Here is a 57,671-nt window from a genome sequence, read left to right as displayed (position 1 = left end):
TTCCGCCGAACAGGGCATGTAGGGTGCGAGTCGGGGATTTATTGGGCATCAAAAAAACTCTCAGGTAATGTTTTTCCACACATCAGCATAGATAGCGTTTCTAACTCAGGCCAGATTGATTGACCATAATCCTGTTTTAGGCGCACTTCCATCTGAGCTAACAAATGGACAGCTTGTTGCAGTTGCTGCATGGAAAGGCGTTGTAGCGCCTGAGTCATCATCGGGCGGCGATTTTGCCACACTTTGAATTGGTCAAATAGGGTACGCAGCGGTACCTGCTCCATGCGGCGTTTTAGCGTCAATAGTTGCAATAACTCGCGTTGCAGAGTGCGCAGCAAAATAACCGGCTCACTGTCTTCTTGCTGTAATTGTTGCAGAATATGCCAGGCGCGTTTGCTTTTCCCGGCCAATAAGGCATCAAGCCAGTGGTAAGGGGTGAAGTGTGCCGCATCGTTGACCGCTTGCTCGACTTTCGGCAGTGTCAGTTTACCGTCAGGGTAAAGTAACGACAGTCTTTCCAAGGCCTGCGATAAAGCCAACAGGTTGCCTTCGTAGCAATAACACAGCAGTTGAATGGCCGCGTCATCGATCTCCAGATTGAGGCTTTTAGCGCGAGTGCCAACCCAACGTGGCAGTTGTGCCAGTTCAGGTGTTTGGCAACTGACAAACACGCCATTCTTACTGAGAGCTTTAAACCAGGCACTGTTTTCTTGTGCTTTGGTGAGTTTATTTGCCCGTAATATCAGCAGAATGTCGGGATGCAGTAGGCCCGATAACTTCACTAGCTGCTCATTCATGGGGGCGGTTAACCCACTGTCAGGGAAACTCAGCAGCAGTATTTGGCGGCTGGCAAATAGGCTCAGCGCCTGACAAAGGCTAAAGATATTGTCCCATTCGGTGTGAGCATCCAGAGCGAAACTGAAATGCTCGCTGAAGTCATGCTGGGCTGCCACATGGCGAATGTGGTCCTGGCTTTCCTGCAATAAAAGTGGCTCATTACCACATAACAGATAACAAGCACGCAGCCCCTCATGGAGCTGCGCGACAAGTTGTTCAGGATAAACTCGGATCATTTGGCTGAGGTACTGACGGCCGGTTTGCCAATGTTGATTTCTTTGACATCAGCGGTTTTGCTGCTGCTGATAACATCGCTATTTCTTGCCGCGATATCAGCATCTTCTTGCGCGCTTTTCATTTCCGCAGCATGCACGGCCAAGAGCTGGCGCACTAACTGTTGAGCGGCTTGGTCACGCATCTCCTGACGGAGAACTTCTGCTTCTGCATCTTTCGCGAGAGCCGTTAACGGGTTATCGAAGAAGGAACGGAAGACATTGACCCGTAGTGGATAAATATCATGGCCAGGTATCAATACTTGAGCATTCACATGCAGCACTAATTGGTACTCAGCGGTTACACCGTTTTGGAAGATTGACACGGTGGTCTGATTTTCGTTTGAACCAATAATCCGCAGTGTTGGCAAGTCTTTACGCATCGGATCCTCAACAATGGTGACGTTGCTTAAACGTAATTGTTGACGTACCGCGCGGGTTAATGGCCCATAAGGGTCACTGCTCTCGAGCAACAGTTTTTGCAGTTCAACGGGCACCTGAGTGGTGCCCCGCAGATTAAAGCCACAGCCAGCGGTGACCAGCACCGCCAACCCCAGCAACAACGTCAGAATACGATGTCGCACAACTCCTCCTTGTCTTAACCCACAACCAGGTTAAGCAGTTTGCCAGGGACATAGATTACTTTACGCACAGTAACCCCATCCAGGTATTTAGCTACCAAGTGCTCTTGACCAGCACGTTCACGTACTTGCTGCTCGGTCGCATCGGCTGGCACAGTAATTCGGCCACGTACTTTACCATTAACCTGTACCACGACTAATTTAGAGTCTTCAACCATCGCTTGTTCATCTGCAACTGGCCATGGTGCGGTATCGATATCGCCTTCGCCACCCAGAGCTTGCCACAAGTTGAAGCAAACATGAGGGGTGAATGGATAAAGCATACGAACCACTGCCAGCAATGCTTCTTGCAGCAGAGCACGGTCTTGTTCGGTTTCCTGAGGTGCACGACCCAGCTTATTCATCAACTCCATCACTGCCGCGATTGCGGTATTGAAGGTTTGACGGCGGCCCACATCATCAGTGACTTTGGCAATAGTTTTGTGCAGATCACGGCGTAAGGATTTTTGCTCTTCCGTCAGGCTGGCAATATCCAGTGGCGCGGTAGCCCCTTTTGCGGTGTGATCATAGGCCAGACGCCAAACACGTTTCAGGAAGCGGTTAGCCCCTTCAACGCCAGACTCCTGCCATTCCAAGGTCATTTCCGCTGGTGAGGCAAACATCATAAATAGACGCACGGTATCAGCACCGTACTTTTCTACCATGACTTGCGGGTCGATACCGTTATTTTTCGATTTCGACATTTTGCTCATACCGGCATAAACCAGTTCATGGCCTTCGGCATCGCTGGCTTTAACGATACGACCTTTGTCATCACGCTCAACAATGGCATCAACCGGTGAAACCCAGATACGCTCACCATTAGAGCCGGTGTAGTAGAAGGCATCAGCCAGCACCATACCCTGACACAGCAGACGCTTGGCCGGCTCATCAGAATCAACCAAACCAGCATCACGCAACAGTTTATGGAAGAAGCGGAAGTACATCAGATGCATGATGGCATGTTCAATACCACCGACATACTGATCGACTGGCAGCCAGTAGTTTGCTGCCGCTGGGTCCAGCATGCCTTCGTCAAATTGTGGGCAGGTATAGCGCGCGTAATACCAAGACGATTCCATAAAGGTATCGAAGGTATCTGTTTCACGCAGGCCCGGAATCCCGTTAACCGTGGTTTTAGCCCACTCAGGATCAGCCTTAATTGGGCTGGAAATACCGTCCATCACCACATCTTCTGGCAGGATAACCGGCAGTTGATCTTCTGGTGTTGGTACCACGGTGCCATCTTCCAATGTCACCATTGGGATAGGAGCACCCCAGTAACGTTGGCGGGAGACACCCCAGTCACGCAGGCGATAATTCACTTTGCGCTGGCCGACACCAAGAGCAACCAGTTTATCGGCAATGGCATTAAAGCCATCTTCATAACTCAGACCGTCAAATTCGCCAGAGTTAAACAATGTGCCTTTTTCGGTCAGTGCTTCCTGACTTAAATCTGGCTCACTGCCATCAGCGGCTAAAATAACGGGCTTAATTGGCAGGTTATATTTGGTCGCAAATTCATAGTCGCGGGCATCATGGCCAGGAACCGCCATCACCGCACCAGTACCGTAATCCATCAAGACGAAGTTAGCCGCCCAGATAGGCAGCTTCTCGCCACTCAGTGGATGGATAGCATACAGGCCGGTCGCCATGCCTTTTTTCTCCATGGTCGCCATTTCAGCTTCGGCAACCTTGGTATTACGGCATTCAGCAACAAAATCAGCCAGTGCCGGATTAGTGGCAGCAGCTTGCAGTGATAACGGATGACTTGCCGCGACAGCTACATAAGTCACACCCATAAAGGTATCTGGGCGAGTGGTGTAGACCGAGAGTTTATCTTCGCTATCGGCGACGTCGAAAACGATATCGACACCCTCGGAGCGGCCAATCCAGTTACGCTGCATGGTCTTAACTTGCTCCGGCCAGCTTTCCAGCGTGTCCAGGTCATTAAGCAATTGATCAGCATAATCAGTGATTTTGATAAACCACTGTGGGATTTCTTTGCGTTCAACCGGGGTATCACAGCGCCAGCAGCAGCCGTCGATGACTTGCTCGTTAGCCAGCACGGTTTGATCGTGTGGGCACCAGTTCACCGCCGAGGTCTTTTTGTAGACCATGCCTTTTTCATACAACTTGGTGAAGAACCACTGTTCCCAACGGTAATAATCAGGTTTACAGGTGGCAATCTCGCGATCCCAGTCATAGCCGAAGCCCAGTAGTTTCAACTGGTTCTTCATGTATTCGATGTTGTCGTAAGTCCAGGGAGCGGGCGCAGTATTGTTTTTTACCGCAGCGCCTTCTGCAGGCAAGCCAAATGCATCCCAACCAATTGGCTGTAACACGTTTTTACCCAGCATACGCTGGTAACGGGAGATAACATCACCAATGGTATAGTTACGAACGTGCCCCATATGTAGGCGCCCTGAAGGGTACGGCAGCATAGATAGGCAGTAATATTTTTCTTTGCTGGTATCTTCAGTGACTTTAAAAGTTTGCTTCTCTTGCCAGTGAAGCTGTACTTGCGTTTCGATATCTTCTGGGCGGTATTGCTCTTGCATGGCGGCCGGTGGTCCTATAGTGAAAAACAGCTACGCCTGTAGCATCATCTGTTTCATATCATAAAGAGAGATCCGCATAGCATAGCCGATAAGCGGCAGCCGCAACAACCGTCTGCGACCTGCGGAAGGTTATTTCTGCACAGTGAATGGCAGAAATAACTAAAGTGGGGGAAGAACAACCTGATGATGACGTGACTTCAGTCATTTACGACTAAAATAATTAACGTTAGCTTTAATATCATAGTCAGTAGGATCAGCATGAGTTCTTCCAGATAACAGGAATAAGGTAACAAAAGCAGGTGAAAAAATGAGTTTCATCCCTACTTGCTTTGTCAAAACTTTTGCTTTATCACAACCGTGGATCGAGGAGATTATATGAACAAGGTCGCTCAATATTATCGTGAGTTAGTGGCATCACTGACGGAACGCTTGAAAAATGGTGAACGTGATATTGATAAGCTGGTGGAGAGCGCCGAACAGCGGTTGAATGCTGTGGAAGACTTAACTCGTCATGAGGTTGAACAAATCGTGCAGGCGGTGCGCCGTGATTTGGAAGAGTTTGCTCGGAGCTATGAAGAGAGCAAAGATGAATTCACTGACAGTGTATTCATGCGAGTTATCAAAGAAAGTTTGTGGCAGGAGCTGGCCGATATTACCGATAAGACGCAATTAGAGTGGCGTGAGGTCTTTAAAGACGTCAGCCATCATGGGGTTTATCACAGCGGCGAGGTGGTTGGATTAGGAAATCTGGTCTGTGAAAAGTGCCATTATCATATGGCTTTCTATACGCCAGAAGTGTTGCCGTTGTGCCCTAAATGTGGCCATGACCAGTTTAATCGTCGGCCATTCCAGCCCTAACATTGAATCGAGCTAAAACCTGTCGACTAAAGAGACACTCCGCCAGCGCGGAGTGTCATTGGCTTATTCGCCGTAGCGGGCAACGCGTTCCACTAGCAAATCAATAAATCCTTGCCGATTTATCCCCATCAGCACCTCCGCATTGGGTTTATTGCCCGTGAGTTGGTAATAATCAACCACGGTCATGCCTTGGGTATATTCGCCGCGAGTTTCAATCCCGACCCAGCGTTCGATACTGGTGAATAGCTCTGGGGCCAATAACCAAGCAATGGTGCAAGGGTCATGCAGTGGCGCGCCTTGAAAACCCCAACGTTCCTGGCGGTGATACAGCATAAAGAAATCCAGCAAGTCCGCCACCACCTCTGCTACCGGGTTATTCAACTGGCGAATGCGATCGATGTCTTCATCCATCACTTGTGCTTGATGAGTTACATCCAAGCCCGCCATGGTAATTGGAATTCCGGATTTAAAGACTCGCTCCGCCGCCTCTGGATCAACAAAAATGTTAAATTCTGCCGCTGGCGTCCAGTTCCCTAACATGACTGCTCCGCCCATGATGACAATGCGCTCTATTTTAGCCACCAGCGCGCCGTGACCGGCCAGTAGCAAGGCAACATTGGTCAGTGGGCCAGTGGCGACGATGGTCACGGGATGAGGGCTGGCGCGCAATATTCTCGCCATCAGTTCTACTGCATTTTCTGCTTGCGGGGCGAAATCGGGATCAGGTAGCGATGGGCCATCTAAACCACTTTCGCCGTGAACATTGTCGGCAATGATGAGTTCGCGCAGCAAGGGTTTCAATGCGCCGCCTGCCACCGGAATATCCTGGCGTTCAAGTAACGTCAGAATGCGCAGGGCATTACGCAATGTTTTATCGGGAGTTTGGTTGCCAGCACAGGTGGTTACGGCTTCAACTTTCAGTTCGGGAGAGGCCAGCGCCAGAATCAGCGCAATAGCATCGTCATGGCCGGGGTCGCAATCAATGATAATGGAGCGGGGCATCATTTTTCCTCTTTTTAGTCGCTGTTTTAACCTGAGAATGCTCACAATAAAATGGATAAGCAATCACGCTAGACGCAAAAAGAGAACAAGAGCAAATTTCCTCCCCTACTGGTGCAGGGGAGGAGGGGAGATTAGTGCAGGATTTTTGCCAGGAAGTCTTTGGCGCGGTCAGATTTAGGATTGTTAAAGAAGTCATCTTTGTTGCTGTCTTCGACGATTTTCCCTTCATCCATAAAGATCACGCGGTTAGCCACTTTGCGAGCAAAGCCCATCTCATGGGTGACTACCATCATGGTCATGCCTTCCAGCGCCAATTTAACCATTACATCCAGCACTTCATTGATCATTTCGGGGTCAAGGGCGGAAGTCGGTTCGTCAAACAGCATGGCGATTGGGTCCATACAAAGTGCACGGGCGATGGCGACACGCTGCTGCTGACCACCTGATAACTGGGATGGGAATTTATCAGCATGGGTAGAAAGGCCGACGCGATCGAGCAGTTTCAAGCCTTTTTCCCGCGCTGCCGCTTTATCACGTTTCAGGACTTTGATTTGCGCCAATGTCAGGTTTTCAATAATAGACAGGTGAGGAAACAGCTCAAAATGCTGGAATACCATCCCGACTTTGGAACGCAGCTGCGCTAAGTTGGTCCCTTTATCATTCACACCGATACCATTGACCGTAATGCTGCCTTTTTGGATAGGTTCCAGTCCATTGACGGTTTTGATGAGGGTTGATTTGCCTGAGCCTGAAGGGCCGCAGACCACCACGACCTCACCTTTTTTAACTTCAGTGGTGCAGTCAGACAGCACCTGAAAGTGGCCGTACCACTTAGAAACATTTTTCAGGGAAATCATCAAACAGTCCTTTTCTTCAAATAGTTAACCAGCATCGACGCGGCAAAACTGATAACGAAATACACCAAACCGGCAAACAGCACCATTTCGACCTGAGTCCCGTCTCGCTCGCCAATAGTGGTCGCGGTTCGGAAGAAATCGGCCAGACTAAGGACATACACCAATGATGTATCCTGAAATAACACGATCCCTTGGGTTAACAGCAATGGCACCATTGCGCGGAAAGCCTGTGGCAGGATAACCAATCTCATGGACTGGCCTTGAGTCATGCCCAGTGCTAGGGCCGCAGAGGATTGCCCACGAGAGATACTTTGGATCCCGGCACGGATAATTTCTGAGTAATAAGCCGCTTCAAATAATGAAAAGGCTACCATGGCAGAGATGAGGCGAATATCAGTTTTTGGTGATAAGCCCAGCACATTTTGTAATAAGCTCGGGACCACCAGATAAAACCACAGCAGCACCATCACCAACGGAATAGAGCGGAACACGTTGACATACGCGGTGGCAAACCAGCTAACAGCCTTTATCGGAGAGAGGCGCATCACGGCCAGAACTGTGCCCCAAATGATACCGAACACAATGGCGATAATGGTTATTTTGGCGGTAACTGCCAAGCCTTGCAGCAGGTATGGCAGGCTAGGGGCAATAGAACTCCAATCAAATTCGTACATTATTTACTCCCCAGATTGCCGGGTAACTGCACTTTCTTTTCAACTAATCGCATCAACAACATGATCACGGCGTTGATTAGTACATAACCAATGGTGATGGCGGTGAATGACTCATAGGCATGAGCTGAGTAATCCAACAGCTTACCGGCCTGTGCCGCCATATCGACCAACCCGATGGTTGAAGCAATCGCTGAGTTTTTTACCAGGTTGAGCATTTCTGAGGTCATCGGGGGAATAATCACCCGGTAAGCATTCGGCAGTAAAACATAGCGATAAGTTTGTGGCAGGGTTAATCCCATTGCCAGACCCGCCGCTTTCTGACCCCGTGGCAGTGATTGAATCCCTGCACGTACCTGTTCGCACACCCGTGCCGCGGTAAATAAGCCAAGACAAATCATTGATGAGAGGAAGAACTGTATATTCGGGTCTAATTCACTTTTAAACCACATGCCAATATCAACCGGCAATAGCTCAGGCACCACCAGATACCAAGTAAAGAATTGCACAATCAGTGGGACGTTACGGAACAGCTCAACGTAGCAGGTCCCCATTCCTGACAGAATTCGATTGGGTACAGTTCTTAAAATACCGAATAAGGAGCCGACGAAGAAAGCGATCACCCAAGCGCATAGTGATAATGCGACCGTGACTTGAAAGCCAGACCAAATCCAGCCGAGGTAGGTGGTATTACCGAAAGGGGCAGGTTGCAGGAAAATACCCCAGTTCCAGTCTATTGACATAAAAAACTCCCTTAAAAGGATGAATGACTCATCCTGATGACTGATGATTCAATGCGTTGCGGCCTTCCGAGGGTTAACAAAAAAATGCGGAGTGGGGAACGGCCACCCCGCATCCTGTCCTACCAATCGGTCCATCATCAATCAGTAGGGTAGGCACTGCCTACCCTGATTATTATTGTTAGTTCAATGCTTTATCGTTAGGGGCTTTGAACAGCGCCTTCATTTCATCAGACAGTGAGAAATTCAGGTTAAGATTTTTAGGTGGAATTGGGTTTTTGAACCAACGATCAAAGGATTTCTCAGCAACACCGCCGGTTTGTGCGGTAGCGATGGTCTCATCCAACAGTGCTTTAAACGCCGGATCGTTTTTACGCAACATGCAGCCGTAAGCTTCCTGAGATTGCGGGGTGCCAACGATTTCCCACTGATCTGGTTTCTTCGCTTTTGCACGTTCGCCAGCCAGCAGAGCATCATCCATCATAAAGGCCACTGCACGGCCACTTTCCAAGGTACGGAAAGAATCACCGTGGTCTTTGGCACTGATAATGCGCATGTTCATTTTGTCTTTTTCATTTAGCTTGTTCAGCAACACTTCAGAGGTGGTCCCAGACGTTACCACCACTGCTTTACCGGCTAAGTCTTTGAAATCTTTAACTTCGGAACCTTTTTTGGTCAGTAAGCGAGTACCGACAACAAAAATGGTATTGGAGAACGCGGCTTGTTGCTGACGTTCCAGGTTATTGGTGGTTGAACCACACTCAAAATCAAAGGTACCGTTTTGCAGCAATGGGATACGGTTCTGCGAAGTGATTGGGATCAACTTGACCTGCAAGTCTGGTGCGTTAAGTTTTTTCTTGATCGCATCGACAATCAGGTTGGAATAATCTTGTGAGTAACCCACAACTTTCTGCTGATTATCGTAATAAGAGAATGGAACAGAAGACTCACGATGACCGACCACGATAACGCCGTTATCTTTAATCTTCTTCAGTGTGTCAACGGAAGCATCTGCCTTTGCCGCGGCTTGCTCTGGTTTTGCTGCTGCTTCTTCTGCTTGGGCTACACCACTTGTTATCCCAGCTAACAGTAGCGCTAACGCCAATTTACGCATATGCATGGTCCAACTCCTTTGCTGTTGTTTTTTGCCTAATGTTTTCTGACTCGATGTTGTGATACTTAAAATGTAGTCATGTTAAAAACGTGAAATGCGAAAAAATCGTCTTATTTTGTTGTACTGGTGTAACCACAGATATTTGTTGGCTAACACGTCATTTTCGCTGTTACTTGTATCAGATTATCTTTAAAAAATAGCCAATTGTTATGCAAATGATGAATAAATGTTTGTTTTTTGAGACGCAAATCGCACCAAATAGAGGCAATAAAACAGTGTCGCACTATCATGGTGCGCGCTATGCCCTAAAAATGTGCGGGCGGGTAACAGCGATTTCTTCATTTGAAACCCACCTTCACGTACCTGCTGCGTTAATCCCCATCAATGGCTAGATAATGGCTGATTGCTAACACTATTTGGTTAGAAACAATGCAAGGTCTGTGCCAGTAGCAGAAGAACGAGTGAGTAAAAGCGCTGTGAATCGAGGCGATAGGATGTTATTTGGGGGTTAGCAATAGCCAACCAGCAGCTGATTTCGCTGCTGGTTGATTTCACTGTTGCCAGTTTGAAGGGATTAGCTGAGCTGTTGGTTATTGATGGCCAGATGGGCTTTAAAGACTTCCAGAGCGGTGGGAATGGTTTCTTTCCCTGCGTGTTTTTCTGGATTCCACAGGTCGGCAAAGGTAATAGCGCGGCCACAATGGATAAATACTTCATCCACTTCAATCACTAATACACTGCGCGCGGGTTGGCCATTTTGGCTAAAGCGCTGGCACAATTCAGGATCGATTGAGATTTTTGCCCGGCCATTAACGCGAAAACCTTCCGTCCAGCCCGGTATTAAGAACAAAATACCCACGAATGGGTTATGCAGCAGGTTGCGGATACCGTCCAGACGATTGTTACCGGGTCTGTCTGGCAACATTAGGGTTTTGCTGTCTTGTACATGAATAAAACCCGGCTCGCCACCTTTGGGTGAGCAGTCGATGCCATTGGCACCTAGTGTACCCAGCACAGCAAAGGGGGCCGCAGCGATCAGCTTTTTGGCGTAATCATCAATGTGATCTATTTGCTTATTTAACACATTCTTATTAGGCGAGGCATAGTGCTCGCTTAACTGGGCTTCTGTGGTGAGGATAAATTCAGGATTCAGTGACATAAGGCTCTCAAATTGCAAATCATGCTAATTATTTGTACTACGCGGCAAGATAACAGCAGTGATAACGATTCGCAATACTGATAATGGGGGAGTTTACTGGGATGACGGGCATATCAATGACATGCCCGTAGAGCAGTTTATTTTTTATCTGAACCACAGCGAATAGCGCGGTATAGCGTCAATGCCCCGAGAACCAAGGTGATAATCCACATCGGCCACGAACCAAAACGGGCATAAGGGGTAAGACCGGTGGTTGGCGTGACTTTAACTTCCAGCACCTGCTGGGTGAACTGCGGGATCTGCGCCTGCACTTCACCACTCGGGCCGATTGCCGCGGTAATACCATTATTGGTTGAGCGCAGCAGAGGGCGGCCTAATTCCAGTGCCCGCATCCGCGCCATCTGGAAATGCTGCCACGGGCCAATAGAGTGACCAAACCAGGCATCGTTAGACACGGTGAGCAAGAAATTGGTATCAGGTCTGAAGTTATCCCGCACCTGCTGACCCAAGACGATTTCATAACAGATAGCCGCTGTCAGGTTAAATCCAGCTACATTGAGCTGTGGCTGCACATAATCGCCTCGGCTGAATGATGACATCGGTAAATCAAAGAACGGAGCCAGAGGGCGCAGCAGGGATTCCAGCGGCACAAACTCGCCAAATGGAACCAGGTGATATTTGCTGTAACGGTTGTGGGTCGGATATTGATAAGGCTCTTTATCCCCCAACACAATGATACTGTTAAAGAAGTGATAACCCTTGCCTTCAGGCCGACGCTGGGCGTCAACAATGCCAGTAATCAGGCTGCTATGGCTGGCCCGCATCAGGCCGTCAACCATCGTGAGGAAGGTGTTCTGATCGGTTTCAATGTCAGGAATAGCCGATTCTGGCCAGATGATAATCGGCGCTTTACCCATAAATGGGCGCGTTTCATCCAGATAAATTTGTAACGTGCTGAGCAGGACTTTAGGGTCCCACTTCATTGATTGCGCGATATTACCTTGCACCATAGCGACATTCACGGCGCGTTCGGGCTCGGGAGTGAACCAATGCAATTGGCGCAACGGCCAAGGCAGCAGTAACATCGCCACGGCAATAATTGCGGCGCTAATACGGCGCTGATAGCAGGCGTAAACCAGTAACCCACTGATAGACATCAACATGAAGGTGACGCCATCGACCCCAAGGATTGGAGCAATACCCCGTAGTGGACCATTAATTTGGCTATAACCAAATTGTAACCACGGGAAGCCGGTCAATACCCAGCCGCGCAAGAATTCAGTCAGTTGCCACACTACCGGAGCAGCAATCGCCAGCCGCCACCAACTTGCTTTAGGGCATAATCGCGCTAAAACCCCGGCAAACAGCATGGTGTAGAGCGAAAGGTATGCTGCCAGTAACACCACTAGGAAAATGTTGATAGCCATTGGCATACCGCCAAATTCCGAGATGCTGACATAAACCCAGTTAATGCCGCTACCAAACTGCCCCATACCCCAACAAAAACCAATGAACGCAGCTTGTTTAGTGCTGCGGTTCAATGTCAGGCTGAGTAAGCCAAATAGCGAAACAATAGCCGCTGGCCAGTGGTCAAATGGCGAATAGGCCAACGTACCGCAGGCGCCAAAAAGTAGCGCCAGTAGGGCGCGAGCCCACTGGCGTTGAAGGTATGAAGCGATAGGCATCGAGGATTTATTCTTCCAGTTTGGGTTGCGGAGCATCATCCGGGATTTTCACATGAACCTGAATGATACGTCGGCTATCCGCCATGGCAACTTTAAATAAGTAACCTTCAATTTCAATAGTTTCACCGCGAGCAGGTAAATGACCAAAGGCCTGCATCACTAAACCACCGATAGTGTCCACTTCATCGTCGCTGAAATGGGTATTGAATACTTCATTGAAATCTTCAATTTGTGTCAGCGCACGAATAGTATAAGTGTGCCGACTGAGCTGACGGACATCTCTGTCTTCTTCATCATCATACTCATCTTCTATTTCGCCCACGATCAGCTCAAGAATATCTTCAATGGTCACCAGACCCGAGACGCCACCAAACTCATCAATGACAATAGCCATATGATAGCGCTGGGAGCGGAACTCCTTTAGCATCCGATCAACACGCTTACTTTCCGGCACCACAACCGCCGTCCGTAAGACTTTATCAATGCTGAATGGCTCAGAATCTGTGCGCATAAACGGCAGCAGATCTTTGGCCATTAGAATGCCTTCAATATGATCTTTATCTTCGCTGATCACTGGAAAGCGGGAGTGAGCAGATTCAATAATGACATCCAGGCACTCATCCAGCGTTTGATTACGTTTCAATGTAACCATCTGAGAGCGGGGGATCATGATGTCCCGCACGCGCTGCTCGGCGATATCCATCACGCCTTCCAGCATGTCTCGGGTATCGGGATCGATCAGATCGTTTTGCTCAGAATCACGGATAAGCTCTACCAGATCGCCACGATTTTTAGGTTCACCGTGGAATAACTGGTTAAGGATGAGAGTAAAGAACCCTTTCTTGGGACTGGGGCTATCGTTGTTTTGTGAGTGGTCGTCGCTCATGGCGTTTTAGTTAAGTTTACCTATGTTTACTCTTCGTACTTGAAACCGCAGGGTTGTTAGCTACGTTTACTCACCCAAATCACTTACCTGAGTAAGCTCATTGGGATAAGTTCTCTTGCCGCCTACCTGCAATTCCAAGTTCTTTGAGTACAGATTAATATTATTACCGGCAGCGGTAGATACACACCGCCGACATCACTTTTTATTTTTACCCTGTCAGCAGGGCATCAATGCACCCGATATGATGGGTTTATTCGGAGTCTTTCTCTGAAATATACGGGTCTGGGTAGCCCAGACTTTGCATTATTTCAGTCTCAATCGACTCCATTTCTTCAGCTTCATCGTCAACGATGTGGTCATACCCTAGCAGATGGAGACTGCCGTGAACAACCATATGCGCCCAATGAGCCAATAGTGCTTTCTCTTGTTCAACCGCTTCTTGCTCTACTACCTGACGGCAAATGATTAAATCACCCAATAATGGCAGTTCAATTTCAGGTGGGGCCTCAAAAGGAAAAGACAAGACATTGGTCGATTTATCTTTACCGCGATAGGTCAGATTAAGCTCATGGCTTTCTGCTTCATCAACCACGCGGATGGTCACTTCAGAGACTTCCTGAAATTGGGGTAACACGGCTTCCAGCCAACGTTGGAAATCGGCTTCAGTCGGTAAACCTTGGCTATCGGCGCAGGCAATTTGTAAATCGAGAATAACTTGGCTCACGGAGCCTCCTGCTCAGACGGGGTATGGTTTTCCCGCTTACGTTGTTCGGCAATGGCATCTTTGCGTTTTTGTTCCGCCGCTTCCCAAGCCTCATAGGCAATAACTACCCGGGCAACTACTGGATGGCGTACCACATCTTCACTATGGAAGAAGTTAAAGCTCAGCTCTTCCACTTCAGATAACACTTCAATGGCATGGCTTAAACCTGATTTCTGATGACGCGGTAAGTCAGTTTGCGTTATATCACCGGTAATCACTGCTTTGGAGTTGAAACCAATACGGGTCAAGAACATTTTCATCTGTTCGATGGTGGTGTTCTGGCTTTCATCCAAAATGATAAACGCGTCATTCAGGGTTCGACCACGCATATAGGCCAGTGGCGCAACTTCAATTACATTGCGCTCAATCAGTTTTTCAACTCGCTCGAAGCCCAGCATTTCAAACAGGGCATCATAAAGTGGGCGCAGATAAGGGTCTACTTTTTGGCTGAGGTCACCGGGCAAGAAACCCAGCTTTTCACCCGCTTCAACCGCTGGGCGTGTCAGCAAAATACGTCGCACATTCTGACGCTCTAAAGCATCCACAGCCGCGGCTACCGCCAGATAAGTTTTCCCGGTACCGGCTGGGCCAATCCCGAAAGTGATATCGTGGTCGAGAATATTGGCGATGTATTGTGCCTGATTAGGTGTACGTGGTTTGACCATGCCGCGTTTGGTACGGATATTCACGGCTTTTCCGTAGTCAGGTACACTCTCGGCGGTTTGCTCCAAGACACGACTCTCTTTCACCGCAAGGTGAATCGCCTCAGGATCGATATCTGGGATAACACCGCGGATAGGCGCAGTATCAACATACAGATGGCGCAGGATATCTGCCGCTGCAACAACGCAGATATTCTTACCGACTAATTTAAAACGATTATCACGACGATTAATTTCAATACCTAATCGGCGTTCCAACTGCTTAATGTTGTCATCAAAAGGGCCGCACAAGCTCAGCAGGCGCTGATTATCGGCGGGTTCCAGCAAGATTTCTTGTGTCACTACGTGCAAACTGTTTCTCTGAGTCACTGCGTTCCTCTGGGTCACTTAGGGCCGGTTTATTTGAAGTCAGGGGTATAACTCCAATTACTTCGGATATATCACAAGTGGATATAACGCTAATCATACATGTCATTTCTGAATTATTCATGGTGTAGGGCGCTGACGCAAGTTTGCCACTGATCAATATGTCTCTTCGGTCTCTATTCAAATAGCGACGGTTATATGGCGCAACTTAAAAAGTCAGAATCTGCGTAGCATCCCGCCAAAATAAAACAGGCACTGAGAATACAGTGCCTGTTTGTGCGATGTAGCTCGAAATTAAGGTTGATACAGACCAACGCCGATTTCATTTTCTTTGCGGGTTCGGGCAATTACCGATTGCGGAGACTCATGAACTCGCAGGTCCATTTGGTCTTCGGTACGTAACAAAATGCCGCGCAGTGAACTGGCATAAACGTCAACAATTTCCACATCAACGAATTTGCCGATCATCTCTGGCGTCCCTTCAAAATTGACTACACGGTTGTTTTCGGTGCGCCCAGCCAGCTCCATGACATTCTTGCGCGAGGTGCCCTCCACCAGAATGCGCTGCACGGTACCGACCATCCGACGACTGATCTCCATAGCTTGCTGGGTAATGCGCTGCTGCAAAATATGCAGTCGCTGTTTCTTTTCATCCTCGCTGACATCGTCCGGAAGATCTGCCGCTGGAGTTCCGGGGCGGGAGGAGTAAATAAAGCTGTAGCTGGTATCAAAATGAACCTCGGCCACCAGTTTCATGGTTTGCTCAAAATCCTGCTGAGTTTCACCGGGGAAACCAATGATAAAATCAGAACTAATTTGAATATCAGGCCGCGCCTGACGCAGTTTGCGGATGATAGCCTTGTATTCCAGCGCAGTATGGGCGCGTTTCATCATCGTCAAAATACGGTCAGAACCACTTTGTACCGGCAGATGCAGGAAGCTCACCAGCTCCGGGGTATCACGATAGACATCAATGATATCATCAGTAAATTCAATGGGATGGCTGGTGGTAAAACGCACGCGGTCAATACCATCAATAGCGGCAACTAAGCGCAATAGCTCGGCAAAACTACAGATATCACCATCATAGGTCGCCCCACGATAGGCATTCACATTCTGGCCCAGCAAGTTCACTTCCCGCACCCCTTGAGCGGCTAACTGTGCAATTTCAAACAAGATATCATCACTGGGCCGGCTGACTTCCTCACCTCGGGTGTAGGGCACCACACAGAATGTGCAGTATTTATTGCAGCCTTCCATAATGGAGACAAAAGCCGTGGGCCCTTCGGCACGCGGTTCTGGCAGACGATCAAATTTTTCAATTTCGGGAAAGCTGATATCCACTACCGGGCTGTGTGTACCTTGCACATGATTAATCATTTCCGGTAAGCGGTGCAGGGTTTGTGGGCCAAAAATCACATCAACACAGGGCGCGCGTTGGCGCAGATGCTCACCTTCTTGTGATGCGACACAGCCGCCGACCCCAATAATTAACTCGGGATTCTTCTCTTTCAGTAACTTCCAATGCCCCAGCAGGCTGAACACTTTCTCTTGCGCTTTTTCGCGGATAGAGCAGGTGTTTAGCAGCAGTAAATCAGCTTCTTCCGGGATTTCAGTCAACTGGTAGCCATGGGTGCTGGCCAGCAAATCAGCCATTTTTGATGAATCATACTCATTCATCTGGCAGCCCCAGGTTTTGATGTGCAGTTTTTTAGTCATTGAATTATTCATCTTAAAAGTCACATCGCGCGGTGCGGTACTCCGTGCAGTGCTCTGTAATAGAATAGGGGTAGCACAAAGGCTCCGTGGTTATGGGGGTATTGTAGTCATTTGCCACTGCGATGACCACCGCATAACGGTTTACTTATTCTGATAGGGGATGAAAAATCCGGTACACTTGGGGCAAACAAGATACTTGCCGGTGCAGGTGTTATTTATCACTTTTAAAGCATGGCCAAAATGAATAAATCGCAACCAAATTATGATGTTGTGGTGGTAGGTGGTGGCATGGTGGGCGCCGCCGCCGCCCTTGGGCTAGCCCAAACTGGCTGGTCAGTCGCATTACTGGAGCACGAGGCACCTGCGGAGTTTGACACCAATAGTGCTCCGGATTTACGGGTTTCAGCTATTGGTTGTACCTCGGTATCCTTGCTAAAGCAGCTCAATGTTTGGCCGCGAGTGCAGCAGATGCGTTATGCGCCTTATCGTCGTCTGGAGACGTGGGAGCAGCCCGGTTCTCACGTTATCTTTGATGCTGCATCGCTTTCATTGCCAGAGCTGGGTTTTATGGTTGAGAATCGCATTTTGCAGCTGGCGCTATGGCAACAGATGGCAGAATGCCCAAATTTGACGTTGCTGTGCCCGTCACGGCTACAAAGCATGGTCAGAGTAGACGAGTGTTGGAAAATCACTTTAGATGCTCAGCAAGAGATACAGGGCCGTTTAGTGATAGGGGCCGACGGTGCCAACTCGCTGGTTCGGCGTTTAGCCGGTATTGGAACCAGTGGATGGCAATATCGTCAGTCTTGCATGCTAATTACCGTCACAACTGATACCGCCCAGCAAGACACCACTTGGCAGCAGTTCTTCCCAACCGGTCCTCGTGCTTTTCTGCCACTGTTTGATAATTGGGCATCTTTGGTTTGGTATGACAGCCCACAGCGTATCCGCCAGCTTCAGGCGCTGCCGATGGCACAGCTGAACCAAGAGATTGCCGCTGCTTTTCCGTCTCGTCTGGGAGCGGTTAAGGCAATTGCAGCGGGTTCTTTCCCACTGGTTCGTCGTCATGCCCAGCAATATGTGCAGCCGGGCTTGGTATTACTGGGAGATGCCGCTCATACCATCAATCCATTGGCCGGGCAGGGTGTCAATTTGGGTTACCGAGATGTTGATGCACTGCTAGCGGTGTTGAATCAGGCGCGTGAACAGGCTGAGCTTTGGCACAGTGAGCAGGTATTACTGCGTTATCAGCGCCGTCGTCGTACCGACAATCTGATCATGCAAAGCGGCATGGATGTGTTTTACACCGCTTTTAGCAATAACCTGCCTGCAGTGAAATTTGTGCGCAATTTGGCTCTGATGACAGCACAGCGCGCGGGGAAGCTTAAAGAACATGCCCTGAGATATGCGTTGGGGCTGTAAGTTAGTCACTCGTGGTTATGGCCTGTATGCAAATATTGGTTTTGCCTACAGGCTAGTTAAGCTCAATGGTTCAATCAATAATTAAGAAAACGAAACTCAGAAAAGCAAAAAGCCCGCCGAAGCGAGCTTTTCTAAATTTGGCTGGGGTACGAGGATTCGAACCTCGGAATGCTGGAATCAGAATCCAGTGCCTTACCGCTTGGCGATACCCCAAAAGATGGTGGCTACGACGGGAATCGAACCTGTGACCCCAGCATTATGAGTGCTGTGCTCTAACCAGCTGAGCTACGTAGCCATCTTAAATCTTTATTCTTAAGAAATTGTATGGCTGGGATACCAGGATTCGAACCTGGGAATGCCAGGATCAAAACCTGGTGCCTTACCGCTTGGCGATATCCCAACTGAAATACAATTCTTTTTGCTGACTTAGAACTACTACAGCACAACTTTGCTGCTTTACAGCTATCCATCCGATAAAAAAGATGGCTGGGATACCAGGATTCGAACCTGGGAATGCCAGGATCAAAACCTGGTGCCTTACCGCTTGGCGATATCCCATCCGCTGTGACAAACCGATGAACGAATAATGGTGCGGGAGGCGAGACTTGAACTCGCACACCTTGCGGCGCTAGAACCTAAATCTAGTGCGTCTACCAATTTCGCCACTCCCGCAAAAAGATGGTGGCTACGACGGGAATCGAACCTGTGACCCCAGCATTATGAGTGCTGTGCTCTAACCAGCTGAGCTACGTAGCCATCTTTTTTCGCATTACCTTCATCGGCGTTGCGGGGCGCATTATGCGTATATGGCCGAATTGCGTCAACTAATTTTTTCCCAAAAAAGCGCTGAAAGGGTTCGTTTGTTTGGCTTGTGAACAGTCTGGCGATTAAAGCAGCAGTTATGATGATTAATTGTTGAATTTGCCCGCAAAAGGAATATGCCTATCCTATTTGAAGTTGCAGCGGTGCGAGTTGCTCTTAATTACTGAGCCTCTTGGTATTATGGGTTCAAGGGCGTTAATAGCACATAAAAAGTAAGGCCGCACAGTGGCGGCCTTGATGTCTGAACGATAAATACGGGTATCCGCAGTAAGGTTCGATTATTTATAAGCATCCTGATGCACGCCCACAGCGCGGCCAGATGGATCATCCATGCTTTTGAATGATTCGTCCCACTCAATAGCTTTCGCTGATGAACATGCGACTGATGGGCCACCAGGGACACATTCAGCGGCGCTTGGCAGCGGGAACAGTTCTTCAAAGATTTCGCGATACAAATAGCCTTCTTTAGAAGATGGCGTGTTGTATGGGAAACGGAAATGAGCAGTTTCCATCTGTTGATCAGTGACTTGCTCGGCGGCTTTCTCTTTCAATGTGTCAATCCAGCTGTAGCCCACGCCATCGGAGAATTGTTCTTTCTGACGCCATGCCACACTGTGTGGCAGATAAGATTCAAAACATTCACGCAGGACATGTTTTTCCATCTTGCCATTGCCGCACATTTTATCCTGCGGATTGATGCGCATCGCGACATCAAGGAAGTTCTTATCCAAGAAGGGGACGCGAGCTTCAACACCCCAGGCAGACATCGCTTTGTTGGCACGGGCGCAGTCATACATATGCAGAGCCAGCAGCTTGCGGACTGTTTCTTCATGCAACTCTTTGGCGTTTGGTGCTTTGTGGAAATAGAGATAACCACCGAAGACTTCATCAGAGCCTTCACCAGACAGCACCATTTTAATCCCCATCGCCTTGATTTTACGTGACATCAGATACATAGGTGTCGAGGCGCGGATAGTGGTGACATCATAGGTTTCAATGTGATAAATCACATCGCGGATAGCATCCAGACCTTCTTGCACGGTGAAATGAATTTCATGGTGCACAGTACCTAAATGGTTGGCGACTTCTTTCGCAGCACGCAAGTCCGGGGAGCCAATCAAACCGACGGCGAAGGAGTGCAGTTGCGGCCACCAGGCTTCACTGCGCTCATCATCTTCTACCCGACGGGCAGCAAATTTTTTGGTGATAGCAGAAATAACAGAAGAATCCAGACCACCTGACAGCAAGACACCGTAAGGGACGTCTGACATCAAATGGCTTTTTACGGCTTCTTCTAATGCGTTAGCCAACTCAATTTTGTCGGTAACATTGTCTTTTACATTGTCGAAATCAAACCAATCACGATGATAATATTCGCGAATTTCGCCGTCTTTGCTCCACAGATAGCTGCCCGCTGGGAATTCTTTAATCGTGCGGCACACCGGCACCAGGGCTTTCATTTCTGACGCCACAAACATATTGCCGTGTTCGTCGTGGCCCATATACAGCGGAATAATCCCCAAGTGGTCACGGCCAATCAGGTAGGCGTCTTTTTCTGTGTCATATAAGACAAAGGCGAACATGCCTTGCAGATCGTCAAGGAATTCCGGCCCTTTCTCCTGATACAGCGCCAGAATGACTTCGCAGTCTGAGCCGGTTTGGAATTCGTAGCGATCGCCATATTGTTGACGTAAGGCTTGATGGTTATAAATTTCACCGTTTACCGCCAGAATATGCGTATGAGCAGCATTATACAGCGGTTGAGCGCCAGTATTGACGTCGACAATCGACAAGCGTTCATGGGCGAGGATGGCTTTATCATTTGCCCACACACCAGACCAGTCCGGGCCGCGGTGGCGCATTAAACGTGACATTTCCAGCGCTTTTTTGCGTAACTCGATGGGGTCGGTTTTAAGGTCGAGGACCCCGAAAATAGAACACATAATAATCTCCCTAACTTCTCTGCTTTGGCGGTGATGATGTTGAATGTGAGTCGTTCATCGCTGGAACTCTTTTTTTCCTACTTGCTTATGATTGATGCAAGTTATGCCCCATGACGATGCAGTCATCCGAATAATTTGTAGAAAGTGATGCAAAAAACACGCCAATTTATAGCACCCTAAATTTGCAGCTATAGCAGGCGCGGTTCTGAGGGCATAAAAAGAAAATGCGCCAAAACAGGGAGGAATGGCAAGAAACTTTGGTGCAATGCACCAAAAAAGGGAATGTAGTGAATGGGGGAGCGGCGGCCATACATGACCGCCAACTAAGATTAGATAATATCGATTTCTGCTACTGAAGGGTAAACGTAGCTTGGGCGGAATGGCATAGCTTCAATATCAGATAATGTCGACACACCCGACAGCACTAAAATGGTCTCAAGACCGGCCTGGAAACCCGCCAGAATATCAGTGCGCAGGTTATCACCGACAATTACGGTGCTTTCTGAGTGCGCTTGCATTTTATTCAGCGCAGCACGGATGATCCACGGGCTAGGTTTACCGACATAAAAGGGTTTACGACCAGAGATTTTCTCGATTGGAGCACAGAGAGCACCACAGGCTGGGGCAAAACCATGGCCATGGCTATCTGGATTAGTGGCAATAAAACGCGCGCCGTTGGCAACAAAATAGGCGGCTTTATGCATCATATCCCAATTATAAGAGCGGGTTTCACCGACAATGACAAAATCAGGATTGATATCGGTGATGGTAAAGCCAGCTTTATACAATTCGTGAACTAATGCGCCTTCACCGACCACATAAGCTTTCTTACCATCCTGACGACGCAGGAAGTCAGCGGTGGCCATAGCCGAGGTATAAAATGCACTTTCCGGTACTTCCAAGCCCGCAGAACTGAAGCGGTTAGCCAGATCCTGAGCAGTTTGTGACGGATAGTTGGTCAAAACAACCAGCGGCATTCCGGCTTCTTGAATTCGGGCCAGAAAAATATCAGCACCGGGAACGGGGTGATTATCATGCAATAACACACCGTCGATATCACATATAACGCTTTTAATTGTCATTGTTTATATTACTCTTTCGGCCGCAGCAATGGGTCACTATAACATGGTCGATTACAGGATTGACCATGCAACTTCCTTATTCACGGGCTACCTATAACCCGCCATCTTAAAATCTAGGGGGTCTGATTTTCCAACAGACGTTGCAACAATACCCCATTCAGCATCGCCCGTTTAGCCAAAGCAAAAGCGCCGATGGCCGATTGGTGGTCAAGCTGCGAGGTGACTATTGGCAGATTTTGACGGAAGTTTTTCAATACTTGCGTATTGATACAACCTTGGATGGCTGGAAGCAGGATTTTGTCGGCTTCGATGATTTCACCCGCAATAACCACTTTTTGCGGATTAAATAAGTTGATGGCGATAGAAATGGCTTTACCTAAGTAGCGGCCAACATGCTCAATAACTTCGGTTGCCAGCAAGTCGCCTTTATTCGCGGCTTTGCAAATCGCACTAATGTGGCAATCATCCAGTGTCAGCTTGCTAGGGTAGCCCTGAGCAAGTAGGTGGCGAACACGGTTTTCAATGGCCGCATTAGACGCCACGGTTTCCAGACAACCAAAATTGCCGCAATAGCAGCGCTCACCTAGCGGGTCAATCTGGATATGGCCGATTTCACCAACGTTGCCATTACTGCCTAAAAATATTTGGCTGTTAACGATGATACCGGCACCAGTACCGCGGTGCAGACGAACCAAAATGGAGTCTTCGCAGTCACGGGTCGCACCAAAATAGTGCTCAGCCAGAGCCAGACTACGAATATCGTGACCGACAAAGCTGGTGACATTAAAACGATTTTGCAGATTCTCGACTAAGGGCCAGTTGCTCACACTGATATGTGGCATATAGCGCACGATACCTTTGCTTGGCTCAACCAAGCCCGGAAGAATAACGGCGATGGCAATCAGTTCGCGTAACTTGCGCTGATAGGCTTCAATAAACTGGCTGATGACATTAAATAGCGCGTATTCCAGTGTTTCTTGGGTGCGCTCTGGTAGTGAATAGTGCTCTTCCCCTAGCGACTTTCCACTCATGTCAAACAGGGTGATGGTGGCATCATGGCGTCCCAGACGGACAGCAATGGTATGGAATTGGCGGTTTTCGGTGACGATGGAAATGGCGCGACGGCCACCGGTAGAGGCTTGCTGATCGACTTCTTTGATCAGCCCACGCTCCAACAGTTGACGGGTAATTTTGGTGACACTGGCGGGGGCTAATTGGCTGAGATCGGCAATTTGAATGCGCGAAATCGGGCCTTGCTGATCAATAAGCCGATAAACCACAGCACCATTGAGTTGTTTCACAAGATCTACATTGCCAATTTGTGACAGTCCGCCAGTGCTCATCAATAAAATTACTCGCTTATTTTAAAACCTCGTTACCGTTAACGATGGTTTTAGTGATTTTGTAATCGCGGGTAAATGCGGTTAGGTTGGCAACTTTGCCGACTTCAATACTCCCTAACTGCTTATCCACGCCAATGGCGCGGGCCGCATAAAGTGTTGCCATACGCAATGATTCATCGAGTGCGATGCCGACATGCTCAACACTGTTCCGTACTGCTTCTATCATGGTCAGTGCTGAACCGCTTAACGTACCATTCTCATCTACACATAAACCATCGCGATAGTATATTGTTTTACCAGCAAAAATAAATTGATCAATTTCTGCCCCTGCTGGTGCAGTTGCATCGGTAACCAGCACTAACTTCTCACCTTTCAACCGTTTAGCGTTGCGAATGTTGGCCCAGTCGACATGTAGACCATCAGCAATGATACCGGTGTAGACTTCTGGCGTATCAAAAATTGCACCAATCAGGCCAGGCTCACGCCCGGAGATATAAGGCATTGCATTATAAAGGTGCGTTGAAAAACCAATACCGGCAGTAAACCCTTTACGAGCTTGCTGATAAGTGGCATTCGAATGACCGGCAGAAACCAAAATACCGGCATCAGTCAGTTGACGAATAAATTTAGCATCAACAATTTCTGGGGCGACAGTCAGTTTGGTGATCACATCGGCATTATCACACAGATAATCAATCATTTCGGCGCTAGGTTTACGGATAAACGCCGGATTGTGGGTGCCTTTCTTCAGTGGGCTGATATATGGCCCCTCAAGATGCAAGCCCAAGGCTTGATGCTGGTTCTCTTTCTTTTGCAGGTATGAACGCATGACGTTAACGCCGTGCTTCATAAACTCATCACTACAAGTAATCAGTGTTGGCAAGAAGCTGGTGCAACCTGATTTTTCATTGGCGCGCTGCATGATATCCAATGTCTCTTCTGAGATAGCCTCAAGAGAATCATTGAATTGCACACCACCACAGCCATTAAGCTGAACATCAATAAAACCGGGGGCCAGGATGGCACCACCCAAATCACGTATCTCAATACCAGCCGGAAGTTCATCGACAGGACAGATACGTTCGATCAATCCATCAGCCACGACAACGGCATGATTATCCAGTACTTCATGGCTGGTATAAATACGGCCGTGAGTTAAAGCGTACATCTTAGCCCCCTGATAACTATTAAAGATTTTTGACGTTTTCAGCTTCTAATTCGCGGAAATATTTCACCGTTTTGACTTTCAATTCCATGGTTGAAGGTTCATCACACACCATGATGGCTTTAGCATGCAGTTGCAGGCAACTGATGGTCCACATGTGGTTGATGCTACCTTCAACAGCGGCTTGTAAGGCTTGCGCTTTACCGTGGCCGGTAACCAGAATCATCACTTCTTCTGCATCCAACAATGTACCCACACCTACTGTAAGTGCATATTTCGGCACGAGGTTTGCATCACCACCGAAGAAGCGGGAGTTAGCCATGCGGGTTTCTTGGGTCAGCGTTTTGATACGAGTACGAGAAGCTAAAGAAGATGCGGGTTCGTTAAAGGCAATGTGGCCATCAACACCAACACCACCCATGAACAGGTGAATTTTACCGTAAGACTTAATTTTTTCTTCGTAACGACGGCATTCCGCATCGATATCTGGTGCGTTACCATTCAGCAGGTTGATGTTTTCAGCCGGGATATCAACATGATCGAAGAAATTAGTGTGCATGAAGGTGTAGTAGCTTTCCGGGTGTTCTTGCGGCAAGCCGACGTATTCATCCATGTTGAAAGTAACGACATTCTTGAAGCTAACTTCGCCTGCTTTATGCATAGCGACTAAGTGCTTGTACGCTTCCATCGGTGTGCCGCCAGTAGGCAGACCCAGTACAAACGGGCGGTCAGCCGTTGGTTTAAATGCATTGATACGATTTACGATATGACGTGCTGCCCATTTGCCAACTTCTGTGGTGTTTTTCAGTGGGATAAGTCTCATCTTGCACCTCTTGGATTGCGAATAGTGGCTATACTCTACGCGGTTCTAATCATTCATCTAAGCGTAACCCAGATTTTGACTGATGCGTTGGTACAATGCTTTGTTCATTTTTCGAATGATAAAATAAGTTTTGTGTCATGGCTAGTGTATTGGTGCTTTTTGACTGGTTTTTGGTGACATTTATCACAAAATAGGGGGTTTTAATTTGCGTTACGAAATAAATTTTTTACACTCCGCAATGAGTAATACGTGCCGTGAATAAATAAAAGTGTGCCATGCGTTTTTCTAAAAGGTAGTGAGTCAATTAAATAAACTACTTAAAGGGTCCGATATCGGACGAATAGGGGGAAAGGTGAATATTCTTAGTTACTTGCAGAAAGTGGGTCGGGCTCTGATGGTCCCAGTGGCCACATTGCCTGCAGCCGCGATACTTATGGGTGTTGGTTACTGGATAGACCCAGTCAGCTGGGGTGGTGATAATGCGCTGGCGGCATTATTTATCAAATCCGGTGCTGCCATCATCGATAACATGTCTGTGCTGTTCGCCATTGGTGTGGCTTACGGTATGTCAAAAGACAAAGACGGTGCTGCTGCACTGACCGGCTTTGTGGGCTTCCTGGTATTAACCACGCTGTGTTCTCCAGCCGCGGTTTCGATGATTCAAAAGATCCCAGTTGATCAGGTTCCTGCTGCGTTCGGCAAAATCAACAACCAGTTCGTGGGTATCTTGGTCGGTATCATCTCAGCTGAATTGTACAACCGCTTCAGCGGCGTTGAACTGCCAAAAGCACTTTCCTTCTTCAGCGGTCGTCGTCTGGTTCCGATTTTGACGTCTTTCCTGATGATCGTCGTTGCTTTCATCCTGATGTACGTATGGCCGCTGATTTATAACGCATTGGTGACCTTCGGCGAATACATCAAAGATATGGGTTCTGTTGGTGCGGGTATCTATGCCTTCTTCAACCGTTTGCTGATCCCAGTCGGCCTGCATCACGCCTTGAACTCCGTGTTCTGGTTTGACGTTGCTGGTATTAACGATATTCCTAACTTCCTGGGTGGCCAACAGTCTATCGATAGCGGTAAAGCTATTGTCGGTATTACTGGCCGTTATCAGGCAGGTTTCTTCCCTATTATGATGTTCGGTTTACCGGGTGCGGCGTTGGCGATTTATCACTGCGCACGTCCGGAAAATAAAGCGAAAGTGGCGGGTATCATGTTGGCGGGTGCATTTGCCGCCTTCTTCACCGGTATCACTGAACCACTTGAATTCTCCTTCATGTTCGTTGCACCGGTGCTGTACTTCCTCCACGCCGTGCTGACCGGTATTTCTGTGTTCATTGCCGCCAGCATGCATTGGATTGCCGGCTTTGGTTTCAGCGCAGGTTTGGTGGATATGGTGTTGTCTTCACGCAACCCACTGGCCACCCACTGGTACATGCTGATCCCACAAGGTCTGGTGTTCTTCGCCATTTACTACGTGGTATTCCGTTTCACCATCCAGAAATTCAACTTGCTGACTCCAGGCCGCGAACTGGCGGTTGAAGGCAGTGAAGAAGATGGTTATGACGTCAATGTTGATAAGAACCCCGAAGTTAACGAAAGTGAAATTAATGGGTTAGCGCGTCGCTACATTGGTGCTATCGGTGGTTCAGATAACCTGACGGGCATTGATGCTTGTATCACTCGTCTGCGCCTGAATGTGAAAGACTCTGCACAGGTTAATGACAGTGTCGCCAAACGCTTAGGCGCTTCTGGTGTCATCCGTCTGAACAAACAAAGTGTGCAAATTATTGTCGGTACCCGTGCAGAACTGATTGCCTCGGCAATGCGTAATGTACTGGCTGGTGGCCCGGTTCCGGCGGCAAGCAGCACGGCTGCTGCATCTGCTGCCAAGCCTCAAGCGGTGATTAATACCGCGAAAACCGCCTCTCTGGTCTTGGTTTCGCCAATTACCGGTGATGTGGTGGCTCTGGATCAGGTTCCTGATGAAGCCTTCGCCAGCAAAGCGGTGGGTGAGGGTGTTGCAATTCGTCCGACCGATAAAACTGTTGTTTCTCCGGCGAATGGTACCATTGTTAAGATCTTCAATACTGACCATGCTTTCTGTCTGGAAACTGAAACCGGTGCAGAGATTGTGGTTCATATCGGGATTGATACCGTGAAACTGAACGGCCAGGGCTTTGCTCGTCTGGTTGAAGAAGGTGCCACTGTGGTTGCTGGTCAGCCAGTGTTGGAACTGGATCTGGCTTATCTGAATGCCAATGCGCGCTCAATGATTAGCCCGGTTGTTGTCAGCAATATTGATGATTATGCCGGTATCTCGGTGTTGGCGGGCGGCTCTGTTGTTGCAGGCCAAAGCCCACTGTTTGAGGTTCGTGGTAAATAATCAGTTTAAGATTCGCGCTATGATGTACTGAATTACTGGCCTGAGTTTTAAGCAACCTAGCGGGAAGAGAGCAATCTCTTCCCGTTTTTTTGTTTTATTTACTGTAACAAACGGTTGTTTCCGGGCCGGGCTTGTTGGATTATATGCGGTTATATTTGTTGCGTTTGCATTGAGGAATAGAACAATGAGTGAGGCAGAAGCCCGCCCAAGTAATTTTATCCGTCAGATTATTGACGAAGACTTAGCCAGCGGCAAACACACGTCGGTTCATACCCGCTTCCCGCCGGAGCCTAACGGCTATCTGCATATCGGCCATGCGAAGTCCATTTGCCTGAACTTTGGTATTGCAAAAGACTATCAGGGCCAATGTAACCTGCGTTTTGATGATACTAACCCCGTGAAAGAAGACGTGGAGTTCGTTGAGTCAATTAAACACGACGTAGAGTGGCTGGGCTTCACCTGGAGCGGTGATATACGTTACTCCTCAGACTATTTTGATCAACTGTACCAGTACGCTGTAGAGCTCATTAACAAGGGGCTGGCCTATGTCGATGAGTTAACCGCCGAGCAGATGCGTGAATATCGCGGCACATTGACCGCGCCGGGTAAAAATAGCCCTTATCGCGACCGTAGCGTGGAAGAGAACCTGGCACTGTTTGAAAAGATGCGTGCGGGTGGCTTTGCTGAAGGTACCGCGTGTCTGCGCGCCAAAATCGACATGGCGTCGCCATTTATCGTAATGCGCGACCCAGTGCTGTATCGCATCAAGTTTGCCGAGCATCATCAGTCTGGTAACAAGTGGTGCATCTACCCGATGTATGACTTTACCCACTGCATTTCCGATGCTATCGAAGGGATCACCCATTCACTTTGTACGCTGGAGTTCCAGGACAACCGTCGCTTGTATGATTGGGTGTTGGATAATATCTCCATTGAATGCCACCCGCGTCAGTATGAGTTCTCTCGCCTGAATCTCGAATACACCATTATGTCTAAGCGCAAGCTGAACCAATTGGTGACCGAGAAGGTAGTGGAAGGCTGGGATGACCCACGTATGCCAACGATTTCGGGCTTACGTCGTCGTGGTTATACCGCGGCATCCATCCGTGAATTCTGTCGCCGTATTGGTGTGACCAAGCAGGATAACAACGTTGAGATGATGTCACTGGAATCTTGTATCCGTGATGATCTGAACGAAAATGCGCCACGGGCGATGGCCGTGCTTGATCCTATCAAGGTTGTTATCGAAAACCGTGCTGCTGGGGAAGAGTGGCTGACCATGCCAAATCATCCGAATAATCCGGAGATGGGCACTCGTCAGGTACCATTCGATAGCGAAATTTATATCGATCGTGCTGACTTCCGCGAAGAAGCTAATAAGCAATATAAGCGTTTGGTACTGGGTAAAGAAGTGCGCCTGCGTAATGCTTATGTTCTTAAAGCTGAGCGGGTTGAGAAAGATGCCGCAGGTAATGTCACTACGCTTTATTGCAGCTATGACCCAGAAACCTTGAACAAAGACCCTGCTGACGGCCGCAAAGTTAAAGGTGTTATCCATTGGGTATCTGTTAAGTACGCCTTACCAGCGGAGATTCGTTTATACGACCGTTTGTTTAGCGTACCAAACCCAGCGGCGGCGGACGACTTCCTGTCGACCATCAACCCTGAGTCTTTGATTATCCGTCATGGCTTTGTTGAACCAAGTCTGGTTGATGCTGTACCAGAGAGAACCTATCAATTTGAGCGTGAAGGTTATTTCTGTGCTGATAGCCATTATTCACGTCCAGATGCCTTAGTGTTTAACCGCACTGTAGGTCTGCGTGATACATGGGCTGCAAAAGCGGCTAATTAATTTTTAGTGTTCAGAAAAGGCGTGGCTTAGGCTGCGCCTTTTTTATGGAATTGATGGCATAGTTTCTTTTACTAAACACCGATTGCACCCCCTCTTTTATCCTCTCGCTACGCTTTATCCCTTGGTCAATCTCGAAAGATTGCTTTCCTTTCTCTCTTGAGAGCACCTGTCTGTAAGTCTTTCTTAAATATTCGCTTTACGAATTAACTGAATAAATATCGCTATTTTTTTCACAAAAAGACATGTTTTATTCAGTTTGCTGAAACCATTCAAGATGTCAATGAGAGACTATTTTCATTCGGCACTTTGTCGTTATGCATTGTTTTTAAAGCTTTTGTGACCTCTGTAATATTTTTTCACAGTTATGTGCTCGTTGTCATACTTTGAATAATTAGCTTCTTTTTTGATTGATAATTCGCGTCGCGAAAAATAGTCTGTACTCCAGCAGCAATCTTCAAGAGAGTTTGTTTTTCGCAATAGCAATAGCGGGTGGAGATTTCTTCCCGACAAAATTTTACCCACTTAGGGTTTCTTTGAGGCTAAGTCTGTAAGCAGTGGTGAATACAGGCAAAGCACTTTAAATGTGATGTCAAAGAGGAATTTTTTTATATGGTTATGCACGGTGCTAAACGTAAAACGTTAGCGCTCGCAGTCGCGGGTGCACTGTTAGGAACTGGCTTTATGGCAACCCCAGAGGCCAAAGCTGAAGGTTTTATTGATGATTCGTCACTGACCGGCGGTATTTACTATTGGCAGCGCCAGCGTGACCGTAAAGATTTAACTCCAGGTAGTGCTGAATACGGTAAGTATGTCGCCAACCTGCATCACTCCACCTTTAACGCCAACCTGGACTTCTCCTCCGGCTATGCGGCAGATATGTTCGGTATCGACTTAGCGGCCTTTGGCGCAGTTGAAATGACCAACAGTGGCCCGGCGGCACCAAACGAAATTGGTTTCAGTGATGCTAAAACCCGTTGGGATGAAAAATGGACTGGCGATAAGAGTGGCGTCAGTGTTTACAAAGCGGCGGCCAAATTCAAATTGGGCGATTTCTGGGCGCGTGGCGGTTATATCCAACCCACCGGCCAGACACTGCTAGCACCACATTGGAGCTTCATGCCAGGGACTTACCGTGGTGCTGAAGGCGGCGCGAAATTTGATTTCGATACTGCCGGTGCTCTGTCCATGTCTTACATGTGGACTGATGAATATAAAGCTCCGTGGTATCAGAACATGTACAACTTCCGTCAGGCTGACGGTAAAACCGGCGTGAGCTACCTGCATTCATTCGGTGCCAAATACGACTTCAAAAATAAACTGGTACTGGAAGCTGCATTCGGTCAGGCCAAAGACTACATGGACCAGTATTTTGCCAAGGCATCTTATGCCTTCCCGGTTGCTGGCAATGATCTGCGTACTTCCTACCAGTTCTACGGCGCCAAAGACAAAGTTGATGGCGGCTTCAAAGATGTTAATGATGTCTATGACGGTCTGGCCTGGTTACAAGCACTGACCTTGGGTTACACCACGGGTCCATTTGACTGGCGTTTGGAAGGGACTTGGGCCAAAGCTGATGGCAACCAAGGTTACTTCCTGCAACGTATGACCCCAGGCTACGCGACTTCAAATGGTCGTCTGGACGTGTGGTGGGATTCTCGCTCTGACTTCAACGCCAACGGCGAAAAAGCGCTGTTCGGTGGCGTGATGTATGACCTGAAAAACTGGAATATGGCCGGTTGGTCGGTCGGGACTTCTTATGCCTATGGTTGGGATGCTAAACCAAGTACCAACCCAATCTTTGACCAGAATGTGCGCCTGAAAGAATCTGCATGGAACTTCGACGTGCTCTACACCCTGCAAGAGGGCCGGGCGAAAGGCACATTATTCAAATTGCATTACACCATGTACGACAACCATACCAACATTCCAAGCTATGGCGGTGGTTTCGGCAACGTATTCCAGGATGAGAAAGACGTTAAATTCATCGTTATTGCACCATTTACTATCTTCTGATTTTTAGATTGCCATCCCCGGTAACCACCCCGGGGACATAATGGAGTGCTGCCATGAAAAAAATACTTTTTGTTCTTGCTGCCGTGGTGGGATTAAGTGCCTGTGCCCCACAAGGGCCGGTTCAGCCAGAAGATAGCAAACTTAAACAAGCTTATAGCGCCTGTATTCAAGCCACTGAAGGTTCACCAGAAAGGCTGATACCTTGCAAAGCGGTGCTGAATGTCTTGAAACAAGAGAGAGCCCATCAGGCTTTCACTGATAAAGAAACGGTGCGGGTATTGGATTATCAGCGCTGTATTGATGCGGCTCATACCGGTAACGGCCAGGCTTATGACGCGCAGTGCGGCAAGCTATGGCAAGAGATCCGCAGCAATAATTAATCTTCAAAACATGCCATCTGCAGCATCAATAAATCAGCTACAGAAATTGAAACTAACAATAATTCTGCCAGCAGTAATACTTCCAGTAGCAATGTTGGCAGCAATTATTAATTACGGATGAGGTTAGTGATGAACAAATTCAAATTAAATGCGTTAGCGGCGATAACCGCAACCTTTGGCTTGATGGGGTACGCCAATGCGGACACCACCAATCAACAGATTGTTGACCAGCTCAGCACCTTGAAAGTTAACTATAAAATATTAGACAACCGTGCGGCTGAAAATGGTGTTGATTGTGCCAAGTTGGGTGCTGATTGGGCATCATGTAATAAAGTAATGATTACTCTGACCAACACCGGGGACGAGATCAAAGGCCAAGACTGGGCCATTTACTTCCACAGCATCCGTCAGATTCTGACTGTAGATAATGATCAGTTCAAAATTACTCACCTAACGGGTGACCTGCATAAAATTGAGCCAACGGCGAAGTTCACCGGGTTCCCGGCTAATCAGGCGGTTGAAATCCCGATAACCGGCGAATACTGGCAGTTATTTGCCACTGACTTTATGCCGCGTTGGTATGCCACTTCCGGCGATGCCAAGCCAAAAGTACTGAAAAGTACCGATACCGAGGATATCAACGAATACCTCACGCAGTTTACCGGCGATCAGTGGAAACGCACCAAAGACGATAATAACGTGCTGATGACGCCAGAGTCCCGTTTCGCCAAAAACGAAGCCGTGAAAACCTTAGCGGCGGCTAACCTGCGTGGTCAGATTATCCCGACGCCAATGCAAGTCACCGTTCATCAGCAAGATGCCGACTTGAGTAAAGGTGTAGCACTGGATTTGAGTGCTTTACCCAAGCCAGCGGCTCAAGCTGCCCAGCAGCGTTTTGAATTACTCGGCCTGACCAGCAATTCGGCCGGTTTCCCAATTAAAACGTCAATTCAGCCCGCGCTCTTTAAAGGTGATTTGGCGGTTTCCGGTGCTTATGAGCTGAAGATTGGCGAGAAAGGCGCGCAAGTTATTGGCTTTGATCCGGCTGGGGTGTTCTACGGCCTGCAATCGATCCTCTCTTTAGTGCCGACGGATGGCAGCAAGAAAATCGCCACATTAGATGCGAAAGACGCGCCACGTTTCGAATACCGTGGTGTTTTCCTCGATGTTGGACGTAACTTCAAAACCAAAGATGCGGTGCTGCGCCTGCTGGATCAGATGGCCGCTTATAAGCTGAACAAATTCCACTTCCACTTGAGTGATGATGAAGGCTGGCGCATTGAGATCCCTGGCTTGCCGGAGCTGACCGATGTGGGGAGCAAACGCTGCCACGATTTGACAGAAAATACCTGCTTATTGCCACAACTGGGTTCTGGTCCGGATAGCAATAATCTGGGTTCCGGCCACTTTACCCGTGATGACTACATTGAAATTCTGAAATACGCTAAAGCTCGCCAAATTGACGTCATTCCTGAAATTGATATGCCAGCCCACGCCCGTGCGGCAGTGGTGTCGATGGAAGCGCGTTACAACAATTTGATGAAGCAGGGCAAAGAGAAAGAAGCTAACGAATTCCGCTTGCTTGACCCGACAGATGACTCCAACACCACCTCGGTGCAGTTCTATGAGCGCAAAAGTTATCTGAACCCGTGTCTGGATTCATCGAAGCGTTTTGTCGATAAAGTGATTGGCGAAATGGCCCAGATGCACAAAGAAGCGGGCATGCCATTAACCACGTGGCATTTTGGTGGTGATGAAGCGAAAAACATTCGTCTGGGAGCCGGTTTCCAAGACAAAAATGGCACCATTGAGCCGGGCAAAGGCATCATTGATAAGAGTGTTGAAGATAAGCCATGGGCTAAGTCTCAGGTATGTCAGGACATGGTCAAGCAAGGCAAAATTCAGGATGTTGAGCATCTCTCCAGCCACTTCGCTATTGAAGTCAGCAAACTGGTTAATGCTCACGGCATCGAAAAAATGCAGGCTTGGCAAGATGGTTTGAAAGACGCTAAGGATTCGAAAGCCTTTGCGACCAAACGGGTTGGCGTTAACTTCTGGGATACCCTCTACTGGGGCGGGGCTGACTCCATCAATGATTGGGCCAATAAAGGTTATGAAGTGGTTGCCTCTAACCCGGATTATGTCTACTTCGATATGCCTTATGAAGTTAATCCGAATGAACGCGGTTACTACTGGGCGACGCGTTTTAGTGATGAAGCCAAAGTCTTCAGTTTTGCCCCAGATAACATGCCGCAAAACGCCGAAACCTCGGTTGACCGTGATGGCAACCATTTCAGTGCGAAGAGTGATAAGCCATGGCCGGGTGTGCACGGGATTTCAGGTCAATCATGGAATGAAACCGTACGTACTGACCAACAGATGGAATACATGATTTTCCCACGGGTATTGCCGCTGGCTGAACGTGCCTGGCACCGCGCATCTTGGGAACAAGATTACAAGGCGGGCCGAGAGTACCAAGGTGGCGAAACACATCTGGTCGATACCGTGGCATTGAACACCGATTGGCAGCGCTTCGCTAATATCATGGGCCAGCGCGAATTGGCAAAACTGGATAAAGCCGGTATTGCATACCGCTTGCCGGTACCGGGGGCTCGTGTGGTCAACGGCGTATTGGAAGCCAATATCTCCTTGCCGGGGCTGATTATCGAGTATTCCACTGATGGCGGTAAGCAGTGGCAGAAGTATGATGTCAAGGTGCAATCTAAAGTCAGCGGTGATGTGTTAATCCGCTCGACTAGCCCAGACGGAAAGCGCAGTAGCCGCGCTGAGCCAGTGAAAGTTTGATGATTGTTGTTAAAGTGCTGTGTCTGATGTTATCTCCTGTTTGCTAGGTTCTTTAGGTAAACAATATTAAGTGAAGTTGAGTTGATGGTTTTTCCCCCGGCAAGTCCGGGTTTTTTTTTGCCCAAAATAGTGCCATAGCACCCTGATAAGGGCAGTGAGATACATTGACGTCGAAACGAGTAAGGGACAAACATGAACGGCGGAGGGGCGAGATATAAATAAGAATGACCACCTGACTCCCGACTGAACAGGAAAGGTGGCCATCTTGCTGATGGATAATGCTATCCAGATAATAGAGTGCCGTTATCTGGATTAAAAACAAACCCTAAGGTTATTCGGTACTTAAAATCTCAGCGCTTAAAGTCTTTATAAAATCAATGCGATAATATCATGCCCAATAAATATCAAAGTGCAGGAAGGTGGCTATCGATAGAATCCCGATGAGCTTACATCAGTAAGTGATTCGGGTGAGTGAGAGCCAGCCAACACACCTGCAGTGTGAAAGATGATGGGCATATTTTATCTTTTATCGTGCGCAGACTCATTTTCACGGCAATCGCCGGTCTCACAGTGGCCGTATAGATACAGACTGTGGTTAGTCAGCTTGATACCATGCTGTTTAGCAATTTCACGTTGAAGAGATTCAATGGATTCATTACTAAACTCAATCACTTTGCCACAATCCAGGCAAATCAGGTGATCGTGATGATGTTGCTGCGTCAGCTCAAAGACTGATTTGCCGCCTTCGAAATTGTGGCGGGTAACAATACCGGCATCATCAAACTGGTTCAGTACACGGTAAACCGTCGCCAAACCAATTTCTTCGCCCATATCAATCAGCTTTTTATAAAGATCTTCCGCACTGACATGGTGGCACTCTGGATTTTGCAACACTTCCAGAATCTTAAGACGGGGCAGTGTTACCTTCAAACCAGCGTTTTTTAAGGCTTTGTTGTTGTCAGTCATGCGGATTCAGTCCTGTTACTATCGATTCAAATTAAGGCTGTTCAGCCTATGACATCCGTGGCGCAATCATTACGATTGCGTCTCATTATAGAACTGCTAGCCCTAAATGAAAACCGTGGTTGTTAACAAAGATATAATTGCACACTTTGTCCGATTAATCATGCAATGTATTGATGAATGGGATTGTTGCATCATTTAAGTATAAGGCCGCTATAGGCAACGTTACAAATTTGTAGCGGTTTATTTTCATTTTGCACGCATCATGCTGCTGATTTGTGGGCTGCTTAACAAAGCTCATTCTGACAACAAATGACACCGCGCATATTTTGCGGTTATTGGCTTTGGCAAAATGGGATTAAAGGGTTGGGGCAGACAAAAAAAGAGTTCAAAGGGGGAGGAGAGTTAACGGAAACGCTCGGCGCTATGCAATATCACCTCAGCGTTTCCGATCTAACAAATTAACCGGTGATCTCGGCCAAATTCAGTTCTTCGCTGATCTGTTTTACCCAAGCTTCAACACGTTCATTCGTCAGTTCTGGCTGCCTATCTTCATCAATGGCTAAACCAATGAAGTGATCATCATCAGCCAAGCCTTTAGAGGCTTCGAAGTGGTAGCCAGCGGTTGGCCAGTGACCGACGATTGCAGCACCGCGAGGTTCGATGATATCGCGCACGGTACCCATCGCATCACAGAAATATTCTGCGTAGTCTTCCTGATCGCCACAACCGAACAAAGCCACTAGCTTGCCGTTAAAATCGATCTCTTCCAATGTTGGGAAGAAATCATCCCAATCACATTGGGCTTCACCGTAATACCAAGTTGGGATACCAAGCAGCAGAATATCGAAGCCTTCTAAATCTTCTTTACTGCTTTTAGCAATGTCGTGAACCTCAGCAACATCTTTGCCCAGTTGCTTTTGGATCATCTTGGCAATGTTTTCGGTATTGCCAGTATCGCTGCCAAAGAAAATGCCTACAGTTGCCATATAACTTAATACCTTTTAAATTCAAATAGTTATGTTAAACACTGAGCGCGTTGCCCAACAATATAACACATGTATAGGGCGACATCATGCCAGAAAACGCCCTCGGGCTCATATCAAGTTTATGTGATATTAAATTTTTGTGAGTCGCTCAATCTTGCAATGTCATTGCCGATAACCTTTGTGTAACCGGAAGGTTGCAATTTGCGGTGCCAGGGGGAAAACCGTCAGATGAGAGTTTGTCGGGAAAGGAGTCGTCGTTAGCTGTATGGAACGTCCTTTATTGCTTTTCGGTCATCAAATAACACCAGAGTCTCTAACGGTAACCATCCGATATATAAGGGGAACGAACATGCAGGTTTTAAAAAATATTACCATCAGGGCAGCATTACTTTGGGTGCTTGGCGCTTTTTGTCTGCTCTGGGGCGGTGTATCGGCTTATACGCTGCTATCACTCAATCAACTGACCCAATCTTCTAACGCCAATGCGGTGTTGGTGGAAAACATGAATTTGGTCAATCAGGGGACGGACCAATATTTTCGTATGGTGACTCGTCTTGCCCGGTCGGTGGATTATCGCCAAAACGGTAATATCGCGGATGCAGATAAAGAACTCAGCTCATCTAACGTCGCGCTGGATAATCTGAAGAAAAAGCTCGCAGAATTTAAAGCTATCGACCACGCACAAATTGATCCCGCTTTAGTCGCTGGAGTGATTGATGGATGGAGTGGATTAATTGAACAGGGCGTAACGCCGCTTTATCAGGCGGCAATGGACAACAATAGTGCGGTTTATCAGGATTTAGCCAAAAAAACCGTGCCAGCGTTGAGCCGCCAATATGGGGCTGTCGCCGAAACATTTAATCAGGCTGCATCTAAAGCTATTGGCGTGGCGAAAGATCAATTCTCGCACTTAACCAAAGTAAGCAGCATTACGCTTATCTCTGCGCTGATCGCCGGTCTGGTGATTTTATTGGCAACAGACCGCTATCTGGTGGCCAATCTGGTACGTCCATTAGACGATATTCGTGCGCATTTCCGGGTGATTGCTTCCGGTCAATTGGGGCAGCCTATTGTTGATTTTGGCCGTAATTGTGTTGGGCAATTATTTCCGCTGTTACGTGATGTGCAAACCAGTCTGGTCAACACCGTGCAAGCGATTCGTAGCAGCACTGATGGGATTTACCATGGTGCCGCCGAGATTTCTGCGGGTAATACCGATTTATCATCCCGTACCGAGCAGCAGGCTGCCGCCCTTGAAGAAACCGCCGCGAGCATGGAGCAGCTAACCGCGACGGTAAAACACAATGCTGATAATGCGCATCATGCCAGCCAACTGGCGGCTAATGCCTCGGCAACTGCGAAAAAAGGCGGCGTGTTGGTGGCGGATGTGGTGAATACCATGAATGAGATTTCAGCCAGTTCGCGCAAAATCGCCGATATCACGACTGTGATTAACAGTATCGCTTTCCAAACTAATATCCTGGCGCTGAATGCGGCAGTTGAAGCGGCCCGCGCCGGTGAACAAGGCCGTGGTTTTGCCGTGGTGGCCAGTGAAGTACGTAATCTTGCTCAGCGCAGTGCACAAGCCGCGAAAGAGATTGATAGTTTGATTAATGAGTCGGTTAGCCGGGTCAGCAGTGGTTCAGCTCTGGTGGAGAGCGCCGGTGCAACTATGGATGAGATTGTGCGTTCCATCACCAATGTGACTGATTTGATGGGCGAGATTGCATCTGCTTCTGATGAGCAAAGCAAAGGTATCACTCAGGTTGGGCAGGCGGTGGCTGAAATGGACAGTGTGACCCAGCAGAATGCCGCATTAGTACAAGAAGCTTCCCGAGCTGCCGCTTCACTCGAGGAACAAGCCACTCAGTTGAACCGGGCGGTTGCCGTGTTTAAATTGCAGTCAGACGAGGCGCGAGCAAAACCGGCGGCAAAACCGCGGGCGAAAGTATTGGCAGTAGCACCTGCTGCCAGCAAGCTAGACAGCAATGCAAACTGGGAAACATTCTAAGAGATAGGGGATAAAGTAATAACGGCGTGGCGCAATGGATTACGCCACGCCGTCGTGGTAACCGAAAGGTTAAAATCCGTCTTGTGAGTGCTCTAATTGAGCAAGTAACATCTGTTCAATCAGTTCACTGCGGCTGATGTTACGCTGCTCAGCAAGGCTGTTGAGAGCATCGACGGCATCAGCATTAATTTTCAGTTCCACGCGTCGTAAGCCACGTACTTTATCGCGCCGTAGTTGATTTCGCTTATTAATTCTAAGCTGTTCATCACGGGATAATGGGTTTGTTTTCGGTCGCCCCGGACGGCGTTCATCTGCGAACAGATCCAGCGTCGTGCGATCCGTTTGTTCTTTTGCCATAGGTAGCGGACTACAAGGGATTTACATCAAGAAGCTTGATGATTTGGTTTACACGTTTCAAGTTGAGAACATAGATAGAATGCATTGAGTGACCTAGTATCCTACAGCTTGAATTTGCATTTGCCACCAAACCGCGTAGCAAATTTATAGCGCGCCATAATACCCCAGCCAACCGAGCAACGACAATGCTTTACTGTGATTAGATTGGGCTAATTTGTTCTTTTTTGCACAATTTTTCCACAGGTAATACATTTCTTTTCCCCAGGGGATAATTTTTAAACAATCCCGCTGGCCGCCAACTTTATTCGGCATCAATAAAGCGATGAATCGCGCGCAATACTGATTCTGGTTTTTCTGCGTGTACCCAATGGCCGGTTCCGGCCACTACATGGGCACGAGCTTGCGGAAACTGACGGGCAATCTCATCGCGATAGCTGTCTTGGATATAGGGCGATAGCTCACCACGAATAAACAAAATCGGGTGGGGCCAAGGGGGAATGGGTTGCCAACCAACAATATTTTCGTATTGGCTCCACAGGGCAGGCACATCAAATCGCCATTCGCCATTGTGGAATGATTTTAATAAGAACTGAATAACACCTTCTTCTTTTATTGATTCACGCATTAGTTGGGCAGCTTGCTGGCGCTGAGTCACCCCCGCGGCACTGACCGCATTGATAGCCGCAAAAATCTGGTCATGGCGGCGCACCTGATAATTAATAGGGGCGATATCAATGGCAACCAGCTTTTCAATGCGGTCTGGTGCAATAGCGGTCATCGCCATGGCGACTTTACCGCCCATTGAGTGACCAATAATAATCGCTTTCTCAATAGCGAGCTGGTCCATTAATTCCAGCACGTCCTGTGCCATCTCCGGGTAACTGACCAGCGGCGAACGTGGGGATAATCCGTGGTCGCGTAGGTCAACCTGAATCACGTCATGGTCTTGGTGCAAGTCACGAGCGAGCACCCCAAGGTTATCAAGGTTACCAAATAACCCATGAATGAGAATGATGGGCAGGGATGGCGTGGGAGAAAGTGCGTTTTGTAAGCGGAAGTTTAATTTCATGGCGAAGTTCATACTGAGAGATATTGTGGTTAGGGTATCATGACTGAGTGAAGGTGTGCTGCTCCACGATTATTTGCCTTATCAGGTATATGTGGGTGATTGAGTCATTACTGAGGCGTTGAGGGGATTTATCCGGCTAAAGCCATGATAATGGTACTCGTTAACGCGCTTTGACTTTATAATCCTAAGATATGCATAAGAAAGTAGAAAACCGTACTGGATAAAGATGAAAACTATTGAACTCGACGAAGAACTTTATCGCTATATTGCCAGCCATACGCAACACATTGGCGAGAGCGCGTCCGATATTTTACGGCGCATGCTGAAGTTTACCGCTGGCCAGCCGGTACCTAATTTGCCTGCCAATAATAATGATGCAGCCAAAACGGTGGTCGCGCCAGCGCCACGAGACCGGGTTCGTGCAGTGCGTGAATTGCTGCTGTCCGATGAGTATGCGGAGCAAAACAGAGCAGTTAACCGCTTTATGTTGGTGTTATCAACATTATATACCTTGGATGCACAGGCATTTACCGAGGCCACAGAATCATTACATGGCCGCACCCGGGTCTATTTTGCCGGCGATCAGCAGACATTATTGCAAAACGGGACGCACACCAAGCCCAAACATGTCCCTGGTACGCCATACTGGGTTATTACCAATACCAATACCGAGCGTAAACGCAGCATGGTGCAACATATCATGCTGACAATGCAGTTCCCGCCGGAGTTGACTGATAAAGTCTGCGGGACTATCTGATTTCATTTAACCATCCTCTTTTACCGCTGCTGGCTTTTAATGCGTCATCAGGGGTAAAAGTGCAAGCTTATAGGGAGTCGTGACTGTGGCTAATCACCCTCGTGCTGGGCAAGCTGCTCAGCAAAGCGATTTGATTAATGTTGCTCAACTCACATCGCAATATTATGTATTGCAACCTGATGCTGAAAACCCAGCCCATGCGGTTAAGTTTGGTACTTCTGGTCACCGTGGCAGTGCGGCACGCCACAGTTTTAATGAAGCTCATATTTTGGCTATTGCTCAGGCGATTGCTGAAGTTCGTCACCAGCACGGTATCACCGGCCCATGTTATGTGGGGAAAGATACCCACGCACTGTCTGAACCCGCGTTTATTTCGGTCTTGGAAGTGTTGACGGCGAATGGCGTAGATGTTGTCGTGCAGCAAGACAATGGCTTCACTCCGACTCCGGCAATTTCCCATGCCATTCTTTGTTATAACGCCAAGGGTAAAGATCTGGCTGATGGCATTGTTATTACGCCATCACACAACCCACCTGAAGATGGCGGCATCAAATACAATCCACCTAATGGTGGCCCAGCTGATACCAATCTGACTTCGGTCATTGAAAAGCGAGCTAACCAATTGCTCAGCTTGAAATTAGACGGTGTTAAACGTCAGACACTGGATAAAGCCTGGAAGGGGAATCATCTGCGTGAGCAGGATTTGATTCAGCCGTATGTTGAAGGTTTGGTTGATGTGGTGGATATCCCCGCCATTCAAAATGCAGGTCTTAAGTTAGGTGTTGATCCACTCGGTGGTTCCGGTATTGCCTATTGGCAACGTATTGGCGAGCACTATAAGTTGGATCTGACGCTGGTTAATGATTCCATCGATCAAACTTTCCGCTTTATGCATCTGGATCATGATGGCGTGATCCGTATGGATTGCTCATCAGAATCGGCTATGGCTGGTTTACTGGCACTGCGTGATAAATTTGATTTAGCTTTTGCCAATGACCCGGATTATGACCGTCACGGCATTGTCACACCGACCGGGTTAATGAATCCGAATCATTATCTAGCGGTATCAATCAATTACTTGTTCCAGCATCGTCCACAATGGGGCGCTGATGTGGCGGTCGGTAAAACACTGGTATCCAGTGCGATGATTGATAGAGTGGTGGCCGATTTAGGCCGTAAGCTGGTGGAAGTTCCTGTCGGGTTCAAATGGTTTGTCGACGGATTACACGACGGCAGCTTTGGTTTTGGTGGCGAAGAGAGCGCTGGAGCATCTTTCCTGCGTTTTAATGGCAAACCTTGGTCGACGGATAAAGACGGCATTATCATGTGTTTGTTAGCGGCTGAAATTACAGCTGTTACCGGTAAAAATCCACAGCATCACTATGATGATCTGGCCAAGCGCTTTGGTGCTCCAAGTTATAACCGCATTCAGGCTCCAGCAACTCAGGCGCAAAAAAATGCCCTGTCTAAGCTCTCGCCTGAAATGGTGAAAGCCAGCACATTGGCGGGCGACCCTATAACTGCTCGTTTGACTACAGCACCGGGCAATGGCGCGTCTATTGGTGGTCTGAAAGTGATGACCGACAATGGTTGGTTTGCTGCTCGCCCATCGGGTACTGAAGATGCTTATAAAATTTACTGTGAAAGCTTCCTTGGCGCAGAGCACCGCGAAAAGATAGAGCAAGAAGCGGTAGATATTGTCAGTGAAGTGTTGGCTGGTAAATAATCATCACCGGTAAGAAATAGAAATAGCGCTGTCTGGCGCTATTTCTTCTTAGTCAATTTACGCTAAAACGGTGTGATAGCTTTGCTATGAATAATCAGTTATAGCAGCAAGCGGTCTGGAAGAGTTATATATTATTGAATTATAGTGTTTTAAATATTTTAAATCGGTTTGTGAAGCTTCTTTGGGGGCAAAGGAAGATAGAGCCTCTGTAATGTAAGTTATATCAGGTACGTTATCGCCGAAATATAAAGAATTATTTTGGTACATTTGTTGTAATGCCTTATTTTTATCCTTAAGTACATCAATAAGTTTTTTTCCTGTCAAGATCTCGGTATCTGGCATCCTATGAGCAAAAACTTCAGATAAGTCAGTTCGATAATAATCACTAAAGTCATTTCTTGTTGTCAATTGTGATAGCAATTTATCAGGATTATCCACGTGTTGCCTTACTATCTCAGTAATTAATTTCGCATGATTCTTTTTATGATCATTATCATCATCAATATATGATTTTGTCTGTAAGTGTTTAATTTTGTAGCCATCTTTTGCATATTGATCTTTGATTACTATAACGAGATTATTATGGTGTTTTTCGATACTTGATATGACTAAGTGATTACCATAGCGTTCATATTTCAATTCATGGAAATAGTAATCTTCAATGATAATGGTGTTTTCTTCACCACCATATTCAACGATCATATTAATTCCATCATGAGCAAAGAATCCATAACGGTCATTACCCCTTCCTCCGGCTAAATAATCGTTATTTTTTCCCCCAAAGATAAGATCATTTCCGTTTCCAGCAAATATTATATCGTTGCCACGTCTTTTCCCTGCGTTTTCGTCACTTTTGGTATCATTGCTAAAGTCTTCAGCATCACCTTGTAATTCATCGTCGCCATCACCACCATCAAGAATATCATTACCGTTTCCTCCTGCGAGCCAATCGTTACCGCCACCTCCGACTAAGATATCATCCCCATTCTGGCCAAATAGTGAGTCGGAAGAGCCAAGGCCAACGATAATATCGTTATCATCACCACCGGCTAAGTTATCATTTTTGTCACCACCAATGATGATGTTAGGGCCTTTCCCGCCAACGACGCCATTGCTATGGTATTTATTCCCAGAAAAAGATTCATTTTCCTCAAGGAAAACAACTTTTGAGGGATCGGGCTTGGTATTAGTGATTAGATTATGTGCAGAATACGTCTTCAGATCATTTTTGGTAAGTAAGAGTCTTATGCTAGGGCTATTGTCACTGTTTTCTGCTTCATTAGAATCTGTTAATGTTAAAAATATCTCACTTTTGACGTCATTCTTATCATATAAAATGATGGATTTTATAGTTAAACTTTCTTTTTCAGCTACATAATAAAATTTCCTAAAACGAATTTGGTTATTGCTATCTAAAATGGTTATTTCCAGTTTTGAATCTACGTATTGGAAGAAGACTTTTTCCGTAGATACATTGCTGATGAGAATAGATTTCATGTCTCCATTAATAATTAGTAGCGGTGTTGATAGCTTATTCTTTTTTCTTATATTGATATTTCTTTTCAATTTATTTCCTTTTATATGTTTTTTGTCTCCTTAAATAGTTTATAAAAGTGTTAAGCTAAAATAAAATTAAATAACATTATTATTATTTTATTCAATATTTATGATGTTTTGTGAACTATTTTTTAATTTCATATCATTATTTAATTGTATACCAAAGCAAGTCGATTAGCCAAAGAGTGAGAGTACATATCACTCTTTGATAATGGTGTGTTTATTTTAGGGGCATCTTTGGGCGCATAAGAAGACAGTGCTTCAATAAGATAGCTTATGTCAGGTAAATTTTCACCAAAGTGGTTAGGGTTATCTTTATATATTCTTACTAATTTTTCATTTCTATCTATAAGTTCGTTAACAAGTTTGTTTTCTGTTGTTGTTTCAATATCAGGCATTTTACTGCCAAATGCATCAGGTAATATAACATTGAAATGATCGCCGAGATCAGAATAAGAGTATTTAGACATGTTTTCTAATTCTTTGAGGGTGTTTTCTGGATTTTCTTTCATCAGTTTATTTAGTAGAGAATGAAGGTTTTTTTTCTGTTCACTATCGTTATCGCGGATATATGATTTTGTTTGTAGGTGTTTTATTTTATAACCATCTTCAGCGAATTGATCTTTGATCACAATCACTAAACTATTACCTATCCTGGTGCTGGAAATCATTAAGTGAGTTCCATAACGACTAAAAGCCAATTCATGAAAATAATGGTCATTAATAGCAACTATATTTCCTTCATTACTATATTCTACTATCAAATTAATTCCGTCATTATAAGAGAAGACATACAAGTCATCGCCAGTTCCACCGGCTAAATAATCATTATTCCTTTCACCTTCAATTCGATCATTACCATTCCCACCAAATATTATATCATTTCCTCGCGCCTTACCTTCAACAGCAAAGCAGCCCAAGGCTTCCGCATCACCATGTAATTCATCGTTTCCGTCACCGCCATAGAGAATATCATTACCTGGCCCACCGGCCAGCCCATCATTACCTTCACCACCCACCAGAATGTCATTACCTTCCTCGCCAAATAGCGAGTCATTACCTTTTTTGCCAATAATGGTATCATTACCCAACAGCCCTGAAATGTTGTCACTTGCATCACCGCCAATAATTATGTCATCCCGTTCACTACCCAATATTGCATTGCTACTGTTTTCACCAATGATAATGTTATTATTATCATTTTTTAGCTTTATGACTTTCTCGCCATTTATCGTTAAATAGTTTTTAGATATATTCTTAGCAAAAGTAATGTGAGTGATTTCGTTTGCTAAATAAATATCAAGATTCTCCATCTTAATATTCATGTGTATTTCTGAGGGATTGTATGTTGGTATGGAATTATCGGTGTGGAGGAAAAACTCTTGTTTCTTTCCACTTTTATCATAAATAATAACTGATTTAATTCTAAGTATTTTATTTTTAAAAATATCACGATATACCCAACGATGATTAATTCTATTTTTACTATTTAATGTTCTAATTATAAGTGTTGAGTTTGAATAGCGAAAAGAAATTTTGTCGGTAGGTAAATTGTACAGAGATATGGAGTAGAACATTGCTTGCGTTTTTGATTCTTCTTTATTCATACATCCTCTTTTTATTCAAAAAAATACTTTTATATTAAGTCATGTTAATTTCCATATTAAGATGTTAATGTGATTAAGTATGATTTTATAAAATGATAACTTCTTATTATGGATGAAAAAATGGAAGTGATAATAAAGACAACAGTAATATACTTTGTCTTTATTTTTTATCTAATTATTACCTGTGGCTGGATTAACCCAATGCCACCATTAATGCTCCCGCCGTAATAAGTGCCACTCCAAGTCCAGCAACCAGTGATACTTTTTCGCCAAACAGAATAAAGGCGAGAATAACAGCAAAAACGACGCTAAGTTTATCAATGGGAGCCACTTGCGAGACATTGCCGTTTTTAATCGCCATAAAATAAAACAGCCAGGAAAGGGCACCTGCCACACCACTTAGGACGATAAACAGCAGCGCTTTTTTATCAGCCAATACCGCGCCGACCAGATTAAATTTCCCCTGAACCAGCACGACGCCGACTAAAAATAGCGCCATCACGACTGCACGCACCGCTGTTGCAGTATTGGCATCCAGATGCTGTAAGCCAATTTTACCGAAGATGGCGACCAATGACGCAGTGAGGGCAGAAAGCAGCGCGTATATTAACCAAGTGCTCATAATAAATAATACCCATTATCATTAAAAATGTAATGCTACTCTGCCAAAGTTGTTTTTCCTAGTCTCAATGTAAAGTCTTGGAGGGGATAAATCGTTATGGAATAAAGCGATAGCCAACGCCGGTTTCGGTCAATAGATGTTTAGGCCGGGTAGGGTCTACTTCTAATTTTTGCCGTAAATGGCCCATATAAATGCGCAAATAATGGCTATGCTCGACATAATTTGGCCCCCATACTTGGTTAAGTAACTGGCGTTGGGTTATCACCTTACCAGCATTGGCCAATAGCGCTGACAGCAGACGAAATTCTATTGGCGTCAGGTGCAGGTTTTCACCGGCTCGGGTGACTTGACGGTTAATCAAATCCACACTGATATCGGCAAAATTGACCAGCGGGCTTTCCTGACTGCCACCGCTATGGCGACGCAAAGCAACCCGTACTCGAGCCAATAATTCACTGATACCAAAGGGTTTACTCAAATAATCATCAGCACCGGCATCCAGTGCCGCGACTTTATCTTCTTCACTATTACGTGCTGATAACACGATAATGGGAATGGCACTCCACTGGCGGAGATCTTGGATATAACTGAGGCCATCACCATCCGGTAGGCCCAAATCTAAAATAATCAGGTCCGGCTTGCGGGTACCGGCTTCAATCAAACCCCGTTGCAGCGTATCACTCTCAAATACGCGCCAGCCTTCACTCTCCAGCGCAATACGAACAAAGCGCCGGATCTCTTTTTCATCTTCAACAATCAGAATGTTAGTCGGGGATATGGTCAAGTCTCCTCAGTATCGCTATTTTCGCTATCAATTTCCGGCGCTTTTTCCAGTGGCAAAGTAAAGTGGAAACTGGCACCGCCAGCTTGACTTGGCTCCACCCAGATGCGGCCGCCATGTACATCAATAATGGCACGACAAATAGCTAAACCCAAGCCCACGCCAGGAATAGCTGACTCTTTGTTCCCACGGGAAAATTTATCAAAAATCAGTTGTTCTTGTCCGAGGGTCACTCCGGGGCCATTATCCCAAACTTCCACATGTAACCATTCACCTTGCACTACAGCTCTAATCCCCAGCAAAGCATCAAAGCCTGCGTATTTATGGGCATTTTCCAGCAGATTGATAAACACGCGCTCCAACAAGCTGCCATCACAGTTGATCAGCACCATTTCAGCTGGTAGTTCGACATTAATGTGATGATGATTGAGGGCAGTTTCCAGCATATGTAAGGCGCTGCCGACAATCTCTTCGAGTGATTGCCACTCTTTACGCAGGTTAAAACCACCGGATTGAATGCGCGCCATATCCAATAAATTATTGACTAGCCGGGTAGTGCTCAACACTTGCTGGCGGATTTCGCTCGCTTGTGGGGCGTGCCGCGAACCTTCAGCGGCCAGATCCAGCGTTAATATTTCGGCTTGACCAAATAGCACGGTGAGCGGGGTGCGTAAGTCATGGGAAAGTGCTGCCAGCAGTGAGTTACGTAACTGCTCCCGCTCAGCATCCAATTTTGCCAGCTCGGCACTGCGGGCCAGATGCAGCCTTTCTAGCGCATTGGCAATCAAACTGGTAAAGGTTTGTAGCAGGCGTTGCTGTTCCGGCACCATTAACTGGCGCAGGTTTGCCGGTTCAATCGCTAATACACCAAAAGTCTGTTTGGAGGCGGTCAGTGGCAGTAATTGATAAGGCACGCCCGGTAAGGTATCCGTCCCCGCACCCGCTCGTGCCCCTTTGTCAAAACTCCAACGCGCAATGGCTTCATCGACGGAAAGGGCTCCGCCTTCATCCGTAGTGACTTGCTGTAATCGGCCATCTTCCTGTGGTAACAGCAAGTCTGTTTTGGCTTGAAAACTGCTGGAAAGAAAATGGCGGCTAGTTTTGGCAATATCAACCGGGGTGAGGGCACGGCTTAATCCGCGAGACATTTCATACAGATGCCGGGCGCGTTGCTCACGGTAGCGGGCAATTCTGGCCTGATAGCGCACACCAGCGGTTAAATTGCCCACCACGATACCGACAATCAGCATCACGCCAAATGTCAGCAGATACTGCACATCGGTGACCGCCAGTGACCAGTGGGGCTGGACAAAGAACAGGTCAAAGCTGGCGACATTAATGACCGCCGCTAATACCGAAGGCCAGCGGCCATAAAATAGCGCGATGATAACGACGCCCAGCAAGTAGACCATGACCAGGTTTGCCTGATCGAAGCCGGGGATTAGCCACTGTGATAGTAATGTGATTAGTGCACATAAGCCGATGGCGGCGATACAGCCGCGCAACTGCATGCGCCACTTTTCAGTAAAGGTGCGCGAGTCCGTTTCTTTGGCAGCACTGCCGAGGTTATCCCCCTCCAGCGAGATAATCACTAAATCCAGATCCGGCCCCAATTTACCGAGGCGATCAGCAAAACTGCCGCGTAATTTCCACGGTTTTTCTACCCGACGGCCAATGATGATTTTCCCCAGATTATGCTCACGGGCGTAGCGCAATACCGCCTGTTCTTCACTGGGTTCTGACAGTGTGGCGGTTTCCGCTCCCAGCTCTTGCGCCAATTTGAGTGTCTGCAAGATGGCGCGGCGCTTGGCTTCCGGCAGGGCATGCAGACGTGGAGTTTCAACATAAACCGCATGCCAGATACAGCCCAAACGCGCGGCTAACCGGGCGGCGGTTCGTACCAATTTCTCATTGCCGCTACTATGACCAATGCATAACAGGATGGCATCGCGGGTATGCCAAACTCGCTCTCGCCCCTGAGTATCTCGGAAGGCGCGCATCTGGTCATCAACACGGTCAGCGGTGCGGCGCAGAGCCAACTCACGCAGGGCGATTAAATTGCCTTTGCGGAAAAAATGCTCGATGGCCCGCTCGGCCTGACCGGAAATATACACTTTGCCTTCATTTAAGCGCTGGCGTAGGTCATCAGGCGGCAGGTCAACCAACACCACTTCTGTGGCTTCATCGAACATATGGTCAGGAACGGTTTCCCGTACCCGAATCCCGGTGACACCGCCAACCACATCATTCAGACTTTCCAAATGTTGCACATTCACGGTGGTCAGCACGTCAATACCGGCGTCCAGCAGTTCCTCGACATCTTGCCAGCGTTTGGGATGACGGGAACCCTGGGCATTACTGTGTGCCAGCTCATCCATCAGGATAAGTGCCGGGTGGCGGGCCAGTGCGGCATCTAAATCAAATTCGCGCACTTGACGGCTACGGTGGTGGATGCGTTTTTGTGGCAGGATTGCCAGCCCTGTCAGCAATGCGGCGGTTTCGCTGCGCCCATGGGTCTCCACGACGCCGACCAGCACATCCAGCCCCTGACCCCGTAGGCGCTGGGCCTCTTGCAACATGGCGTAGGTTTTACCCACTCCGGCGCAAGCCCCAAAGAAGATTTTCAGCCGACCACGGTTTTTTTCATTGGCCGCCGCCAGCAGGCTATCGGGGTTGGGGCGGGTTGGTTCTGCATCCACCATCATCTGTCCTTAAGGTTTTACCGGGGTCGCCGGTACTGTCACGTGGCTTCGAGCATCCAGCGCCATATTCAGTTTCAGTACGTTAACTACGGGTTCACCGAAGAAATTGGGTACCGATTTTTGCACATTTTCATCAATCAGCTGTTTGACTTCAGACAACGGCATCTGGCGGATACTGGCGACGCGTGGTGCCTGATAATAAGCCGCTTCTAACGAAATACTGGGGTCCAGACCACTGCCAGAGGCGGTGACCAAGTCCACTGGCACCGGGCCGGTTTGTGTCGGGTTGGCCTGACGCTGTAATTTAACGCGCTCACTGATAGCCTGATCCAGTGCCAGGTTACTAATAGCCAGATTACTGCCCCCCGAGGCCATTGGATTATAAGGCATATCTGCCGTGACGGATGGGCGGCCACTAAAATAACCCGGTTGGGTAAAGTTCTGGCCCAGCAAGGTGGAACCGACGACTTCATCACCTAACATGGCTAATGAGCCATTCGCTTGCTGGGCAAACAGTAATTTCGCCAGCCCAGTGGTCAGCAGAGGATAAGCTATCCCGGTGATAAGTGTCAGTAATATCAGTAAAACCAATGCAGGTCGAAAGTATGAAACCTTATTGATTGACGGCATATTGGTCGATGACATATTTATTGCCTCTTAATCGTGTTTGTCTTGTTGTTAGCTCATCATCAGGGCGGTTAGCACCAGATCGATAAGTTTGATACCTACAAATGGCACCAGTAGTCCGCCCAGCCCATAAATCCACAGGTTACGGCGCAGCAGAGCAGCGGCACTCATCGCCTTGTAACTGACCCCTTTTAAGGCCAGCGGGATCAGGAACACAATCACCAGCGCGTTGAAAATAACCGCCGACAAAATGGCTGAGGCCGGCGAGTGCAACTGCATCACATTCAGGGCGTTAAGCTGCGGGTAAGTCGCGGCAAACGCGGCGGGAATAATGGCGAAATATTTCGCGACGTCGTTGGCGATACTGAAGGTGGTCAGCGAACCACGGGTCATCAGCATTTGCTTACCGATATGCACCACTTCAATCAGCTTGGTCGGGTTTGAGTCCAAATCCACCATGTTGCCTGCTTCTTTGGCCGCCTGAGTCCCCGAGTTCATCGCCACCGCCACATCAGCCTGCGCCAGAGCGGGCGCATCGTTGGTGCCGTCACCGGTCATTGCGACTAATCGACCTTCCGCCTGATACTGGCGAATCAAGGCTAATTTAGCTTCCGGCGTGGCCTCAGCCAGAAAGTCATCGACTCCGGCTTCTGCTGCAATTGCTGCTGCGGTTAGGCGGTTATCGCCGGTGATCATCACGGTTTTAATACCCATTTTGCGCAGTTCGGCAAAACGTTCTTTAATGCCGCCTTTCACAATATCTTTCAGCGCCACCACCCCCAAAACCCGTGGCCCATCAGCCACCACCAAGGGTGTACCGCCGGTGCGCGCCACACTTTCTACCGCAGCGTCAACAGCGCGTGGGAAGTGGCCTTGGTTAGATTCTACGTGGCGACGAATAGCATCAACCGCGCCTTTGCGGATCATCCGATCCTGCACATTGACACCACTCATCCGCGTTTGCGCTGAAAAGGGTACAAAGGTGGCATTCAGGCTATGTAAGTCGCGTTCGCGCAGGTTAAAGCGCTGTTTAGCCAGCACTACAATGCTGCGGCCTTCGGGGGTTTCATCGGCCAGCGAAGAGAGTTGCGCGGCATCAGCCAGTTGTTGCTCGGTGACGCCGGGGGCGGGTAGGAACTCGGACGCCTGGCGGTTACCTAAGGTGATGGTGCCGGTTTTATCCAGCAGCAACACATCGACGTCACCGGCGGCTTCTACTGCCCGCCCGCTGGTGGCTATCACGTTGGCCGCCAACATACGGCTCATCCCGGCGACACCAATGGCGGATAGCAAGCCGCCAATCGTAGTGGGGATCAGGCAAACCAGTAGCGCGACCAACACGGTGATGGTGACTGGAGAGCCAGCATGGTTGGCCTCAACACTGAAAACCGAAAATGGGTACAGGGTGGCGGTTGCCAGTAAAAAGACGATGGTTAATGCCACCAGCAAAATAGTCAGCGCCACTTCGTTGGGGGTTTTACGCCGTTTGGCTCCTTCAACCATGGCAATCATTCTGTCGAGGAAGGTTTCGCCGGGGTTAACACTGCACTCAACGACCAGCCAGTCTGACAGCACGCGAGTACCGCCAGTTACGGAGGAGAAGTCACCGCCAGACTCGCGGATAACCGGTGCTGATTCACCGGTAATGGCGCTTTCATCCACTGATGCGCCCCCCTCCAGCACTTCACCGTCGCAAGGCACGGTGTCACCGGCTTCAATCAGCACCACATCACCTTTGCGCAGGCTATCGGCAGAGACTTTCTCCTGTGGCGCATCAAAGCGGGCTGCGGACAGTTTTTTGGCCCAACTGGTTTTTTTCACCCCACGCAGACTCTCGGCCTGCGCTTTGCTACGCCCCTCGGCCAGTGCTTCGGCAAAGTTGGCAAACAGCACGGTAAACCACAGCCACAGGGCAACACTGCCGGTAAACATGGCGCTACCGGTAGTTTGTCCGCTTAAAATAGCTAGCCAAATTAAAGTGGTCAGCCAACTGCCCAGATACACCACGAACATCACTGGATTACGCCACTGGACGCGCGGGTCCAGCTTTTTGACTGCATCAAGCAGTGCAGTACGAACCAGTGCGGGTTCAAAAATCGCGCGTTGTTTGCGAGTCATCATTAATCTCTCAGCGTGTTAACCAAATTTGCAGATGTTCAGCGACCGGACCTAAGGCCAGTGCCGGGATAAAGGTCAAGGCGCCGACCAACAACACCGTACCCACCAGTAAGCCGATAAACAGCGGGCCGGAGGTTGGCAATGTGCCGTTACCCGCCGGTTGCCGTTTCTTCGCCACCAACGAGCTGGCAATCGCCAACACTGGCAGAATGACGCCGAATCGGCCCAAGAACATCGCCGCAGCCAGCAGCAGGTTATAAAACGGCGTATTGACACTTAGCCCAGCAAAGGCGCTACCGTTGTTATTTGCCGCCGAAGAGAGGGCGTAGAGCACTTCGCTAAAGCCATGAGCGCCGGGGTTCAGTATTCCCGCGCGTCCGGCATCAGTACACAGCGCCAGTGCAGTACCTAGCAGCACGACAGTCGGTGTCACCAGAATGGCTAACGCGGTCATTTTCATATCAAAAACGTCGATTTTTTTACCCAGATATTCTGGAGTTCGGCCAATCATTAGCCCGGCAATAAACACTGTCAGCAACACGAATAACAACATGCCGTACAGACCGGAACCGACGCCGCCAAACACCACTTCACCCATCTGCATCAGCCACATTGGCACCATGCCGCCCAAGGCCGTGAAGGAATCGTGCATGGCGTTAACTGCACCACAAGAGGCCGCCGTGGTGACCACGGCATACATGCTGGTGGCCAGAATGCCAAAACGGGACTCTTTACCTTCCATATTGATATTGCTGTCGGCACCCAACTGGGTTAAATGTGGGTTACCGGCCAGCTCGGCGTACATCACTACCACCACGGCCACCACAAAAATCAGTGACATCGCCCAGATAAGCGCATGGCCTTGGCGGCTATCGCCCACCACCTGACCAAAAGCAAAACACAGGGCACAGGGGATTAGAAAAATAGCCAGCATTTGCACAAAATTGCTAAAAGCCGTTGGGTTTTCAAAAGGATGGGCAGAGTTGGCACCAAAGAAACCGCCGCCGTTGGTGCCCAGCATTTTGATGGCTTCCTGCGAAGCTACTGGCCCCATCGGTAAGGTCTGTTTTACCCCCTCTAATGTGGTGATATGCAGGTAGCCGTCCAGGTTCTGCAGCACGCCCTGACTGACAAAAATCAGAGCAATAAGCAGTGAGATCGGCAACAGGACATATAAAGTGATACGCACCAGATCAACCCAGGCATTGCCCAGAGTGGCGGCAGAATGGCGGGCAAAAGCACGGATCAATGCAAAGGCGACGGCAATACCGGTCGCGGCAGAGAGGAAGTTTTGTACCGTCAAACCGGCCATTTGGCTCAGATAACTGAGGGTATTCTCGCCGCTATAGGCCTGCCAGTTGGTATTGGTGACAAAACTGACGGCAGTATTCAGCGCCAGATGCCATGACATACCCGGCATCTTTTCCGGGTTCAATGGTAATGAACCTTGCGCCATGAGTAGCGTGAACAGCAGCACGACCCCCAGCAAGTTAAAGCACAGAATGGCGAGGGCATATTGCCAGCCCGTCATTTCTTCGTTTTTTACCCCGCTACAGCGCCATAAACCGGCCTCAATTTTTTGCAGTGGAGCGAAGGATTCACCTTCAATAAGACGTGCTAAAAAGCTCCCCAGCGGACGGGATAGCACCAATAACACCAGCATGAAACTGGCGATAAGCAGAAATCCTGACGCTGCCATTTAAAAGTCCTCCGCATTGAATAGGGCATAAACCAGATAGCCCAGAAGCAGCAGAACCAGCAGCGCACCACCAATGATGCTGATACTCAAGATACACCTCCACAGGTCTTATTTTTGATAACCCGGTTGTTGAAAAAACACGTTGTTGTTAGCCGAGTAGCTGTTAATCGCTTAGTTGTTAATCGCATCGTTATTAACCCAGTTTTTGTTAACAACAGCTTAGGAAGTCGTAAGAAAAGTTCTTGATAAAAAAACGAGGAGGGGTGTAAAAAAAGTATAAAAATGGTCAAAAAATGACCTAATAATGAGTGTAAATTAGTCAGTGGAGCGGGGTGAGATCAAATGGCGTAATAAAAATGTGTTTTATTCTTGCTGAATACATCCAGTTTTCTAGTTTATAAAAAGCATGCAACTGCTATGTAACAATTCCTAGGCGCAAGTTAACTTTGATGTAACAAAATTACAGGTTTGACGTTTTTTTTCTGCTTTTTGTGCCATATAGTGGTCGGATGAGTGGTAAAGTTTCAATCAATACGGTAAAATTTTGTCCAGTTTCCAATTTTGTTTATTTTACTTTCAACGCCAAGCGGTGAATCGGTTCACTGTCTATCCGGGTCAGTCGTTACGCAGAGGCGTTTTAAAGGAGGGTTATTATGACTATGTACAATGCATATCCCTTACATCAGGTTATCTTGCGCCGTAGCGCAGTAATCCTGGCGGGGTTGTTGGCGCTGCCGATCATGCTGTTCCGCAAAGATCGCGCCCGTTTTTATAGCTATCTGCACCGTGTCTGGCTCAAAACCAGTGATAAACCGGTCTGGCTGGCACAGTCTGAAATGGCACCGCAAGATTTCTATTGATCATTTGTGATTTAAATAAAAAAGCCTGTGAGCTAATACTCGCGGGCTTTTTTATTGCCTATATCACAGCGGCAGATAAGAAAAGATCTCAATCAATCCAAGGGGTAGACTACTGTTAAGATGAAGAAAAAGCTTGTCACGTAATAAGTCACACCGGCAAATGGAGAAGATCATGGCGGAAAATAATCAAGTGAGACACAGTGTCGAGTATTGCCAGGTACGCGATGAATTTGATGCACTATGTGCGGCAGGCATTACCCGCGGCAAGCTGATGGAGTTTCACAGCCGCTATAAACTCGTGCTCTTGGCACATTCACAGCCTGAATATCGCGAGATTGGGCCTTTTGTGGCAGAGATGGATAAATGGCCATTATTAACTGAGTTTGCCACTGAGTATCGCCAACGTCTGATTCAACTGTTATCTCATCAGCCCACCGCTGCCAACCACACCAATGTATTGATGCATGTGCAGGGTTATTTCCGGCCTTACCTCACCTCAGAACAGCGGCAGGCTTTGGCACAATTGATTGAAAAATATCGGCTAGGGGAGGTACCGTTAAGCGAGCCTATTGGCCAAATAACGGCTTATATGGTGGCGTTCCCTAATGATTATCTGGCTGGGCAGCACTATTTTACTTTTTATTCAGCACAGGGATAAAACATGGCAACGCATTTAGTCTGGTTTCGTAATGATCTGCGCCTAACGGATAATTTGGCGCTGCATGCGGCTTGCCAAGACCCACAAGCAACAGTTATTGCCGTCTTTATTGCTACGCCAGCACAGTGGGCGAAGCATGATATGGCCCCTCGGCAGGCGGCGTTTTTACTGCAAAATTTGCAACAGCTGCAAACTGTACTCGCGGCGCGGGCGATACCGCTGCACTATGATCAGTGTGATAATTTTCAGGACTCGATTGCTTGGCTGGATAATTTTTGCCAGCAACATCAAGTGGATGCGCTGTTTTATAATCAACAATATGAGCTGAATGAACAGCTACGTGATAAAGCCTTGGTCACTCGCCTTAATGGGCGTGAGGTTGCCTGTCATGCTTTCCATGACAGTGTGCTATTGCCGCCGGGCACTGTTCTGACGGGCAATAACGAAATGTATAAAGTTTTTACCCCGTTTCGCCGAGCATTTATTCAGCGCCTGATGATGAGTGATTGCCGCAGTGTACCCGCCCCCAAAGCCCGCAATACCTCAATGGAAATAGTGCCGCAGCCACTGACTCCATTTGATTACCCACAACAATCTGTCGACCACCAGCTCTTTCCGGTGGGTGAAGAGGCCGCGTTACAGCGCCTGCGGGCCTTCTGCCGTGAGCCCGTTCTGGACTATCAGCAACAACGTGATTTTCCGGCTATCGCGGGAACCAGTTGCCTGTCACCTTATCTGGCGCTAGGGATACTCTCGCCTCGTCAATGTGTTAATCGTCTGCGGGCAGAGTGCCCGGATGCGCTGGAAAATGCCGACAGCGGTGCCTTTATCTGGCTTAATGAACTGATCTGGCGTGAATTTTATCGTCATTTACTGGTAGCTTATCCACGGTTATGCCAGCATCGTCCCTTTATTGATTGGACTGATGCAGTAGTATGGAATCACTCAGAACAGCAATTAGTCGCCTGGCAACAGGGGCAGACGGGGTATCCTATTGTTGACGCGGCAATGCGGCAGTTGAATGAAACTGGCTGGATGCATAACCGGCTTCGCATGATCAGTGCCAGTTTTCTGGTCAAAGACTTGTTGATCGACTGGCGGCATGGTGAGCGTTATTTTATGTCGCAATTATTGGACGGTGATTTGGCCGCTAATAATGGAGGCTGGCAGTGGGCGGCTTCAACCGGTACCGATGCCGCGCCCTATTTTCGTATTTTTAACCCCACCACGCAGGGAGAGCGGTTTGATAAAGACGGCGTTTTTATTCGCCGCTGGCTACCTGAGTTGGCTGCGGTGCCTGACAGCGATATCCATCAGCCATGGAATTGGGCGCAGCGCCAGCAGCAAACATTGGATTATCCACTGCCGCTGGTGGACCATAAAGCAGCCAGATTGGCGACACTCGCGGCATTTGACGCCGCTAAGCGGGATGGCCGCAAGGATCCCTAACCACAAGGAGCCTTCATGTTTTTGACTACTTTTTTGACTCAATCGGCATCACGCATTAGCCAGCGCCGCAACAGGTTGATTAATGCCGGGGTGGTTTTCTCTTTTAGCCTGTATAGCTCGCTGGCCGCCGCCGGTTTCGAAGTTGTCGCTCTTGGCGTGGATGGTGGTGTCAGTGATGGTAATCTGACGTCATATCTAATTCGTGATGATAGCCAGCCGCTCTATTTGGCACTGGATGCTGGTTCGGTACTGCCGGGCATCGCCAAGGCACTGGAAAAAGGCAACTTCTCGGACATTACTGATGAAGTCGC

The 57,671-nt window shown here is 47.9% G+C and carries 47 protein-coding genes and 6 tRNA genes (2 of these 53 cut by a window edge); 14 read left to right on the top strand and 39 right to left on the bottom strand.

Annotated features, from left to right (window positions below; all coding sequences use genetic code 11):
• The 4 genes in view from nadD to leuS are tightly spaced (at most 14 nt apart) and all read right to left on the bottom strand, a layout consistent with a single transcriptional unit that may run on beyond the window.
• Positions 1–49: the 5' end (the start) of a nicotinate-nucleotide adenylyltransferase gene (gene nadD, locus N0H69_RS18600; RefSeq protein ID WP_050107857.1), read on the bottom strand. Its footprint begins 614 nt before the window's first position; 49 of the gene's 663 nt are visible here — the first part of the coding sequence; its start codon is at positions 47–49; the stop codon falls past the left edge of the window.
• Positions 39–1,073 carry a DNA polymerase III subunit delta gene (gene holA / locus N0H69_RS18595; RefSeq protein ID WP_050107856.1) on the bottom strand — a complete coding sequence of 345 codons (1,035 nt, stop codon included), beginning with the start codon at positions 1,071–1,073 and terminating at the stop codon, positions 39–41. The genes nadD and holA overlap by 11 nt, the downstream gene beginning before the upstream one ends.
• Positions 1,070–1,693, bottom strand: a complete 624-nt coding sequence (gene lptE, locus N0H69_RS18590; RefSeq protein WP_050151583.1) for an LPS assembly lipoprotein LptE — start codon at positions 1,691–1,693, stop codon at positions 1,070–1,072. Before lptE ends, holA begins: the two co-directional genes overlap by 4 nt.
• Before the next feature lie 14 nt (positions 1,694–1,707).
• Entirely contained in the window at positions 1,708–4,290 is a 2,583-nt protein-coding gene (gene leuS, locus N0H69_RS18585; protein WP_050122459.1) for a leucine--tRNA ligase, read from the bottom strand.
• Between the two features lie 375 nt (positions 4,291–4,665).
• Between leuS and N0H69_RS18580 the strand changes: the two genes are divergently transcribed.
• Positions 4,666–5,148, top strand: a complete 483-nt coding sequence (locus N0H69_RS18580; RefSeq protein ID WP_050107851.1) for a zinc ribbon-containing protein — start codon at positions 4,666–4,668, stop codon at positions 5,146–5,148.
• A gap of 63 nt (positions 5,149–5,211) precedes the next feature.
• On the opposite strand, the gene rihA is transcribed toward N0H69_RS18580, so the two are convergent.
• The 11 genes from rihA to miaB all read right to left on the bottom strand — a co-directional run bounded on the left by rihA (position 5,212) and on the right by miaB (position 16,772).
• The gene (gene rihA, locus N0H69_RS18575) at positions 5,212–6,150 is read right to left on the bottom strand and encodes a pyrimidine-specific ribonucleoside hydrolase RihA (protein WP_050151584.1); all 939 of its coding nucleotides are present in this window, start codon (positions 6,148–6,150) and stop codon (positions 5,212–5,214) included.
• A gap of 131 nt (positions 6,151–6,281) precedes the next feature.
• Positions 6,282–7,007 carry an amino acid ABC transporter ATP-binding protein gene (locus N0H69_RS18570; protein ID WP_050107847.1) on the bottom strand — a complete coding sequence of 242 codons (726 nt, stop codon included), beginning with the start codon at positions 7,005–7,007 and terminating at the stop codon, positions 6,282–6,284.
• Positions 7,007–7,681 carry a glutamate/aspartate ABC transporter permease GltK gene (gene gltK, locus N0H69_RS18565; protein ID WP_050107846.1) on the bottom strand — a complete coding sequence of 225 codons (675 nt, stop codon included), beginning with the start codon at positions 7,679–7,681 and terminating at the stop codon, positions 7,007–7,009. The genes N0H69_RS18570 and gltK overlap by 1 nt, the downstream gene beginning before the upstream one ends.
• Positions 7,681–8,421: an amino acid ABC transporter permease gene (locus N0H69_RS18560; RefSeq protein WP_050107845.1), complete on the bottom strand. Its 741-nt coding sequence runs from the start codon at positions 8,419–8,421 to the stop codon at positions 7,681–7,683. The genes gltK and N0H69_RS18560 overlap by 1 nt, the downstream gene beginning before the upstream one ends.
• A 178-nt stretch (positions 8,422–8,599) precedes the next feature.
• Positions 8,600–9,538, bottom strand: a complete 939-nt coding sequence (locus N0H69_RS18555; protein WP_050107844.1) for an amino acid ABC transporter substrate-binding protein — start codon at positions 9,536–9,538, stop codon at positions 8,600–8,602.
• Between the two features lie 568 nt (positions 9,539–10,106).
• Positions 10,107–10,691: an MSMEG_1061 family FMN-dependent PPOX-type flavoprotein gene (locus N0H69_RS18550; RefSeq protein ID WP_050151585.1), complete on the bottom strand. Its 585-nt coding sequence runs from the start codon at positions 10,689–10,691 to the stop codon at positions 10,107–10,109.
• A 137-nt stretch (positions 10,692–10,828) separates the two neighbouring features.
• Positions 10,829–12,376 (bottom strand): apolipoprotein N-acyltransferase, encoded by a 1,548-nt coding sequence (gene lnt, locus N0H69_RS18545; protein WP_050151586.1) that lies wholly within the window; start codon positions 12,374–12,376, stop codon positions 10,829–10,831.
• A gap of 7 nt (positions 12,377–12,383) precedes the next feature.
• Positions 12,384–13,262 (bottom strand): CNNM family magnesium/cobalt transport protein CorC, encoded by an 879-nt coding sequence (corC, locus tag N0H69_RS18540; protein WP_004716323.1) that lies wholly within the window; start codon positions 13,260–13,262, stop codon positions 12,384–12,386.
• Between the two features lie 250 nt (positions 13,263–13,512).
• The gene (gene ybeY, locus N0H69_RS18535; protein ID WP_050151587.1) at positions 13,513–13,986 is read right to left on the bottom strand and encodes an rRNA maturation RNase YbeY; all 474 of its coding nucleotides are present in this window, start codon (positions 13,984–13,986) and stop codon (positions 13,513–13,515) included.
• A complete protein-coding gene (locus N0H69_RS18530) occupies positions 13,983–15,056 on the bottom strand; it encodes a PhoH family protein (RefSeq protein WP_172665441.1) in 1,074 nt (357 codons plus the stop codon). The genes ybeY and N0H69_RS18530 overlap by 4 nt, the downstream gene beginning before the upstream one ends.
• A gap of 291 nt (positions 15,057–15,347) precedes the next feature.
• A complete protein-coding gene (gene miaB, locus N0H69_RS18525; protein ID WP_050151653.1) occupies positions 15,348–16,772 on the bottom strand; it encodes a tRNA (N6-isopentenyl adenosine(37)-C2)-methylthiotransferase MiaB in 1,425 nt (474 codons plus the stop codon).
• Between the two features lie 240 nt (positions 16,773–17,012).
• Between miaB and ubiF the strand changes: the two genes are divergently transcribed.
• Positions 17,013–18,194, top strand: coding sequence for a 3-demethoxyubiquinol 3-hydroxylase (ubiF, locus tag N0H69_RS18520; RefSeq protein WP_050122548.1), 1,182 nt, complete (start codon positions 17,013–17,015; stop codon positions 18,192–18,194).
• Positions 18,195–18,332: 138 nt separating this feature from the next.
• Here the strand turns inward: ubiF and N0H69_RS18515 are convergent.
• The 11 genes from N0H69_RS18515 to nagB all read right to left on the bottom strand — a co-directional run bounded on the left by N0H69_RS18515 (position 18,333) and on the right by nagB (position 25,372).
• Positions 18,333–18,407 (bottom strand) — tRNA-Gln (locus N0H69_RS18515).
• Between the two features lie 5 nt (positions 18,408–18,412).
• Positions 18,413–18,489, bottom strand: a tRNA-Met gene (locus tag N0H69_RS18510).
• Between the two features lie 30 nt (positions 18,490–18,519).
• Positions 18,520–18,594 (bottom strand) — tRNA-Gln (locus tag N0H69_RS18505).
• Positions 18,595–18,677: 83 nt separating this feature from the next.
• Positions 18,678–18,752: transfer RNA gene (locus N0H69_RS18500), tRNA-Gln, on the bottom strand.
• Between the two features lie 29 nt (positions 18,753–18,781).
• Positions 18,782–18,866 (bottom strand) — tRNA-Leu (locus N0H69_RS18495).
• A gap of 7 nt (positions 18,867–18,873) precedes the next feature.
• Positions 18,874–18,950 (bottom strand) — tRNA-Met (locus tag N0H69_RS18490).
• A gap of 344 nt (positions 18,951–19,294) precedes the next feature.
• Positions 19,295–20,959 carry an asparagine synthase B gene (gene asnB, locus N0H69_RS18485; protein WP_050107837.1) on the bottom strand — a complete coding sequence of 555 codons (1,665 nt, stop codon included), beginning with the start codon at positions 20,957–20,959 and terminating at the stop codon, positions 19,295–19,297.
• A 329-nt stretch (positions 20,960–21,288) separates the two neighbouring features.
• Positions 21,289–22,041: an HAD-IIA family hydrolase gene (locus N0H69_RS18480; protein ID WP_050107835.1), complete on the bottom strand. Its 753-nt coding sequence runs from the start codon at positions 22,039–22,041 to the stop codon at positions 21,289–21,291.
• A 113-nt stretch (positions 22,042–22,154) separates the two neighbouring features.
• A complete protein-coding gene (gene nagC / locus N0H69_RS18475; protein ID WP_050107833.1) occupies positions 22,155–23,384 on the bottom strand; it encodes a DNA-binding transcriptional regulator NagC in 1,230 nt (409 codons plus the stop codon).
• A 16-nt stretch (positions 23,385–23,400) separates the two neighbouring features.
• Positions 23,401–24,552 carry an N-acetylglucosamine-6-phosphate deacetylase gene (gene nagA / locus N0H69_RS18470; RefSeq protein ID WP_050107831.1) on the bottom strand — a complete coding sequence of 384 codons (1,152 nt, stop codon included), beginning with the start codon at positions 24,550–24,552 and terminating at the stop codon, positions 23,401–23,403.
• Positions 24,553–24,571: 19 nt separating this feature from the next.
• Complete coding sequence (gene nagB, locus N0H69_RS18465; RefSeq protein ID WP_050107830.1) at positions 24,572–25,372, bottom strand: glucosamine-6-phosphate deaminase; 801 nt, start codon at positions 25,370–25,372, stop codon at positions 24,572–24,574.
• 352 nt (positions 25,373–25,724) lie between these two features.
• Between nagB and nagE the strand changes: the two genes are divergently transcribed.
• The 5 genes from nagE to N0H69_RS18440 all read left to right on the top strand — a co-directional run bounded on the left by nagE (position 25,725) and on the right by N0H69_RS18440 (position 34,808).
• Positions 25,725–27,758 (top strand): N-acetylglucosamine-specific PTS transporter subunit IIBC, encoded by a 2,034-nt coding sequence (nagE, locus tag N0H69_RS18460; RefSeq protein WP_050107828.1) that lies wholly within the window; start codon positions 25,725–25,727, stop codon positions 27,756–27,758.
• A gap of 184 nt (positions 27,759–27,942) precedes the next feature.
• Positions 27,943–29,610, top strand: coding sequence for a glutamine--tRNA ligase (glnS, locus tag N0H69_RS18455; protein ID WP_050151588.1), 1,668 nt, complete (start codon positions 27,943–27,945; stop codon positions 29,608–29,610).
• Between the two features lie 609 nt (positions 29,611–30,219).
• A complete protein-coding gene (gene chiP / locus N0H69_RS18450) occupies positions 30,220–31,623 on the top strand; it encodes a chitoporin ChiP (RefSeq protein WP_050107825.1) in 1,404 nt (467 codons plus the stop codon).
• A 53-nt stretch (positions 31,624–31,676) separates the two neighbouring features.
• Complete coding sequence (gene chiQ, locus N0H69_RS18445; RefSeq protein WP_050107823.1) at positions 31,677–32,003, top strand: ChiQ/YbfN family lipoprotein; 327 nt, start codon at positions 31,677–31,679, stop codon at positions 32,001–32,003.
• A 129-nt stretch (positions 32,004–32,132) separates the two neighbouring features.
• On the top strand, positions 32,133–34,808 hold the full coding sequence (locus N0H69_RS18440) for a beta-N-acetylhexosaminidase (protein ID WP_050151589.1): 2,676 nt from the start codon (positions 32,133–32,135) through the stop codon (positions 34,806–34,808).
• A 519-nt stretch (positions 34,809–35,327) separates the two neighbouring features.
• On the opposite strand, the gene fur is transcribed toward N0H69_RS18440, so the two are convergent.
• Both fur and fldA read right to left on the bottom strand, forming a co-directional pair.
• The gene (fur, locus tag N0H69_RS18435; RefSeq protein WP_050107819.1) at positions 35,328–35,774 is read right to left on the bottom strand and encodes a ferric iron uptake transcriptional regulator; all 447 of its coding nucleotides are present in this window, start codon (positions 35,772–35,774) and stop codon (positions 35,328–35,330) included.
• Positions 35,775–36,232: 458 nt separating this feature from the next.
• Positions 36,233–36,760, bottom strand: coding sequence for a flavodoxin FldA (fldA, locus tag N0H69_RS18430; protein ID WP_050107817.1), 528 nt, complete (start codon positions 36,758–36,760; stop codon positions 36,233–36,235).
• 349 nt (positions 36,761–37,109) lie between these two features.
• On the opposite strand from fldA, the gene N0H69_RS18425 reads away from it, so the two are divergent.
• Entirely contained in the window at positions 37,110–38,771 is a 1,662-nt protein-coding gene (locus tag N0H69_RS18425; protein ID WP_050145000.1) for a methyl-accepting chemotaxis protein, read from the top strand.
• Between the two features lie 69 nt (positions 38,772–38,840).
• Here the strand turns inward: N0H69_RS18425 and ybfE are convergent, their stop codons facing one another.
• Together ybfE and ybfF are read right to left on the bottom strand one after the other, a co-directional pair.
• Complete coding sequence (gene ybfE / locus N0H69_RS18420) at positions 38,841–39,128, bottom strand: LexA regulated protein (RefSeq protein WP_004712472.1); 288 nt, start codon at positions 39,126–39,128, stop codon at positions 38,841–38,843.
• A 301-nt stretch (positions 39,129–39,429) separates the two neighbouring features.
• Positions 39,430–40,197 carry an esterase gene (ybfF, locus tag N0H69_RS18415; RefSeq protein ID WP_050151590.1) on the bottom strand — a complete coding sequence of 256 codons (768 nt, stop codon included), beginning with the start codon at positions 40,195–40,197 and terminating at the stop codon, positions 39,430–39,432.
• A gap of 226 nt (positions 40,198–40,423) precedes the next feature.
• Here ybfF and seqA point away from each other — a divergent pair, with 226 nt between their 5' ends.
• A complete protein-coding gene (gene seqA, locus N0H69_RS18410; protein WP_050107810.1) occupies positions 40,424–40,954 on the top strand; it encodes a replication initiation negative regulator SeqA in 531 nt (176 codons plus the stop codon).
• An 85-nt stretch (positions 40,955–41,039) separates the two neighbouring features.
• Positions 41,040–42,680 carry a phosphoglucomutase (alpha-D-glucose-1,6-bisphosphate-dependent) gene (gene pgm / locus N0H69_RS18405; RefSeq protein ID WP_050151591.1) on the top strand — a complete coding sequence of 547 codons (1,641 nt, stop codon included), beginning with the start codon at positions 41,040–41,042 and terminating at the stop codon, positions 42,678–42,680.
• 84 nt (positions 42,681–42,764) lie between these two features.
• Here pgm and N0H69_RS18400 read toward each other — a convergent pair whose 3' ends face one another.
• The 9 genes from N0H69_RS18400 to N0H69_RS18360 form a co-directional block, all read right to left on the bottom strand.
• The gene (locus N0H69_RS18400) at positions 42,765–44,246 is read right to left on the bottom strand and encodes a calcium-binding protein (protein ID WP_050151592.1); all 1,482 of its coding nucleotides are present in this window, start codon (positions 44,244–44,246) and stop codon (positions 42,765–42,767) included.
• 140 nt (positions 44,247–44,386) lie between these two features.
• A complete protein-coding gene (locus N0H69_RS18395) occupies positions 44,387–45,844 on the bottom strand; it encodes a calcium-binding protein (RefSeq protein ID WP_072077574.1) in 1,458 nt (485 codons plus the stop codon).
• Positions 45,845–46,037: 193 nt separating this feature from the next.
• The gene (locus tag N0H69_RS18390) at positions 46,038–46,466 is read right to left on the bottom strand and encodes an EamA family transporter (protein WP_050107806.1); all 429 of its coding nucleotides are present in this window, start codon (positions 46,464–46,466) and stop codon (positions 46,038–46,040) included.
• Positions 46,467–46,560: 94 nt separating this feature from the next.
• Complete coding sequence (gene kdpE, locus N0H69_RS18385) at positions 46,561–47,250, bottom strand: two-component system response regulator KdpE (protein WP_050107805.1); 690 nt, start codon at positions 47,248–47,250, stop codon at positions 46,561–46,563.
• On the bottom strand, positions 47,247–49,949 hold the full coding sequence (gene kdpD, locus N0H69_RS18380) for a two-component system sensor histidine kinase KdpD (RefSeq protein ID WP_050151593.1): 2,703 nt from the start codon (positions 49,947–49,949) through the stop codon (positions 47,247–47,249). The genes kdpE and kdpD overlap by 4 nt, the downstream gene beginning before the upstream one ends.
• Before the next feature lie 9 nt (positions 49,950–49,958).
• Positions 49,959–50,594, bottom strand: a complete 636-nt coding sequence (kdpC, locus tag N0H69_RS18375) for a potassium-transporting ATPase subunit KdpC (RefSeq protein WP_050151594.1) — start codon at positions 50,592–50,594, stop codon at positions 49,959–49,961.
• Positions 50,595–50,627: 33 nt separating this feature from the next.
• Positions 50,628–52,694, bottom strand: coding sequence for a potassium-transporting ATPase subunit KdpB (gene kdpB / locus N0H69_RS18370; protein ID WP_050151655.1), 2,067 nt, complete (start codon positions 52,692–52,694; stop codon positions 50,628–50,630).
• A gap of 10 nt (positions 52,695–52,704) precedes the next feature.
• Positions 52,705–54,393 carry a potassium-transporting ATPase subunit KdpA gene (kdpA, locus tag N0H69_RS18365; protein WP_050151595.1) on the bottom strand — a complete coding sequence of 563 codons (1,689 nt, stop codon included), beginning with the start codon at positions 54,391–54,393 and terminating at the stop codon, positions 52,705–52,707.
• The gene (locus N0H69_RS18360) at positions 54,394–54,483 is read right to left on the bottom strand and encodes a K(+)-transporting ATPase subunit F (protein WP_032911927.1); all 90 of its coding nucleotides are present in this window, start codon (positions 54,481–54,483) and stop codon (positions 54,394–54,396) included.
• A gap of 563 nt (positions 54,484–55,046) precedes the next feature.
• Here N0H69_RS18360 and N0H69_RS18355 point away from each other — a divergent pair.
• From N0H69_RS18355 to N0H69_RS18340, 4 genes are all read left to right on the top strand, one after another.
• A complete protein-coding gene (locus N0H69_RS18355) occupies positions 55,047–55,253 on the top strand; it encodes a YbfA family protein (protein ID WP_050107797.1) in 207 nt (68 codons plus the stop codon).
• A gap of 172 nt (positions 55,254–55,425) precedes the next feature.
• Positions 55,426–55,911, top strand: coding sequence for a YbgA family protein (locus N0H69_RS18350; protein ID WP_050151596.1), 486 nt, complete (start codon positions 55,426–55,428; stop codon positions 55,909–55,911).
• A gap of 3 nt (positions 55,912–55,914) precedes the next feature.
• A complete protein-coding gene (phrB, locus tag N0H69_RS18345) occupies positions 55,915–57,360 on the top strand; it encodes a deoxyribodipyrimidine photo-lyase (protein WP_050151597.1) in 1,446 nt (481 codons plus the stop codon).
• A 15-nt stretch (positions 57,361–57,375) separates the two neighbouring features.
• On the top strand, positions 57,376–57,671 hold the beginning of the coding sequence (locus N0H69_RS18340) for an MBL fold metallo-hydrolase (protein WP_050151598.1). It continues 745 nt past the right edge of the window; the window shows 296 of its 1,041 coding nt (coding positions 1–296); its start codon is at positions 57,376–57,378; the stop codon falls past the right edge of the window.

Origin of the sequence: Yersinia alsatica (genome assembly GCF_025133195.1) — a bacterium.
GTDB lineage: Bacteria > Pseudomonadota > Gammaproteobacteria > Enterobacterales > Enterobacteriaceae > Yersinia > Yersinia alsatica.
This window is presented reverse-complemented; position numbering and strand designations above follow the sequence as displayed.

Excerpts from the sequence above, each read along its gene's own strand:
- holA (WP_050107856.1), bottom strand. The coding sequence starts at position 1,073 with ATGATCCGAGTTTATCCTGAACAACTTGTCGCGCAGCTCCATGAGGGG.
- leuS (WP_050122459.1), bottom strand. The coding sequence starts at position 4,290 with ATGCAAGAGCAATACCGCCCAGAAGATATCGAAACGCAAGTACAGCTT.
- N0H69_RS18580 (WP_050107851.1), top strand. The coding sequence starts at position 4,666 with ATGAACAAGGTCGCTCAATATTATCGTGAGTTAGTGGCATCACTGACG.
- rihA (WP_050151584.1), bottom strand. The coding sequence starts at position 6,150 with ATGCCCCGCTCCATTATCATTGATTGCGACCCCGGCCATGACGATGCT.
- N0H69_RS18570 (WP_050107847.1), bottom strand. The coding sequence starts at position 7,007 with ATGATTTCCCTGAAAAATGTTTCTAAGTGGTACGGCCACTTTCAGGTG.
- gltK (WP_050107846.1), bottom strand. The coding sequence starts at position 7,681 with ATGTACGAATTTGATTGGAGTTCTATTGCCCCTAGCCTGCCATACCTG.
- N0H69_RS18560 (WP_050107845.1), bottom strand. The coding sequence starts at position 8,421 with ATGTCAATAGACTGGAACTGGGGTATTTTCCTGCAACCTGCCCCTTTC.
- N0H69_RS18555 (WP_050107844.1), bottom strand. The coding sequence starts at position 9,538 with ATGCATATGCGTAAATTGGCGTTAGCGCTACTGTTAGCTGGGATAACA.
- N0H69_RS18550 (WP_050151585.1), bottom strand. The coding sequence starts at position 10,691 with ATGTCACTGAATCCTGAATTTATCCTCACCACAGAAGCCCAGTTAAGC.
- lnt (WP_050151586.1), bottom strand. The coding sequence starts at position 12,376 with ATGCCTATCGCTTCATACCTTCAACGCCAGTGGGCTCGCGCCCTACTG.
- corC (WP_004716323.1), bottom strand. The coding sequence starts at position 13,262 with ATGAGCGACGACCACTCACAAAACAACGATAGCCCCAGTCCCAAGAAA.
- miaB (WP_050151653.1), bottom strand. The coding sequence starts at position 16,772 with ATGACTAAAAAACTGCACATCAAAACCTGGGGCTGCCAGATGAATGAG.
- ubiF (WP_050122548.1), top strand. The coding sequence starts at position 17,013 with ATGAATAAATCGCAACCAAATTATGATGTTGTGGTGGTAGGTGGTGGC.
- asnB (WP_050107837.1), bottom strand. The coding sequence starts at position 20,959 with ATGTGTTCTATTTTCGGGGTCCTCGACCTTAAAACCGACCCCATCGAG.
- N0H69_RS18480 (WP_050107835.1), bottom strand. The coding sequence starts at position 22,041 with ATGACAATTAAAAGCGTTATATGTGATATCGACGGTGTGTTATTGCAT.
- nagC (WP_050107833.1), bottom strand. The coding sequence starts at position 23,384 with ATGAGCACTGGCGGACTGTCACAAATTGGCAATGTAGATCTTGTGAAA.
- nagA (WP_050107831.1), bottom strand. The coding sequence starts at position 24,552 with ATGTACGCTTTAACTCACGGCCGTATTTATACCAGCCATGAAGTACTG.
- nagB (WP_050107830.1), bottom strand. The coding sequence starts at position 25,372 with ATGAGACTTATCCCACTGAAAAACACCACAGAAGTTGGCAAATGGGCA.
- glnS (WP_050151588.1), top strand. The coding sequence starts at position 27,943 with ATGAGTGAGGCAGAAGCCCGCCCAAGTAATTTTATCCGTCAGATTATT.
- chiP (WP_050107825.1), top strand. The coding sequence starts at position 30,220 with ATGGTTATGCACGGTGCTAAACGTAAAACGTTAGCGCTCGCAGTCGCG.
- chiQ (WP_050107823.1), top strand. The coding sequence starts at position 31,677 with ATGAAAAAAATACTTTTTGTTCTTGCTGCCGTGGTGGGATTAAGTGCC.
- N0H69_RS18440 (WP_050151589.1), top strand. The coding sequence starts at position 32,133 with ATGAACAAATTCAAATTAAATGCGTTAGCGGCGATAACCGCAACCTTT.
- fur (WP_050107819.1), bottom strand. The coding sequence starts at position 35,774 with ATGACTGACAACAACAAAGCCTTAAAAAACGCTGGTTTGAAGGTAACA.
- fldA (WP_050107817.1), bottom strand. The coding sequence starts at position 36,760 with ATGGCAACTGTAGGCATTTTCTTTGGCAGCGATACTGGCAATACCGAA.
- N0H69_RS18425 (WP_050145000.1), top strand. The coding sequence starts at position 37,110 with ATGCAGGTTTTAAAAAATATTACCATCAGGGCAGCATTACTTTGGGTG.
- ybfE (WP_004712472.1), bottom strand. The coding sequence starts at position 39,128 with ATGGCAAAAGAACAAACGGATCGCACGACGCTGGATCTGTTCGCAGAT.
- ybfF (WP_050151590.1), bottom strand. The coding sequence starts at position 40,197 with ATGAAATTAAACTTCCGCTTACAAAACGCACTTTCTCCCACGCCATCC.
- seqA (WP_050107810.1), top strand. The coding sequence starts at position 40,424 with ATGAAAACTATTGAACTCGACGAAGAACTTTATCGCTATATTGCCAGC.
- N0H69_RS18395 (WP_072077574.1), bottom strand. The coding sequence starts at position 45,844 with ATGAATAAAGAAGAATCAAAAACGCAAGCAATGTTCTACTCCATATCT.
- N0H69_RS18390 (WP_050107806.1), bottom strand. The coding sequence starts at position 46,466 with ATGAGCACTTGGTTAATATACGCGCTGCTTTCTGCCCTCACTGCGTCA.
- kdpD (WP_050151593.1), bottom strand. The coding sequence starts at position 49,949 with ATGGTGGATGCAGAACCAACCCGCCCCAACCCCGATAGCCTGCTGGCG.
- kdpC (WP_050151594.1), bottom strand. The coding sequence starts at position 50,594 with ATGTCATCGACCAATATGCCGTCAATCAATAAGGTTTCATACTTTCGA.
- kdpB (WP_050151655.1), bottom strand. The coding sequence starts at position 52,694 with ATGACTCGCAAACAACGCGCGATTTTTGAACCCGCACTGGTTCGTACT.
- kdpA (WP_050151595.1), bottom strand. The coding sequence starts at position 54,393 with ATGGCAGCGTCAGGATTTCTGCTTATCGCCAGTTTCATGCTGGTGTTA.
- N0H69_RS18355 (WP_050107797.1), top strand. The coding sequence starts at position 55,047 with ATGACTATGTACAATGCATATCCCTTACATCAGGTTATCTTGCGCCGT.
- N0H69_RS18350 (WP_050151596.1), top strand. The coding sequence starts at position 55,426 with ATGGCGGAAAATAATCAAGTGAGACACAGTGTCGAGTATTGCCAGGTA.
- phrB (WP_050151597.1), top strand. The coding sequence starts at position 55,915 with ATGGCAACGCATTTAGTCTGGTTTCGTAATGATCTGCGCCTAACGGAT.